The organism is Facklamia languida CCUG 37842 (genome assembly GCF_000245795.1).
In the GTDB taxonomy this organism is placed as follows: domain Bacteria; phylum Bacillota; class Bacilli; order Lactobacillales; family Aerococcaceae; genus Facklamia; species Facklamia languida.
In genome coordinates this window covers 862,898-920,568 of record NZ_JH601133.1, presented here as the reverse complement: position 1 = coordinate 920,568, position 57,671 = coordinate 862,898, and the positions used below count along the sequence as shown (strand labels likewise).

55 protein-coding genes and 1 pseudogene (2 of these 56 running past the window's edge) are annotated in these 57,671 nt (G+C 45.7%); 6 read left to right on the top strand and 50 right to left on the bottom strand.

Going from position 1 to position 57,671, the window contains the following annotated elements; genetic code table 11:
• The 27 genes from HMPREF9708_RS04190 to uvrA form a co-directional block, all read right to left on the bottom strand.
• Positions 1-10, bottom strand: the start of a protein-coding gene (locus tag HMPREF9708_RS04190; protein ID WP_006308932.1) for an FtsB family cell division protein. 449 nt of this gene lie to the left of the window's left edge; 10 of the gene's 459 nt are visible here — the first part of the coding sequence; the start codon lies at positions 8-10; the stop codon falls past the left edge of the window.
• Between the two features lie 77 nt (positions 11-87).
• A complete protein-coding gene (locus HMPREF9708_RS04185) occupies positions 88-348 on the bottom strand; it encodes an RNA-binding S4 domain-containing protein (protein WP_006308931.1) in 261 nt (86 codons plus the stop codon).
• Positions 349-352: 4 nt separating this feature from the next.
• Positions 353-3,958, bottom strand: coding sequence for a transcription-repair coupling factor (gene mfd / locus HMPREF9708_RS04180; protein ID WP_232215542.1), 3,606 nt, complete (start codon positions 3,956-3,958; stop codon positions 353-355).
• 18 nt (positions 3,959-3,976) lie between these two features.
• A complete protein-coding gene (gene pth, locus HMPREF9708_RS04175; protein ID WP_006308929.1) occupies positions 3,977-4,546 on the bottom strand; it encodes an aminoacyl-tRNA hydrolase in 570 nt (189 codons plus the stop codon).
• Between the two features lie 130 nt (positions 4,547-4,676).
• Complete coding sequence (locus tag HMPREF9708_RS04170) at positions 4,677-4,904, bottom strand: Veg family protein (RefSeq protein WP_006308928.1); 228 nt, start codon at positions 4,902-4,904, stop codon at positions 4,677-4,679.
• 405 nt (positions 4,905-5,309) lie between these two features.
• A complete protein-coding gene (gene rsmA / locus HMPREF9708_RS04165; protein ID WP_006308927.1) occupies positions 5,310-6,209 on the bottom strand; it encodes a 16S rRNA (adenine(1518)-N(6)/adenine(1519)-N(6))-dimethyltransferase RsmA in 900 nt (299 codons plus the stop codon).
• Positions 6,202-6,780: a ribonuclease M5 gene (gene rnmV / locus HMPREF9708_RS04160; RefSeq protein ID WP_006308921.1), complete on the bottom strand. Its 579-nt coding sequence runs from the start codon at positions 6,778-6,780 to the stop codon at positions 6,202-6,204. The genes rsmA and rnmV overlap by 8 nt, the downstream gene beginning before the upstream one ends.
• A 2-nt stretch (positions 6,781-6,782) precedes the next feature.
• Complete coding sequence (locus HMPREF9708_RS04155; protein WP_006308908.1) at positions 6,783-7,568, bottom strand: TatD family hydrolase; 786 nt, start codon at positions 7,566-7,568, stop codon at positions 6,783-6,785.
• 73 nt (positions 7,569-7,641) lie between these two features.
• Positions 7,642-9,660, bottom strand: coding sequence for a methionine--tRNA ligase (metG, locus tag HMPREF9708_RS04150; RefSeq protein ID WP_006308906.1), 2,019 nt, complete (start codon positions 9,658-9,660; stop codon positions 7,642-7,644).
• A gap of 169 nt (positions 9,661-9,829) precedes the next feature.
• Positions 9,830-11,284: a C40 family peptidase gene (locus tag HMPREF9708_RS04145; protein ID WP_006308904.1), complete on the bottom strand. Its 1,455-nt coding sequence runs from the start codon at positions 11,282-11,284 to the stop codon at positions 9,830-9,832.
• A 269-nt stretch (positions 11,285-11,553) separates the two neighbouring features.
• Positions 11,554-12,825 carry a tyrosine--tRNA ligase gene (gene tyrS / locus HMPREF9708_RS04140; protein WP_006308901.1) on the bottom strand — a complete coding sequence of 424 codons (1,272 nt, stop codon included), beginning with the start codon at positions 12,823-12,825 and terminating at the stop codon, positions 11,554-11,556.
• 65 nt (positions 12,826-12,890) lie between these two features.
• Positions 12,891-13,064, bottom strand: coding sequence for a hypothetical protein (locus HMPREF9708_RS08400; protein ID WP_006308891.1), 174 nt, complete (start codon positions 13,062-13,064; stop codon positions 12,891-12,893).
• Entirely contained in the window at positions 13,057-13,749 is a 693-nt protein-coding gene (locus tag HMPREF9708_RS04135; RefSeq protein ID WP_006308874.1) for an NAD(P)H-dependent oxidoreductase, read from the bottom strand. The genes HMPREF9708_RS08400 and HMPREF9708_RS04135 overlap by 8 nt, the downstream gene beginning before the upstream one ends.
• Before the next feature lie 2 nt (positions 13,750-13,751).
• The gene (locus HMPREF9708_RS04130) at positions 13,752-15,215 is read right to left on the bottom strand and encodes a sensor histidine kinase (RefSeq protein WP_006308873.1); all 1,464 of its coding nucleotides are present in this window, start codon (positions 15,213-15,215) and stop codon (positions 13,752-13,754) included.
• Between the two features lie 3 nt (positions 15,216-15,218).
• Positions 15,219-15,929 carry a response regulator transcription factor gene (locus tag HMPREF9708_RS04125; protein WP_006308872.1) on the bottom strand — a complete coding sequence of 237 codons (711 nt, stop codon included), beginning with the start codon at positions 15,927-15,929 and terminating at the stop codon, positions 15,219-15,221.
• 145 nt (positions 15,930-16,074) lie between these two features.
• Complete coding sequence (locus tag HMPREF9708_RS04120; protein ID WP_006308871.1) at positions 16,075-16,515, bottom strand: single-stranded DNA-binding protein; 441 nt, start codon at positions 16,513-16,515, stop codon at positions 16,075-16,077.
• 58 nt (positions 16,516-16,573) lie between these two features.
• Complete coding sequence (gene whiA / locus HMPREF9708_RS04115; RefSeq protein ID WP_006308870.1) at positions 16,574-17,503, bottom strand: DNA-binding protein WhiA; 930 nt, start codon at positions 17,501-17,503, stop codon at positions 16,574-16,576.
• A 63-nt stretch (positions 17,504-17,566) separates the two neighbouring features.
• Complete coding sequence (locus HMPREF9708_RS04110; RefSeq protein WP_006308869.1) at positions 17,567-18,637, bottom strand: gluconeogenesis factor YvcK family protein; 1,071 nt, start codon at positions 18,635-18,637, stop codon at positions 17,567-17,569.
• Positions 18,621-19,538 carry an RNase adapter RapZ gene (gene rapZ / locus HMPREF9708_RS04105; protein WP_006308868.1) on the bottom strand — a complete coding sequence of 306 codons (918 nt, stop codon included), beginning with the start codon at positions 19,536-19,538 and terminating at the stop codon, positions 18,621-18,623. Before rapZ ends, HMPREF9708_RS04110 begins: the two co-directional genes overlap by 17 nt.
• Positions 19,539-19,665: 127 nt before the next feature.
• Positions 19,666-21,384 carry a phospho-sugar mutase gene (locus HMPREF9708_RS04100; protein ID WP_006308867.1) on the bottom strand — a complete coding sequence of 573 codons (1,719 nt, stop codon included), beginning with the start codon at positions 21,382-21,384 and terminating at the stop codon, positions 19,666-19,668.
• A 132-nt stretch (positions 21,385-21,516) separates the two neighbouring features.
• Positions 21,517-22,458, bottom strand: coding sequence for a thioredoxin-disulfide reductase (gene trxB, locus HMPREF9708_RS04095; protein ID WP_006308866.1), 942 nt, complete (start codon positions 22,456-22,458; stop codon positions 21,517-21,519).
• Positions 22,459-22,472: 14 nt separating this feature from the next.
• Positions 22,473-23,492: an NAD(P)H-dependent glycerol-3-phosphate dehydrogenase gene (locus tag HMPREF9708_RS04090; protein WP_006308865.1), complete on the bottom strand. Its 1,020-nt coding sequence runs from the start codon at positions 23,490-23,492 to the stop codon at positions 22,473-22,475.
• Positions 23,493-23,509: 17 nt separating this feature from the next.
• A complete protein-coding gene (lgt, locus tag HMPREF9708_RS04085; RefSeq protein ID WP_006308864.1) occupies positions 23,510-24,337 on the bottom strand; it encodes a prolipoprotein diacylglyceryl transferase in 828 nt (275 codons plus the stop codon).
• 3 nt (positions 24,338-24,340) lie between these two features.
• A complete protein-coding gene (gene hprK / locus HMPREF9708_RS04080; protein WP_006308862.1) occupies positions 24,341-25,273 on the bottom strand; it encodes an HPr(Ser) kinase/phosphatase in 933 nt (310 codons plus the stop codon).
• A gap of 139 nt (positions 25,274-25,412) precedes the next feature.
• Positions 25,413-25,730, bottom strand: a complete 318-nt coding sequence (locus HMPREF9708_RS08115; RefSeq protein ID WP_006308860.1) for a PspC domain-containing protein — start codon at positions 25,728-25,730, stop codon at positions 25,413-25,415.
• Positions 25,731-25,753: 23 nt separating this feature from the next.
• A complete protein-coding gene (locus HMPREF9708_RS04070; protein WP_040447772.1) occupies positions 25,754-27,574 on the bottom strand; it encodes a DUF4097 family beta strand repeat-containing protein in 1,821 nt (606 codons plus the stop codon).
• A gap of 145 nt (positions 27,575-27,719) precedes the next feature.
• Positions 27,720-30,545, bottom strand: a complete 2,826-nt coding sequence (uvrA, locus tag HMPREF9708_RS04065; protein ID WP_040448082.1) for an excinuclease ABC subunit UvrA — start codon at positions 30,543-30,545, stop codon at positions 27,720-27,722.
• 176 nt (positions 30,546-30,721) lie between these two features.
• On the opposite strand from uvrA, the gene HMPREF9708_RS04060 reads away from it, so the two are divergent.
• Positions 30,722-31,051 carry a PadR family transcriptional regulator gene (locus HMPREF9708_RS04060; RefSeq protein WP_006308845.1) on the top strand — a complete coding sequence of 110 codons (330 nt, stop codon included), beginning with the start codon at positions 30,722-30,724 and terminating at the stop codon, positions 31,049-31,051.
• Positions 31,051-32,040, top strand: coding sequence for a permease prefix domain 1-containing protein (locus HMPREF9708_RS04055; RefSeq protein WP_006308838.1), 990 nt, complete (start codon positions 31,051-31,053; stop codon positions 32,038-32,040). Before HMPREF9708_RS04060 ends, HMPREF9708_RS04055 begins: the two co-directional genes overlap by 1 nt.
• Positions 32,041-32,309: 269 nt before the next feature.
• On the opposite strand, the gene HMPREF9708_RS04050 is transcribed toward HMPREF9708_RS04055, so the two are convergent.
• The 5 genes from HMPREF9708_RS04050 to HMPREF9708_RS04030 form a co-directional block, all read right to left on the bottom strand.
• Positions 32,310-33,185, bottom strand: a complete 876-nt coding sequence (locus HMPREF9708_RS04050) for a hypothetical protein (RefSeq protein ID WP_006308836.1) — start codon at positions 33,183-33,185, stop codon at positions 32,310-32,312.
• Positions 33,186-33,260: 75 nt separating this feature from the next.
• Complete coding sequence (locus HMPREF9708_RS04045) at positions 33,261-34,076, bottom strand: hypothetical protein (RefSeq protein WP_156798777.1); 816 nt, start codon at positions 34,074-34,076, stop codon at positions 33,261-33,263.
• A gap of 120 nt (positions 34,077-34,196) precedes the next feature.
• A complete protein-coding gene (locus tag HMPREF9708_RS04040; protein WP_006308833.1) occupies positions 34,197-34,511 on the bottom strand; it encodes a PTS lactose/cellobiose transporter subunit IIA in 315 nt (104 codons plus the stop codon).
• The gene (locus tag HMPREF9708_RS04035) at positions 34,511-34,825 is read right to left on the bottom strand and encodes a PTS sugar transporter subunit IIB (protein ID WP_006308831.1); all 315 of its coding nucleotides are present in this window, start codon (positions 34,823-34,825) and stop codon (positions 34,511-34,513) included. Before HMPREF9708_RS04035 ends, HMPREF9708_RS04040 begins: the two co-directional genes overlap by 1 nt.
• A 355-nt stretch (positions 34,826-35,180) precedes the next feature.
• A complete protein-coding gene (locus HMPREF9708_RS04030) occupies positions 35,181-35,669 on the bottom strand; it encodes a hypothetical protein (RefSeq protein WP_006308829.1) in 489 nt (162 codons plus the stop codon).
• Positions 35,670-35,837: 168 nt separating this feature from the next.
• On the opposite strand from HMPREF9708_RS04030, the pseudogene HMPREF9708_RS08290 reads away from it, so the two are divergent.
• Positions 35,838-36,061, top strand: a pseudogene (locus tag HMPREF9708_RS08290) (transposase); the annotation flags it as partial.
• 134 nt (positions 36,062-36,195) lie between these two features.
• Here HMPREF9708_RS08290 and rpsI read toward each other — a convergent pair.
• Together rpsI and rplM are read right to left on the bottom strand one after the other, a co-directional pair.
• Positions 36,196-36,588, bottom strand: coding sequence for a 30S ribosomal protein S9 (rpsI, locus tag HMPREF9708_RS04025; protein ID WP_006308828.1), 393 nt, complete (start codon positions 36,586-36,588; stop codon positions 36,196-36,198).
• A gap of 11 nt (positions 36,589-36,599) precedes the next feature.
• Positions 36,600-37,043, bottom strand: a complete 444-nt coding sequence (gene rplM / locus HMPREF9708_RS04020; protein WP_006308826.1) for a 50S ribosomal protein L13 — start codon at positions 37,041-37,043, stop codon at positions 36,600-36,602.
• A 222-nt stretch (positions 37,044-37,265) separates the two neighbouring features.
• Between rplM and HMPREF9708_RS04015 the strand changes: the two genes are divergently transcribed.
• Positions 37,266-38,540: a BaiN/RdsA family NAD(P)/FAD-dependent oxidoreductase gene (locus tag HMPREF9708_RS04015; RefSeq protein ID WP_006308824.1), complete on the top strand. Its 1,275-nt coding sequence runs from the start codon at positions 37,266-37,268 to the stop codon at positions 38,538-38,540.
• 102 nt (positions 38,541-38,642) lie between these two features.
• Here HMPREF9708_RS04015 and HMPREF9708_RS04010 read toward each other — a convergent pair whose 3' ends face one another.
• From HMPREF9708_RS04010 to HMPREF9708_RS03995, 4 genes are all read right to left on the bottom strand, one after another.
• Positions 38,643-40,562, bottom strand: coding sequence for a LysM peptidoglycan-binding domain-containing protein (locus tag HMPREF9708_RS04010; protein WP_006308822.1), 1,920 nt, complete (start codon positions 40,560-40,562; stop codon positions 38,643-38,645).
• Between the two features lie 265 nt (positions 40,563-40,827).
• The gene (gene groL / locus HMPREF9708_RS04005) at positions 40,828-42,447 is read right to left on the bottom strand and encodes a chaperonin GroEL (protein ID WP_006308820.1); all 1,620 of its coding nucleotides are present in this window, start codon (positions 42,445-42,447) and stop codon (positions 40,828-40,830) included.
• Between the two features lie 60 nt (positions 42,448-42,507).
• Positions 42,508-42,774, bottom strand: coding sequence for a co-chaperone GroES (locus tag HMPREF9708_RS04000; protein WP_006308818.1), 267 nt, complete (start codon positions 42,772-42,774; stop codon positions 42,508-42,510).
• 168 nt (positions 42,775-42,942) lie between these two features.
• Entirely contained in the window at positions 42,943-43,599 is a 657-nt protein-coding gene (locus HMPREF9708_RS03995; protein WP_006308815.1) for a redox-sensing transcriptional repressor Rex, read from the bottom strand.
• 249 nt (positions 43,600-43,848) lie between these two features.
• On the opposite strand from HMPREF9708_RS03995, the gene HMPREF9708_RS03990 reads away from it, so the two are divergent.
• Entirely contained in the window at positions 43,849-45,822 is a 1,974-nt protein-coding gene (locus HMPREF9708_RS03990) for an ABC-F family ATP-binding cassette domain-containing protein (RefSeq protein ID WP_006308813.1), read from the top strand.
• Positions 45,823-46,009: 187 nt separating this feature from the next.
• Here the strand turns inward: HMPREF9708_RS03990 and tsaD are convergent, their stop codons facing one another.
• The 7 genes from tsaD to lepB form a co-directional block, all read right to left on the bottom strand.
• Positions 46,010-47,029 carry a tRNA (adenosine(37)-N6)-threonylcarbamoyltransferase complex transferase subunit TsaD gene (gene tsaD / locus HMPREF9708_RS03985; RefSeq protein WP_006308811.1) on the bottom strand — a complete coding sequence of 340 codons (1,020 nt, stop codon included), beginning with the start codon at positions 47,027-47,029 and terminating at the stop codon, positions 46,010-46,012.
• 1 nt (position 47,030) lies between these two features.
• The gene (gene rimI / locus HMPREF9708_RS03980) at positions 47,031-47,489 is read right to left on the bottom strand and encodes a ribosomal protein S18-alanine N-acetyltransferase (RefSeq protein ID WP_006308809.1); all 459 of its coding nucleotides are present in this window, start codon (positions 47,487-47,489) and stop codon (positions 47,031-47,033) included.
• The gene (locus HMPREF9708_RS03975; protein WP_006308808.1) at positions 47,486-48,064 is read right to left on the bottom strand and encodes a GNAT family N-acetyltransferase; all 579 of its coding nucleotides are present in this window, start codon (positions 48,062-48,064) and stop codon (positions 47,486-47,488) included. Before HMPREF9708_RS03975 ends, rimI begins: the two co-directional genes overlap by 4 nt.
• A complete protein-coding gene (tsaB, locus tag HMPREF9708_RS03970; RefSeq protein ID WP_006308807.1) occupies positions 48,045-48,821 on the bottom strand; it encodes a tRNA (adenosine(37)-N6)-threonylcarbamoyltransferase complex dimerization subunit type 1 TsaB in 777 nt (258 codons plus the stop codon). Before tsaB ends, HMPREF9708_RS03975 begins: the two co-directional genes overlap by 20 nt.
• An 87-nt stretch (positions 48,822-48,908) precedes the next feature.
• Positions 48,909-49,436 carry an acyl-CoA thioesterase gene (locus tag HMPREF9708_RS03965; protein ID WP_006308806.1) on the bottom strand — a complete coding sequence of 176 codons (528 nt, stop codon included), beginning with the start codon at positions 49,434-49,436 and terminating at the stop codon, positions 48,909-48,911.
• Between the two features lie 14 nt (positions 49,437-49,450).
• Positions 49,451-50,908 (bottom strand): proline--tRNA ligase, encoded by a 1,458-nt coding sequence (gene proS, locus HMPREF9708_RS03960; RefSeq protein ID WP_006308805.1) that lies wholly within the window; start codon positions 50,906-50,908, stop codon positions 49,451-49,453.
• 257 nt (positions 50,909-51,165) lie between these two features.
• Positions 51,166-51,774, bottom strand: a complete 609-nt coding sequence (gene lepB, locus HMPREF9708_RS03955) for a signal peptidase I (protein WP_006308804.1) — start codon at positions 51,772-51,774, stop codon at positions 51,166-51,168.
• 231 nt (positions 51,775-52,005) lie between these two features.
• On the opposite strand from lepB, the gene HMPREF9708_RS03950 reads away from it, so the two are divergent.
• Complete coding sequence (locus HMPREF9708_RS03950) at positions 52,006-52,773, top strand: class A sortase (RefSeq protein WP_006308803.1); 768 nt, start codon at positions 52,006-52,008, stop codon at positions 52,771-52,773.
• A gap of 200 nt (positions 52,774-52,973) precedes the next feature.
• Here the strand turns inward: HMPREF9708_RS03950 and HMPREF9708_RS03945 are convergent, their stop codons facing one another.
• The 5 genes from HMPREF9708_RS03945 to HMPREF9708_RS03925 form a co-directional block, all read right to left on the bottom strand.
• Complete coding sequence (locus HMPREF9708_RS03945) at positions 52,974-53,459, bottom strand: LURP-one-related/scramblase family protein (RefSeq protein WP_006308802.1); 486 nt, start codon at positions 53,457-53,459, stop codon at positions 52,974-52,976.
• 268 nt (positions 53,460-53,727) lie between these two features.
• The gene (gene phoU, locus HMPREF9708_RS03940) at positions 53,728-54,384 is read right to left on the bottom strand and encodes a phosphate signaling complex protein PhoU (protein WP_006308801.1); all 657 of its coding nucleotides are present in this window, start codon (positions 54,382-54,384) and stop codon (positions 53,728-53,730) included.
• 185 nt (positions 54,385-54,569) lie between these two features.
• Complete coding sequence (locus HMPREF9708_RS03935) at positions 54,570-55,148, bottom strand: xanthine phosphoribosyltransferase (RefSeq protein WP_006308800.1); 579 nt, start codon at positions 55,146-55,148, stop codon at positions 54,570-54,572.
• Position 55,149: 1 nt separating this feature from the next.
• Positions 55,150-56,487 carry a nucleobase:cation symporter-2 family protein gene (locus HMPREF9708_RS03930; protein ID WP_040447769.1) on the bottom strand — a complete coding sequence of 446 codons (1,338 nt, stop codon included), beginning with the start codon at positions 56,485-56,487 and terminating at the stop codon, positions 55,150-55,152.
• A 222-nt stretch (positions 56,488-56,709) separates the two neighbouring features.
• Positions 56,710-57,671 carry the 3' portion of a LysM peptidoglycan-binding domain-containing protein gene (locus tag HMPREF9708_RS03925; RefSeq protein WP_006308798.1) on the bottom strand. The gene runs 331 nt beyond the window's last position, so only the last 962 of its 1,293 coding nucleotides appear in the window; its start codon lies beyond the right edge, outside the window; its stop codon occupies positions 56,710-56,712.

Here is a 57,671-nt window from a genome sequence, read left to right as displayed (position 1 = left end):
ATCGCTTCATTTTTATCACCACTCTCTCATTTCTGAGTATAGCAGTAATTTGATCAGAATGCACGGTTAAAATCAACCCGGTCCCAATTATTCTTCGATCAGGTCTTCACTTATGACACGATACATGTCACTCGCATCTTCCTTCTTAGTTGAATCTTGCAAGTGCATCACTTCGACCTTTAATAAACGATTACCAAAGCGGATCGCGACTTGGTCGCCCACTTGTATATTAGTAGATGATTTAGCCGGTCGATCATTGACCATAATCCGTCCCTGGTCTGCCACATCCTTTGCTACTGTCCGTCGCTTAATAATACGTGATACCTTCAAAAATTTATCTAATCGCATACCTTCACTCCTCTTTCTGGTTGGTAAATGTCTCTTTAAGCCCAGTTTCCTTCTGCTGATAATCATTGAGAACAGCCTGGGCTTGTTGGGTGAATTTTAATAACAAACTGATTATTTGATCACTGGCTAACCCCTGAACCAACAAGTCAACCGTTAAGACTTGCTGGTGTTGACGCACCTTAGCCTTGGCTTGAACCCCTTCTAGGGCTTGAAAGACCCTTGGACCATAGAGGACCTGGCTAGTCCCTCCCTCAAAGGTGACCACCACCGACTGGTGTCGCCTTTTAATCTGAAGAATACCAATCTGGCTAGCCAAGGATTGTAATAGGGCAATATCTAGTAGGTCCGCAACGGGATCAGGATACTCCCCATAACGGTCAATCAACTGATCTTGCATATCGCGGTGAGAACCAGCATCATTGATCTGTTGAATGGCCTTATAGGCAGCAATCTTTTGCCGCTCATCTTGAATATAGCTGGCTGGCAAATAAGCATCAATACCCAGGTCGATCTCCGTCTCAACTGTTCGAGTCCCAAGACCCGTTCCCTCTTTATTTTGCTTGCGGTCTACCGCTTCTTTCAGCATTTGCGAATAAAGATCGAAACCAACCGAGTCAATAAAGCCTGACTGCTGGGCTCCAAGCAAATTGCCCGCTCCACGAATGGATAAATCGCGCATGGCAATCTTAAAGCCCGAACCTAATTCAGTAAATTCACGAATCGCATTCAGCCGCTTCTCGCTGATTTCACTCAACTGCTTCATTGGATCATACATCAAATAGGCAAAAGCAATTCGATTCGTTCGCCCGACTCGACCTCTTAATTGATAGAGGGTTGAAAGTCCCATACGGTCTGCATGATCGATAAAGAGGGTATTAGCATTCGGAATATCAACCCCTGTCTCGATGATCGTCGTAGTGACCAAGACATCATATTCTCCCTGGATGAAATCATACAAAATATTCTCCAATTCCACTTCGCTCATCTGGCCATGTGCAACAGCTACTCTAGCCTGAGGAACCAAGTCTTGAATCGCTTGCGCCCTTTGATAAATCGTGGCAACACGATTATAGAGATAGAAGCATTGCCCTCCTCGAGCCATTTCCCGCTCAATGGCGGATTTAATGGCGCCATCATTACGCTCCATGACATAAGTCTGAACGGGATACCGGTTGCTCGGCGGGGTTTCGATGACCGATAGGTCGCGAACGCCAATCATTGACATATGTAAAGTTCGAGGAATAGGAGTAGCGGTTAGGGTTAAGACATCGACTTGTGACCGCAATTGCTTCAAACGCTCCTTATGCTTCACTCCGAAACGCTGCTCTTCATCCACAATCAAAAGACCTAAGTCCAAAAAGTCCACATCTTGCGAGAGCAGACGATGTGTTCCCACTACGATCTGACAGGCTCCTATTTTCAAGTCTTTGATAGTCTGCTGCTGGTCAGCCTTCGAAACAAAACGACTTAGCATCCGAATCTCGAAGGGATAATCTGAGAAACGTTCCAATAAGCTATGATAATGTTGTTGAGCCAAAATAGTTGTCGGGACGAGAAAGGCCGCTTGCTTGCCTTCAATCACCGCCTTAAAGATCGCCCGCATCGCCACTTCCGTCTTCCCATAACCAACATCTCCGATTAAAAGTCGGTCCATCGGCCGGTCTCTTTCCATGTCATGCTTAATTTCTTGCGTCGATTGCAACTGGTCAGGCGTCTCAACATAAGGAAAGGCCGCTTCAAATTCAGCTTGTTCGGGAGTGTCTTTGTCGAAGGCATAGCCTTTTTCTTGTTCACGTTGAGCATATAAGGCAATCAACTCATCTGCAATATCTTCGATCTTGCTTGAGACCTTCTGCTTCGTCTTAGACCATTCCGTGCCTCCAAGCTTATGGACACGCGGAGTCTTGGCCTCTCCTGAAGCGACATACTTCTGCAGCAGATGTAACTGGTCGACCGGCACCATGACACGCGCATTATTCTGATACTCGATCGTTAAAAGGTCTCGGTGAACCCCACCGATCTCCATGGTCTCAACCCCTGTATAGCGACCGATCCCATGATTAACATGGACCACAAAGTCGCCCACTTCTAGGTCATTGTACGACTTAATCCGCTCCGCATTGGTCAGCTTTTGCTGCTTAATGGTACGCTTCTTCATCCGGTTAAAGAGTTCTTTCTCAGTGAGGACCACCCAGTGATCAAGCGGCAATTCAAATCCTTGGCTTAGATTCCCAACCAAGAGGTTGACCGCCCCTTCATAAGGCTCAGATTCCTGGAAGTGGGTTGGCTGGATCTGGTGGTCACTAAAGATTGCACGCACCTTGTCTGCCCGTTGTTTCGATTCAACCAGCACTTGGATCTTTTGACCTTGACGGAGCCAATGATCCATTTCGGTCTTGACCAAGGGCATTTGATTGAAGAAGGGGTTCATGGACCGATATTGATAAGAGTGAATACCTGCTAGACTGGTCTTAGCTAAACCCTTCTGGATCAAGGCAAAATAAACCAGATGTCCCTGGTAAGACTTGATCAAGTCAAAGGCAGACATCTTGATCAACTGGTGGGGGAATAAATACCCCTTGGCTGTTTCCTGCTCCAACCAAAATTGATTACTTTCAACCATCTCCAATTCAAGCTGGTGGACCTTGTCAAACTCATTGACCACTAAGGTCCCTCCTGGACGCAGATAATCCAGGATAGAGGTCCCTTCACGATCATAATAAGATAGAAAAGCTGAGGCATATTTTAATGGTTGCCCCTTAGTTAAATCTTCGATCTGTTGGGTCATCTGGTCGGTTAATTTTTGAGCCAGTTCCGGTTCCTTAATCTTCTTAATGGCTTGCTTTAATTCATGCTGCAAAATCTTTTGAATCGATAATTGTTGCTCAGGATGAAAGAGCAGGTCCTTGGCTGGTTCTATGACAACATTGGACAAGTTAGCAATGGATGTCTGCGATTCCGCATCAAAATAACGAATCGAGTCAAGTTCCGTATCAAAAAAGTCCAAGCGAATGGGGTGTTCACTATTTAAAGGGTAATAGTCAACAATCGCCCCTCGGACTGAGAATTCACCAGGGGACTTGACCATAGATTCTCTTTGATAGCCTAGCTGAAACAGAGCTGTCTCTAATTGGTCACGCTCCATCTCAATCCCCAATTCCAACCGGATCTGGCTGGCTAACCAATCCTCAGTCGGGGTCAGCCGTCTTCTAAGGCCAGCTACCCCACTGACAACAATCACAGGCTCTTGATTGATTAAAGCCTGGAGTGTCTCAACCCGCTGGGCCACACCTTCAAGCGACTGGGTGGTATATTCCAAGGCCAGGCTCTCCTCAGCTGGGAAAGAGAGGACCGTTACTTCTGGCAACAAGTAATTTAAGTCCTCAATTAATTGACTGGATTGACCAGCATTCGGTTCAATCACCACCATCTGACCCGGTTGTTCTCGGTAGAGCTTAGCAATAAAGATAGCCCGGGCACTACTATCAAGCCCAGTCACCAGGTGCGGTAAGTTGGACTCCTGCTGGCCTTGACAAATCGATTGGACCCCTTGGTCAAAAGCTTGTGTAAATAATTGATCTAACATGACCGCTCCTTCACTCCCCATCATAATCCATCTTCTTACGTATTAGTCCTTTTGATTGTACACTTGCATGAGCGCTTCGAAGGGCTGGCCGGCCACCCAAGCTTGAAGGGCTTGACTCGCCCGTCCAACTGCGTCATCGACCAAGGGCTGACTATCTCGGTCAAAAGGAGCTAACACATGGTCGCGAACCTTCCATCCCCCTTGAGGACGGCCAATGCCAACCCGGATCCGTTTAAAGTCCTGTGTCCCAAGTAACTCGATGATACTCTTCATCCCATTATGTCCACCAGCGGATCCTTTTAATCTCAAGCGTAAACGGCCAGGAATTAAATCCAAGTCATCATAGACAACCACCAAGTCCTCACTCGCCACCCCATAATAAGACATGAGGGGAAGAACTGCTTGTCCAGAAGCATTCATATAGGTAAAAGGTTTGACCAGGAGAACCCGTTCACCCTGGGTATGCCAGATCGCCGTATCCGCCTGAAACTTCTGATTCGTCATTTGAATCTTTTGGTCTGAGAGTAATTGGTCAACCACTTCAAAGCCCACATTGTGGCGTGTTCCTTGATATTTTTCTCCAGGATTTCCAAGTCCAACAATTGCTTTCACTTCATTCGCCTCTTTCTGAAATATCTAGGTAATTTTAACTGTCTGAATTCTTCACTGCAACACCAAAAACTCCTTGCATCAAAAGAAGCGACCTTTAACGCAAAGAGTTCATAATCGAATGATTTAATTGTTAGAATTCAATTTCAACTGAGTTTGTTAAGACATCGCGATAAGAAAAAGAAATGCGATCAATATTATCTTCTTCCTTTAAATCCACCACAAAGATCGACCGGTAGGTCTCAGCGAGCGTCCCGCGACGTTCACGCTTTTTCTTCCTACCCATTTGAACCGTCACAATAATTTCTTCACCAACTCTTTCATCAAGCATGGACTTGATGGCTACAAGATCCTTTGGCATCTGATCACCTCTCGCCTACCATCATACCATAAAATCCTAAATAAATCAATTTAACATAAGATAAGAAGGGTTTCAAATGTTTTTTGCCCTCTTATTAAAAAATATCCAAGTTAACGGATAGAGGCTCACTATGACACCAAGCAAAATGTCTTCTCGTCCCTTTCATTAAAAAAAGATCTATGAGGAGGCAAATAAAAAATCAGCCCAATGCTTAATTAGTAGGATACTCCTCTAAAGCCAAGCTTTTCCTGGCCTTGGTCACCTTCCTTGGATTAAGCATTGGGGCTGCCATCTTTGATCTCAATTGGTGTATTAAAGAGCATCACGATCAAGGTCAAATAATCGCTTGATAAAAAGATTAGAATCGATCTAAACGAATTTTTACAAATTGACGAGGTGATTCTTTTAGAGAGAGTCAACTTTATCCTGTAAGGCATGATAGAGATGGGCAAATTCCTCTAGGGTCAAAGTCTCTGCCCGACGCTGGCCTGAAATTCCAGCTTGATCTAAACCCGCTTCGAGGTCTTCTGCCGTCACCCTTCCCTTTAAATAATTCGCCTTAAGATTATTCCATAAGGTCTTGCGCCGTTGGGTAAAGCAAGCTTGCACAAAGGCCTGAAAGGCCATCGGATCCGCTACTTCCACCAAGGCTTGGGGTCTTCTTCGTAACTCGAGGACAGCCGAATCGACATTGGGCTTTGGGATGAAGACCTGACGGGGGACTGTGAAGGCCAACCTAGCTTCATGGGTTCGCTGGATGGCGATGGTCAATGAATTATAAGCCTTGGTTCCAACTGAAGCGGTCATCCGCTCAGCAACTTCCTTCTGCATCAGCATCACGAGGGATTGGAAAGGTAGATTGCTCTCAATCAACTTCATGATAATGGGGGTTGTAATATAGTAGGGAAGATTTGCGACCACTACGAGTCGGTCTGCTGTTTGAAGGTCTTGATAGACCACATCATGCAGGTCTACCTTTAAGAAATCCTGACCCACCACTTGTACATTCGAATAATCTGCCAGAGTTTCTTTGAGAATTTCGACAAAGCGCTGGTCAATTTCAAAGCTGTAGACCTTTTTAGCCTCGAGGGCTAGAAATTCAGTCAAGGCACCAATCCCTGGTCCAATTTCGATGACGGTGGTCTGGTCAGTGATGCCCGCCACTTCAACCATCCGCTGAAGGATTTTGGGTTCCACCAAGAAGTTCTGCCCCAAGCTCTTCTTCATATCTAGCTGGTAGGCTTTCATAATTTCTGCTGTCCGACTTGGTAAAGAGATATAACGCGGTGATGTTGATCTAGTCAAGGAACCCTTCCTCCTCCATAAATAATTGAACTTCCTTTAAGCAAATGCCATATTTCTGACATTGGTTAATCAACTGCTTAGCATTCAAATGCCCAAGGTTGAAATGGTCGGCCACCCTTTGACGATAATAAGCAGCTTGGTCATGTCCGACTAAATGTAAGTCCCATAAATCTTTCATCGTCATGGCCTGAACAGGGACTTGGACTTGCGGTGTCGCAAGACTTGCGAGTGCTTGACGAATTGCCTCAGGCTTGGCATGTTCAATCCCTAAAGAATGACCCGCTTGCGGAGCAGTCGTTTGCGCTTGGCTGAGATGGGCCTCCTTAATATCTGGTACCGCCTGGCGGATCTTGCGTCGCAGGCGCTGACCCGCATAGTCAGGGTCCGTAAAGACGATCGCACCATATTGCTGGTGGGCTTGACGAATTCGTTCGATGGTGGCTTGATCCAAGGCGGAACCGTTAGTCTCGATCGTCTTAATCGAAGGACCAAAGGTCTCAATCAACCGCTTTGTATCATCTCGTCCTTCTACAATAATCACTTCCTGTGGTAAGGGGCAATTGTCTGTCATGATTATTCTACTCCCTGAGGCTGCCACCGAAAGAGGTCAAAAGCATTCTGAGTCGTCAAGTCAGCCAGGGCTTCCAAATTCGTTTCTCGGACTTGGGCCAAAGTTTCTGCCACATACCGAACATAAGCTGGCTCATTCTGCTTGCCACGCTTGGGAACAGGTGCCAGATAGGGGGCATCTGTTTCAATTAAGAGCTTATCTGCAGGAGCTAATTTGGCAGACTCACGGACATCCTCACATTTCTTAAAGGTTAGGACCCCACTGAAAGAAAGGTGCATGCCAAGGTCTATAAATTTCTTGGCTTCCTCTGGCCCCTCTCCAAAAGAATGCATGATCCCGCCTGCTTCTGGAATACCTTCTTGCTTGAGAATCTGGTAGCAATCTGCAGTCGCATCCCGATTATGAATTGTAATAGGAAGACCGTGTTCTTTGGCAATCGCAATCTGGCGGCGGAACACTTTGGCCTGCACATCCCGAGGGGCACTGTCCCAATAATAATCCAATCCAATCTCGCCCAACATCCTAACCCGATCCAATTCTAACCATTGATGAAGGTCCTGCTCAAAACTTGCATCGTAATGATGGGCTTCGGTCGGATGACAGCCAACCACTGAAATAATTGAGCGATACCTTTGGCTCAATTCTAAGGATTTTTGGATTGTTAACCGGTCAAAACCTACCACCGCCATATAGGCGACTCCATTGTCTGCAGCTCGCTGGATATAGTCTGCTTCTTGACCCGCAAAGGACTCTGCATTCAAGTGGGTATGGGTATCAAACAGTTTCATCGCATTCATTCCTTTCACTTATTATGTCACTCGTCAAAGACGAAAGGCTAGGAAGGTCCTAGCCTCAATCATTCTATCCAATTAAAGAACCATTTGCTGCTTGATCAGGTGCAAATAATAGGTGGAGTTCTGACCCTGACTCTGCTGAAAGAATCATCCCTTGGCTGATATAGCCCATCATCTTGCGTGGCTTGAGATTCGCTACGATGAGCACTTTGCGACCAATTAGGTCCTTATAATCTGGATAATGCTTAGCAATACCAGACAGAATTTGCCGGTGTCCACCATCCCCTGCATCCAAACGGAAGCGGAGAAGCTTGTTGGATCCAGCTACAGGCGCGACATCAACCACTTGTGCCACCTTCATCTCAACAGATGTAAAGGTCTCAAATTCAACCGATCCCCCTTCACCAGGACTTAATTCCAAGTCTTCTGGATTCCAGTCGGGATCATCGACTGTGGCTTGATTGTTCGTTTGCCCCATCATCTGTTCCTTCATAAAGCTAATTTCCTCCTCAACATCCAAGCGTGGGAAGATCGGTTCTCCCTTGGCTATCACCTGACTCGCTTGTGGGAAATGACCATAAGCCAAGTCAGTCAAGTCCTGATCAGCTTCTTGGTCGATTCCTAATTGTCTAAAGATCTCTTGTGGTTGGTGGGTCATGAAGGGCCGCAAGAGGTGAGCCACAACACGTAAGCTCTCTGCTAAATGATACATAACCGATGCCAATTGGCCTTGGCAATCTTCATCCTTGGCCAAAACCCAAGGTTCTGTCTCATCAATATATTTGTTAGCCCGACTGACCATCTGCATCACCGTATCCAGGGCGTGGTCAAAGGTCATCTCTTCCATTTCTTGATGATAGGCTGCTATCTTATCTGCAAAGTAGGTCTCCAAGGGTTGGTCTGCCTTATTAACAGCGCCTGCAGGGGCTTGCGGAACCTTGCCACCGAAATACTTATTGACCATGGCGATGGTTCGATTCAGTAAGTTCCCCAAGTCATTAGCTAATTCTGAATTCAAGCAAGCGACAAAGTCTTCGGGTGTGAAGACCGTATCATTCCCCTGGGACATCTCCCGTAAGAGGTAGAACCGGGTCGCATCTAAGCCATATCGATCAATCAGGACTTCTGGGTAGATAACATTGCCCTTAGACTTAGACATCTTACCTTCCTTCATGACAATCCAGCCATGAGCATAAATCCGACGTGGCAGCGGTAAATCAAGGGCCATCAATAAAGCAGGCCAATAAATCATATGAAAGCGTGAAATGTCCTTACCGATCACCTGGACATCAGCGGGCCAAAACTTATCAAATGCCGATGGGTCCTCCCCTAAATAACCTAGAGCGGTAATATAATTGGATAGGGCATCAATCCAAACATAGATCACATGGTTGTGGTCGGATAGAACAGGCACCCCCCAGGTAAAGGAAGTCCGCGAAACCGCTAAGTCTTCGAGTCCAGGCTTGATAAAGTTATTGATCATCTCATTCTTACGAAAACTTGGAACAATGACATCCTCTGCTGAATGATAATATTCAATCAATCGCTCAGCATACTGATTCAAGCGGAAGAAGTAGGAGGGTTCCTTAACCAGGGTCACTTCATTGCCTGTTGGAGCAATCCCTCCAATCACTTGACCCTCCTCATCCTTATAGACTTCAATCAATTGGGTTTCAGTGAAATACTCTTCATCGCTGACAGAATACCAACCCTCATACTCTCCTAGGTAAATATCCCCTTGGTCAAGCAAGCGCTGGAAGATCTTCTGAACAGCTTGTTCATGTTGTTCATCCGTTGTACGAATAAATTGGTCGTTGGAAATCTCCAAGGTCTGCCAGAGAGCTTGAATCTCCTCTGCCATGCCATCAACATATTCCTGTGGATTTAAGCCTTGGGCTTGTGCCTTCTCTTCGATTTTTTGGCCGTGTTCATCTGTCCCTGTTAAGAAATGGACATCATAACCCATCAACCGTTTATACCGTGCCATCGCATCCGCTGCTAAGGTCGAATAGGCATTCCCTATATGTAAGCGTCCACTTGGATAATAAATCGGTGTTGTAATATAAAAAGTTTGCTTTTCGGTCACGAATGAGTGCCTCCTTCATCATCTTTTCTTGCCTATTATAGCATAAAGTCCTCTTTTGCTTGTTATTAAATCAAGAAAAAAGACACGAGAATATCCATCTGAACTTGTAACAAAAGCCGTTTGAACAAACAAAAAAAGCTGAGACAAAGTCTCAGCTAGTGGATGATTATTAATGAACGCGTAAAGCAAACTGAGGTGCGTAGGAAGAAACGCTGCCGTAAGAAACAGATTGTCCAGGTTGAGGCGCATGGATATAGCCGCCACCACCCGTAGCTAATGCCACGTGATAAGAAGCTCCTTGGCTACCCCAGAAGTAAAGGTCGCCTGCTTGTGCTTCGGACACTGGAATAATTGTTCCTGAAGATTCTTGAGCAACGGTCCAGCCCCCGATTTCCTTACCAAAGGTTTCACGGTAGACATATTGAACAAATCCTGAACAGTCAAAACCAGCTGGTGATTTACCTCCCCATACATAGGGAACGCCTAGATATTTCTCAGCATTGCCAATTAAAGATCCCGTATTGTAAGAAAGATCAGGTGTCACCACTTGCTCAACCGTTGTTTCGACAGTGGTCTCTGCAACTGTCGTCACGACTTCTTCGACAGGTGCCACGGTTGTTTCCACAGGCTCTGCTACAGTAGTTTCCACAGGTTCTGCTACAGTAGTTTCCACAGGTTCTGCTACGGTTGTTTCGACAGGTTCTGCGATAGTTGTTTCGACAGGTGCACCACTTGTTGTCGTCTCTTCGACAATTGGTTGGATCGCACTTGCAGAAGTCGTAACAGGTTCTACCGCTTCAACCACTGGCTCAATTGTTGTCTCGACTTCAACTGGGGCAATTGGCTCAAGACTTGACTCGGCTGCCTCCCAGCTGGCTTGTGTTGTTTCGATTGACTCAGCTGTTGTCTCTGCAACGGGTGCTTCTTGGTAGAATGACGCTTCAAAGGCTGCGCGTTCCGCTTCGATCGCCTTCCAGTCTTCGCTGGCAAGTGTATCGTCTTCAGCTAATTCTTGGTAAGCCAAGTCCGCTTGAGCATTTTGAGCTTCAAGGTCTCCCTTTAAAGCTTCAAGCGACACCATGTTGTTAATCTTGGCTTCCTTCGCTTCTTTTGTCGATTGAACCTTCGCTTCGACCGCCTCTTTATCCTGCTTTTGAGTCGCTAATAATTGTTTGTTGGCTGAAACCAATTTACGGATTACATCCATCCGGCCCACAAAGTCTGAGATGGAATCCGATGCCGCAAGGACACCAAGGTAATTAGCAGTCCCGCCGTTCTCTTGGATGGCTACTGCTTGTTCAGCAATCAGGGCTTGACGCTTGTCAATCTTTGCTTGGAGGTCTTCGATCTCTTGGTTCAGACGGTCAATTTCTTTGTCATCACGAATAATGGCAGCTTGTAGTTGATCCGCTTCTTCCTTGATCGCATCAATTGTATGGTAAGCATTTGCAAGCTGAGCATATAATTCAAGTTGTTCAGGCGTTAACCCATTGACTAATTCATGGTTCGCTCCTTCAAGGTGATCGATGGATTGTGCTAGGACGCCAACACTGCCAGTAGCAGTCAATAGAACAGCTGTTGTTAGTAAACCTTTGAATAATTTCTTAGTTAAAGTTTTCTTCATGTGTAGACTCCTTGTTTCATTCTTTATGTATTTTTTAAGTGAGGCCAATGGGCCTAAATTATTGACTGAAGCTATCTTAACATACTCTTCAAAGTCTTTTCTTAATTTCGTCAATTCGTCTAGCACTTGTAATCTTGGTGTAACAATCTTTGAACTTTCTTTAAAAGATAAAGAAAACAAGGTTTTTTTAGCCTTACTTTTCCTAGACCAATCCTTAAAAACCCCTCACACAATGCTGGTGAGGGGTTTTTAAAAGCTGATGCGTTGACTTAAGCTTCTAAAGCAACAAGGGTATATTGCTTCTTACCACGTCGGACAATAATATAGCGCTTGCCAATCGCATCCTTAGCACCGATTTGATAGTCGAGATCGGTTATCTTTTCTTCGTTAATTAAGATCGCCCCGTTTTGAATGAATTCACGGGCTTCCCGTCGGGACTTGACGATGCCAGTTTCAACTAACCAGATAACTAAGTCTTGGTCCTCAGACCCGGCTTGAGCTTGAGGCATATGGGCAAAACCTTCTTCAATCTGCTCAACCGTTAGGTCTTTGACCTGACCCGTAAAGAGGGCCTGGGTGATGGCTATAGCATTATCGAGAGCTTCTTGACTGTGAACAAACCGCGTCACCTCTTCTGCCAATCGCTTCTGAGCGTTCCGCAAGTGCGGTTGATCTTCCACTTCTTTTTGCAAACCTTCGATCTCTTCTTTAGATAAGAAGGTGAAATACTTGAGGTATTTGACCACATCGGCATCCGCCTGGTTGAGCCAGAATTGGTAGAACTCATAAGGAGTCGTCTTCTCAGGATCTAACCAGACCGTCTCGCCTCCAGCCGATTTGCCAAACTTTGTCCCATCTGACTTGAGCATTAGAGGGATCGTCAAGCCAAAGACTTGGGCTTCAGGACCTTCAATCCGACGAATAAAGTCAAGACCCGAGGTAATATTCCCCCACTGGTCACCACCCCCTACTTGTAATTGGACCTGCCGGTCTTGGTAGAGGTGGAGGAAGTCAATGGATTGGAGAATCTGATAAGAGAACTCAGTGAAGGAAATCCCATTCTCCAACCGACTCGCCACAATATCCTTGGCCAACATTGTGTTCAAATTAAAATGCTTACCATAGTCTCTTAGGAAATCTAACAAAGAGAACTGACTCAGCCAGTCATAGTTATTAATAATTTGAAAGGAGTGGGCAGACTCTTCACCCTCTAAGAAGAGGTGTTCCATTTGAGCCGTTAATTTACGGGCATTTTCCTCAACCGTCTCCATTGATTGGAGCACCCGTTCACTAGACCGGCCAGAAGGGTCCCCTATCGATCCCGTTGCCCCACCAATGACGACAACCGGCTGATGGCCAGCAAGTTGGAACCGTTTAAGGACCATGAAGGGAATCAAATGACCAATATGCATCGAGTCCCCAGTGGGATCAACGCCACAATATAATTTAATTGACTGGCGCGCAACTAAATCTTCCAATCCCTGGGCATCTGTTTGTTGATTAATGGCACCTCGCCACATCAAGTCTTCCATAATTGACATTTAATCCACTCCTCGGTTGCTTTTTATCATTATAGTTTAATCTGAGATGGGTGTAAAGATGCCCTCTACCACTTGGAAGGACTCCACATCTCCCCATCTAACTTTCCGGCCGCTTGGTCTAGCCGTTTCATTTGCTCCAAATAAACCTGGTAGGCGACCTTCAACAAGGCCTTACTCGGATAATCTTGACATTGGTCTTGCCATCGGTGAATGGCTTCTTCATAGAAGTCCTTAGACATTTCGATCTTCCTCCCATTGGTCCACTGCTTGATAGTCTTTGAGCGATTGGGCCTGGTCTTCTAAGGCCATTACAAATTGATCGAAGACCACCTGGTCGACTGGTGAGAGGTTCAAGTCTAAGTCTTGTAAGGCTTGGATGATCATGTCTTGCAAGTCATTAAACCGTCTAGCCTCGCCTGTTTTTAGATAAAGGGCATAGTCGTACATCAATCGCATCTTCTCAGCTTCACTAAGATAGGCAAATTGAAAAATTGTGAAAGGTTCTAAAAAGCGCATCCCCAAATAACGACTGAGGGCATAGTAAGGCGATAAAAGATCGGAAACTGTCACTCCTTCACGCCCGGCTAATTGGTAATTCCTTGCTGGGGCTCCGGCTATAACCACTAATCCCAATTCCTTGCCTGCTATAAAGCCAAGCCCCGTTCCCTGGTCCAATACCTGATCGATCCAGACTTTAAGCACTGCTGGTGCCTGGTACCAGTACAGGGGGAATTGAAAGATTACTCGGTCGTATTGTGCTAGACGGTCCAGTTCTTCTGACCGATCAAAGGTCGGGTCTGCTTGCCATTGTGCCCCTAAATCGACATACGTCGCTTCCGTTAAGTGTCGGCCACTAGCCACGAGAAACTGTTGACTGGATGAACTGGCTAAATCGTCATGAGCAAGATAAATGATGGTCTTCATCCTCATTCTCCTTCACTTTCGCTAGCTGATTGGCCCGTCTCGACTTGGTCATGAACGGATGGTTGATGAGGGAGGCAGATGGTGAAGGTCGTTCCTTGACCCAGTTCACTTTGGACGTCAATCTTACCATCATGCGCCTCAACGAGTGATTGAACAACCGCTAGACCAATGCCCGACTCGCCAAACTTCGTGTTCTTACGTGAGACATCTGCCTTGTAGAATCGCTCCCAGATCGATCGAATTTGACTCGCATCGATTCCAATACCGCCATCCTCAACCTCTAAGACTGTCTCTTTCTCAGTCATCCAGCCTCGTAGGATAATGGGACTATCCTGAGAAAACTGGATGGCATTATTCACAAGATTTATTAAGATTTGGACAATCCGGTCATAGTCTGCCCAGACCACAAGGTCACTAGAGGCTTCAACCTGGATAACATCTCCCTTATCATCGGCCTTGGTCTGTAATTGTGTCTTAATCTGGTTGAGCAATTCTACCCCATCGATCGCCACCTTCTTCAAAACGATCTGCTGGCTTCGGATCTTCTCATAGTCTAAGTTTTCATTCACTAGACGAGTCAGACGCTGGGTCTCTGAATAGATCAATTCCAAGCTGCGGTCTCTTTGGTTAGCTGGAATCATATCATACTGGAGCCCCTCCAATAGGCCCGACATGGTGGTCAGAGGGGTCCGCATCTCGTGGGCCGCATCCATCATAAACTGACGACGTAAGCTTTCCTGCCGCTTGATTTCTTCTTGAGAAGCTACCAGCGAGTCCGACATCTTCTGGAAGTCACGAGCTAAATCCGCAAATTCATCACTACCAGATGTATTGACACTGACCTCATAATTGCCTGCTGCAATTTGCCGGGTAGCCATCTGCAGTTGCTTAAGGCGACGTGTTTGATATAAGGCAACCACTACTGCAATCAAGACACCCACAGCTCCAGCGATCAAATAGGCCATCACAACCTGCCCTTGCATATCTGCGACTTGTTCTTCAAGGTCTTCTAAGGGAGCCCCTAAAGAGATAAAACCCGATGGAAAGCCGGCCACCTGATTTTCCTCCAAAGGAATGTAGACCGTGGCCATCTGTAATTGAGTGTCCGGGTCCACATAACGCTGGGAAAAGCTCAGCCCAATACTTCGCCCTTGGGCAATCTTCTGCAAGTCTGCCGCACTCAATTGGGAACTGTAGCGCTGGTCATAAGTCGGGTAAATGATCCGGCCATCGGATAAATATACTTGTACCGCAATCTTCTCACTCGATAAGAGCTGAGAGGCCTTGACCAAGTCATTACGGGAGAATTGATTGGCGACAATGTTCCCGCCATACCGCAACAACTGTTGTTCACGATCATGATAGATACTCTTCTCCATATAGCGGGAGATCCCGTAGGCAGAGATCGAAAGAGCTGTCATCAAGATCACTAGGAAGACAACGATCTGTTGCCACAAGTACTTCATGCGCTATTCCTCATGTTCTTCAAATTTATAACCAACACCCCAGACAGTTTGGATCAACTGAGGACCATATTTTTCGATTTTTTGTCTTAATTTCTTAATATGGGCATCCACCGTCCGCTCATCACCAAAGAAGGGGTCTTCCCAGATGCTCTTCAAAAGCTGCTCACGGCTAAAGACGCGCTTGGGATGCTTAGCAAACATGACAAATAAATCAAACTCTTTAGGTGTCAGCCCTTCAATGAGGGCATCATGATAATAAGCTTCCCGGGTCGATGTATTAACCTTCACTGAGCCGGTTTGGATATTAAATTGATCGTCAGATCCCACTTCACTTTCCGTCGTCACCACACTGGCGCGCCGGTGGAGGGCCTTCATCCTTGCCATCAGGGTCAAAGGACTAAAAGGTTTTGTCACATAGTCATCCGCTCCCATTTCCAAGCCAATCACTTGGTCAGACTCAGAGTCTTGGGCAGTCAACATGATAATAGGAGTCTCTTGGGAGATTTCCCGCATCTTCTTACAGATCGTATAACCGTCCATTGTGGGTAAGTTTAGATCTAGAATAACAATATCCCAAACTTCTGGTTGGCTTTGATAAGCTTCAAACCCTTCCTTACCATCCTTATGAAAGGAGGCCTCGAACCCTTCCTTTTCAAAGAACATTCCCATCATTTCGCAGACGGATTCATTATCTTCAATCATTAATATTTTCATAACAAACCTCCTTAAGCTTTATTCTCACAAGCTATTCAATAGGTCTATTATACACAAATTATAAGCATTGGGCACGGATTCATACGGTTGAAAGAGAGTTTATTACTATTATGCAAAAAAAGAAGCCCCAAAGGACTTCAAGAGATTAATTAACTGCTTGCGTTAGATCTGCCACTACTTCAGCAACCAAGTCGGGATCGACTTGCATATCTGCAACCGAAGGCTTGTCATCTAGGGCTTGATGACTTGAAGCAGACTTCTTGGTTGTCTGTGGCGAATCTAAGAGGGTCAGGTCACGCACATGACATTCAATGACATAAACCTGCTCCCCTTGATCATTCGTATACTTACGACTCTGCATACTACCTGAGATAGCGATCCTTTGACCCTTCGTCGCATAGTGAGCCAAGGTCTTAGCAGGACCATTCCAAGCAACGAACGGAATAAAGTCGGTTAACCGTTCGCCCTTATGGTCCTTGTAAGGGCGCTGAATCGCTAAGACATTATTAAGCACAACATCCTTAGCTCCCACTTCCTTTAAGGTTAGGTCACGACATAACCTTCCTACAAAGGTCACTTGATTCATAGGCATTCTCCTTTATGTTGATTCTAACTATAGATACAACACAAAAGGAGTATAAGCGTTAATTAACATCCAATTCTTCCGCTATTTCGACAATTTTTCTTAAACGGTGGTTGATGCCGGACTTGGAAATCGGTCCATTGGGAATCATTTCGCCTAATTCTTTTAGGCTCATATCTGGGTTGTCGAGCCGGAATTGAGCGACTACTTGTAATTTGTCCGGCAAGCTGGCTAATCCTTGATGGGCATCAATCCGTTTAATCGCTTCGATCTGGCGCTGGGAAGCGTCAATAACCTTGTTTAAGTTGGCATTCTCACAATTCACCAGCCGGTTAACCGAGTTGCGCATGTCCCGCACAATCCGGATATCTTCGAATTGAAGGACCGACCGGTTGGCGCCAATGATGGCCAGAAAATCGCCAATCTTCTCTGCTTCTTTGATATAGGTAATATACCCATTCCGCCGTTCCGTCATCTTAGCATTTAATTGAAAGGAATTCATCATCTGGCACAAGGCTTCATTATGCTGTTCGTAGCTGGAGTAAATTTCTAAATGGTAGGAGTTAGCTTCAGGATTGTTAACGGATCCTCCTGCCAAAAAAGCCCCCCTTAAGTAAGACCGTTGCTTCTGCCGACTGGCTAGAATCTCAGCCGCGATCTCCTGGCGCAAGGTGCCCCCTTCAAAGATCCCCAGATCTTGCAAGATTTCTTGAACCTGGTAACGACACCGAACAATATAGACATTATTCTTCTTTAATTTCATCTTACGACGGACTAGCAATTCAATTTCCGCCTGATAATGGTCGCGCATCAAGCTATAAATCCGACGCGCAATGGCTGCATTCTCACTTTGAACGTTGAGAATAAATTGCTGATGGTAGAGGTGCACTGCGCCATTCATCCGAATTAGGGCGGCTAATTCTGCCTTGGCATGTTCGCGATGAACCTCTAGCAAGGTGCATTCCTTCTTGACATCGGCTGCAAAGGTCATGGTCCTTCTCCTTTTCATTAAAAACGAGTCAAGAAAGTCGAGGCTTCTTGACTCGTCTCTTCGTTAATAATCCACAAGTGGGGATGACAAGAAACTGGAATAGGTCCGCTTGTCTTCTGGTAATTTGTTGAGATTCTTCTCGGTTAGCTTAATCGTCTCAAGCAGATGCTTCAATTCATAGACCACCCGTTCCGTATCATGATAGGCTCCCCCCTTAGTCATATTCAGGAAGTCACTGGAAATGACCTGACAGCCTTGACCCCTTAACCCTTGGAAATCATGCTTGACTTGCAGGAGGTATTCCTCATTGGGTTGGTCAATTATATAAGCATGCGGCACTTCCTTGGTATTCACCAAGACCGTATCAATAAAAGGCATACCGATATGATTATGCAGAACCGCCACATGGTCTGCATCTGAAAAATTCTCAGTCTCCCCTAATTGGGTCATAATATTACAGATATAGACCACATGAGCAGAGGTCTGATTAATGGCCTGGTTGATCTCGGCAATCATTAAATTCGGTAAGATCGAGGTATAAAGACTTCCAGGACCTAATACGACGAGATCCGCCTGCATGATCGCATCAACAACTTCAGGCGAGGCCTTGATAGCTGGTCCACCATCCAGGGTCGTAACATTCACCTCTTGAATCTTCTTACGATGCTGGGCGATCTTTGATTCTCCCACCGCTATCGTGCCATCTTCGAAGAGGGCACTGAGGATTAAGGGTTCTGATGCAGCGGGAAGAATCTTTCCATTGACCTTCATATAGCGTGATAATAATTCAATCGACTCACTGAGTGATCCGTTCATTTCCTTCAAGGCCGCAATTAATAAGTTCCCAATCGCATGGCCGGCCAGGAAGGCATCATCCGAATTAAATCGGTATTGGAAGAGGTCTAATAAGATCTCATCCGCATCGGATAAAGCGCACATACAATTACGAATATCACCTGGCGGTACCACATTGACATAATCACGAATGGACCCTGATGAGCCACCGTCATCGGCCACCGTGACAATGGCTGTAATTTGGGCATCAATATTCTTCAATCCTTTAAGGATAACGGGGAGTCCTGTCCCGCCACCTATTACCGCTACCTTATAGCGGCCACTATTTCGTTGTTTCATTCTTCTTTTCCTTCTTAACTACTTTTGCTTGATTTTCTTTCTGGTTGCGGTGCCTTACATTGACAGCATACTGTTGGCGCACGAAGTGCTCTCCTAGACGTTCTGCAATCGCAACCGACCGGTGCTGACCACCTGTGCAGCCAATCGCGATCGTGGCAACCGCCTTCCCCTCCCGCTTGAAACCGGGAACCATGTAATCTAATAGGTCCACTAATTTATTATAAAAGATTTCAGTTTCCGGTTGGTCCATCACATAGTCGTAGACTGGCTTATCTAGGCCGGATAAGGTCTTTAATTCATTAATATAATAGGGATTAGGGAGGAAACGAACATCCAATACAACATCCGCATCAATCGGTAGACCATACTTAAAGCCAAAGGACATAATATCCAGTTCAAAGGTTTGTTGGTGGTCTTCCGCAAAATTCTCCATCATTAAGGCCCGTAATTCCCTAGGCTTGAGCTGGGAAGTGTCAACGATCATCTGCGACCGAGTTCTTAAATCCAGTAAGAGTTGACGCTCCTTCTTAATGGCAGCTAGGGTCGATCCTCCTACTTCCTGGGCTAGAGGATGATGACGGCGTGATTCTTTATAGCGGGCAACTAATGATTGGTCGTTGGCCTCTAAGAAGAGAATACGACTGGTCACTTCCTGATGATTATCCATCGTCGCAATCACTTCTGCTAGCTCATCAAAGAAAGCCCGCGTTCTCAGATCAATCACTAAGGCGATCTTAGTGATCTTACCTGTTTCCTTCATTAACTGCCAGAAAGTCGGCAATAAATTAGGCGGCATATTATCAATACAGTAATAGCCGAGGTCTTCCAGGCTCTGAACGGCGACTGTCTTACCAGCTCCACTCATACCCGTAATAATCACTAATTCTAAGCTATCCGTCATGGCACTCCCTCTTTTCTTCATTTAAGCTTAAATAAAGTATAACATAACTTCCAGTAAAATGATATTCCCGGACCCGTTGTAAGATAAAAAATCTGCCAGTAGTGACTGGCAGATCAGTTTTGTCCATTTATTTAATCAGATCTTTCAAGGCTACTTCCAAGGCTTGAGCCTTATCTAAACTTGCTTGAGCCTGGTCGGCTTGAGCACCAATATACAATTTAATCTTCGGCTCTGTTCCGCTGGGTCGCATGGCCACCCAAGATCCATCCGCTAGGGTATATTTCAAAACATCCGATACAGGATAGTTCAAGCTGGTCTGACGGCCATCTGCGTAGACCTTCTGACTGGTTAAGTAATCCGCCTTTTGGGCAACTTGAATACCGGCAAGTTCTTGAATGTTTGATTGACGCACTTTGCTCATCATGTCTGCCATCACCGTTTGACCTTTTAGACCAGGAAACTGGATCGATAAGGTCCGTTCTTGGAAATAGCCATAACGCTGGTAGAGGGCTTCAAGAGCCTGAGCTAGGGTGCGACCGGCTTGCTTATGGTAAGCCGTTAACTCTGCTAGAATGACGAGGGCTTGAATGGCATCCTTATCTCGAACAAAGGGCTGGATTAAATAACCATAACTTTCTTCAAAGCCCATGACAAATTCGTGGCTCTGGTTGGCTTCATATTGTTTGATCTTCTCGGCAATAAACTTAAAGCCTGTCAAGACTTCAACCATTTCAACCCCATAATCCGCCGCAATCCGATTGGCTAGATCTGTTGATACCAGGGATTTTACTGCGACAGCCCGGGGGTTCAATTGCCCTTGCGCCTGCTTGGCCTGTAAAAGATAGTTCAAGATCAAACAGGCGATCTGGTTGCCCGTAAGCAGTTGGTAGCTTCCATCAGTTTGCCGGATCATGGCTCCCAACCGGTCCGCATCTGGGTCGGTCGCGAGCAGAATATCCGCTTCGACCTTGCGCCCTAATTGTTCAGCCAGGTCAAAGGCGGCTGCTGATTCTGGATTGGGTGACTCAACCGTTGGAAAATCCCCATCTTCCTTGGCCTGGTCTTCAACGATATGCACATCATCAAAACCAGCTTGCTTCAGTGCCTTTAAGCCGAGATAATAGCCCGTCCCGTGAAGGGGGGTAAAGACAATTTTTACCTGGTCGGCCATTGCTTGGTTCAATTCCGGATTAATGGTGACTGTTTTCATTGCTTCTAGATAGGCCTGGTCCACTCGCTCACCAATAATTTCAATCTTGCCTGAACCTAAGAGCTCTGTCTTATCTCCAACTGGAATAGTTAATGGATCTTCAACTGCTGCCACAAATTGGGTTAACTGGTCGGCCTCTGCTGGTGGCATTTGACCGCCATCTTGTCCATATACCTTATAACCATTGTAGGCTGCTGGATTATGGCTCGCTGTAATCATGATCCCTGCATAGGCCTTTAAATAGCGAACAGCAAAGGATAAAGTGGGTGTCGGTCTTAAACTCTCATATAAATAGACCTTAATGCCATGATAGCCCAACACCAAGGCTGCCTGCATAGCGAATTCACTTGAACAGTGTCGTGAATCATAGGCGATCGCAACGCCCGCGTCTTTTGCCTCTTCTCCAGCACTCTTGATCAGATCAGCGAGTCCTTGAGTTGCTTGGCGAACTGTATAGAAATTCATTCGGTTAGTGCCTGGGCCAAGCAAGCCTCGCATACCAGCTGTTCCAAAGCTTAGCCTGCCTGAAAAGGCCTCTTCTGCTTCTTCCAATGTCATCTTATCTAGGGCATCTCGGACCATCGGCGCTAAGTTCTCAGCCGTCTTCCAGTGCTCGTAGGTTTCACGCCACGCCATTCTATCGCCACCTTTCTTATAAAGCACATTATAGCACGTTTCATGATTCTTGGGTGATCCAATTCTTGATCTTATCTGAATATCAATCAAATTGATCGACCAGGTTAAGGTACAACAATCTTGACCGGTCTCTTAAGGAGTCGGTTGATCCGACAGGTCTTGCAGGTATTGGTAGGCCATTTGTCCAGCATGGGCCCCGTCACCTACGGCCGTCGCAATTTGTCTCAGAGGAGTCTGCCGGACATCCCCGACGGCCATCAGACCTGGAATGGAAGTCTCCATTCTTTCATTCGTTAGAACCCATCCTTGTGAATCTGTCACACCAAGATGGGCAACCAGTTGGGAATTAGGAATTAAGCCCACATAGACGAAGACTCCTTGGCAGGGGAAAAAACGCCGCTCACCAGTCGTCACATGTCTCAATTGAACCCCTTCAACCTGCTGGTCCCCTACAATTTCCTCAACGACACTCTCCCAGATAAAATCAACCTTGTCATTATTAAAGGCCCGATCTTGTAGAATCTTTTGAGCTCTCAATTGGTCACGGCGGTGCACAATCGTCACTTGGTCCGCAAATTGAGTCAAATAGGTGCCTTCTTCGACAGCAGAGTCTCCGCCACCAACCACTACTAACTGGCGATTACGGAAGAAGAAACCATCACAAACCGCACAATAGGATACCCCTTTCCCACTGAGAGCTTCTTCACCTGGTACTTGCAACTTACGATGCTTGGCTCCAGTGGCTAAGATCACAACAGGAGCTTCGTAGATCTTCTGGTCCGTTATGACTTGCTTCATCAAGCCTTGAACTTCCACTGCTTGAACAGTTGCGCTGACATGCTCAGCACCGAAAGCCATGGCCCCTTGATAGATCTTCTCAGCCAGTTCAGGGCCTGAAATCAAGGCATAGCCAGGATAATTCTCAACATCTGCCGTATTATTGATTTCTCCACCTGGCAAACCTTGTTCAATGATCACGGTCTTTAGGTTGGACCGGGAGGTATAGAGGGCGGCAGTTAACCCTCCTGGGCCAGCGCCAATCACCACAACGTCTGCTTGTATTATCTCTTTCAACTTCTCATCGTCTCCTATTCTAAATGTTGGGCTAGGGATGCTTCTTGCTTACCTGTCCGGCTCATTAACTGCCGCAAGCCTTGTTGGATATCGGCTCCTTGGTAGAGAACTAGGTATAAACCGTCGGTAATCGGCATATCAACTTGATAGGTCTGTGCTAATTCATAAGCCACCTTACACGTTGACATCCCTTCCACGACCATCCGCACCTCTTCAACAACCTGGGCAGGCGTCAGGCCTTGAGCCAAAAGCTTACCTGCTTGCCAATTCCGGGAGTGAGGACTGGTACACGTTACGATCAAATCGCCTACCCCACTTAAGCCCATAAAGGTCAAGGGGTCTGCTCCCATCGCAACCCCAAGACGGGATATTTCGGCAAGGCCGCGTGTAATTAAGGCCGCCTTAGCGTTATCGCCATAGCCTAAACCATGAAGCGCTCCCGCTCCAAGGGCAATGATATTCTTTAAGGCCGCGCCTAATTCAACCCCTATCACATCTTGGTTGGTATAAACCCGGAAATAATGATTCATAAAGAGGCTTTGAACCGCTTGAGCCGCAGGCAAAGACTCACTGGCAGCCGTAATCGTGGTCAGGTCTTCCCTGGCCACCTCCTCCGCATGACTCGGACCTGATAGAACTACCAAGTCTTGATAAGTTTCGCGGTCCAGAACTTCCTCAATCACTTGGGAAACACGCAGATGACTTCCCTGCTCTAGCCCTTTGGTCACATGAATCAATAAGGGGGGCTGAGTCAAGAGAGGTTTGATCTGATCGACCACTTCCCGAACGGCCTTGGTCGGAACGGCAATTAAGAGAACCTGACACCCCGTAACCGCCTGATTTAAATCCGTAGTGGCTTGAATCGAATCGGGTAAGTTCAGACCCGGCAAATAGGCATGGTTGGTATGGTGGCGGTTTATTTCATCTGCCACCGCTTGGTCTACGCCCCATAACTGAACCCTTGCTTGATTATCAGCCAAGACCTTAGCCAGGGCTGTCCCCCAAGAACCAGAACCAATGATTGTAACTTTCATGATCTTCTCCTTATTCCTTATTGTTGATCGGATGCGGTGTAAGCTGGTAGCGTGCGGTTTTGACGCCGGTAGACAGCCACCCCCAAGCTCACGACAACTAATATCAAGGATAGTGCTTGAGACACCCGAACCGGACCCCAATAGAGACTATCCGTTCGTAATCCTTCAATATACGCCCGCCCTATACCATACCAAACCAGGTAAAAGAGGGCGACTTCACCTTCGATTAGCCATCCTTTACGCCTCCTCAAGAAGCAAATGATTCCCAAGCCCAGTAAATTCCAGACGGACTCATAGAGGAAGGTCGGTTGGTAGTACTGCCCTTCAATCTTCATCTGTTCAATCACAAAATCAGGCAAGTGCAGAGCTTCTAAACGTGCTCTTTCAATTGCCTCCCCATGAGCCTCCTGGTTGATGAAATTCCCCCATCGTCCAATGGCTTGAGCGAGCATAAGGGCCGGCGCTGCAATATCTAAGCTTAATGCTAAGGGCCACAACTTCTGTCGTGTAAGATGAACCACTGTCAAGGCACCACCGATTACCCCTCCATAGATGGCAATCCCGCCCTGCCAAATCGCAAAGACACTCAACCAATCATCCCGGTAGTCGTCCCATGAAAATACTACATAATAAATTCGAGCACAAATAAAACCAATAATAATGGCCCAAAACATCATATCAAAGGCCGCTTCCTGGTCCATGCCCTTCCGCTTGACCTCTTGAATATACAAACCATAACCAGCTAACATGCCCAGACCAATAATCACCCCGTACCAATAGACAGGCCAGGGGCCAAGGTGAAAGGCAACAGGGTCGATGGTAGCTAAACTGATCCACTTGTTCATAACCTAAGCCTCCCGATTGGACTGAATCAGGGCATCTAACTTCTTATTAAAGGTCTCAGTCGCATCAAAGCCCATCTGTTGCGCCCTGAAGTTCATAGCTGCCGCTTCAATAATCGCGGCTAAGTTTCGCCCTGTCTTCACTGGAATTCGGATCTTAGGTACTTGCACATCAAAAATCCGATCAAATTGACTTTGACTTCCTAAACGTTCATATTCAATCTGACCATCATCAATCACCATATCGATAATCAATTCTAATTGCTTCGACCGCTTAATGGCAGACACCCCATAAAGACTCATAATATCAACAATTCCGAGCCCTCTAATCTCTAAAAGATTCTGGAGGATTTCAGGCGCCTCCCCGATCAAGGTTAATTCATCCACCATGTACAGCTCGACCCGGTCATCCGCTACAAGACGGTGCCCTCTTTGGATCAACTCTAAAGCCGTCTCTGACTTCCCAACACCTGATGTTCCAGTTAAGAGCACCCCCATCCCAAAGACCTCAAGGAAGACCCCGTGTTTAGAGAAGCGTTCAGCTAGCTTACCCTCCAAGAAGTTGGTCAGGTTTGCCAGAACCCGACTGGTCTTAGAACGGGCCGAAAGAATCGGAACTTGCATGGCTTGACCGACCAGACCCAAGTCTGCGGGCACTTCAATCCCTCGTGCAATCACTATAGCTGGAGGGTTTTCCCGGCAAACCCGCTTATATTGCTTTAACCGGTCAGGGGCAGATAGGGAATTTAAATAGGAAATCTCTGTTCGCCCTATCAGCTGTAACCGCTCATCAGGAAAAAAGTCATTAAAGCCAGCTAGAAAGAGCCCCGGCCGCGACACCTCAGAAGAAGTGATCTTATTCGACGCAAATTCCTCACCATAAATGAGGTCAACATCCAGCGTATTGGTTAATTCTTGGACCGTCACATATCGTTTCACGGCTTCTCCTCCATTCCATTTCTTGGATCAAATATTATCATACAATTTGCTGAATGACTAGCAAGGGGCCCCTTCATCCTTGATGAATACAGTCCGATATCAAACAAAAAAAACTGGGAAAATCCCAGTTTTTTAGCCTTTAGAAATCGCTCCAGTCCTCTTCATCTTCAGGCGTCACATCTTGACGAGGGCGTGATGTGAAGTTTCCTCCTCCGCGTGTAAAAGTCTGCCGGTCTCTTTGGTGCTTACGACGGTTGCCAGAAACCTGGTAATCATAAGGAACCAAGAGGGCCATGATGAAGTATGGGATAAACCCTATACCATAAGAGAAGAAAAAGACTAAAAAGATAATACGAACGAGTGTCGAATCAATGTTGAAATACTCTCCAATCCCACCGCAAACACCTAAGATCTTGTTGTCGGTCGAAGACCGGGTTAAACGTTTTGTTTGTGACATATTATTTCCTCCTTATAGAATGCTTACTTGCTGTGAACGTCTGCTTCTTTCAGATAAATATCTCCCATATTCGTTTGTAGGTCGAGTTGGAATAGACCCGCTTGTGAATCTCCTTGACGAGAGAGGTGGATTTCCCGTCCTTGACGTGAGCGGTCTTCTTGGTCTAACTGGCTAATGCGGTACTTGCAATCTCCCATTGTTGTCTCTAAGTCCGCTTCGATCCCCTGGGAAGCTGGGAAGCTAATTTTGATATCTCCTCTCACATTCTCAACGACCACATGAGAAGGTCCTACATTCTGCTTGGTAATATAGCAATCTCCATTGACGGTCTCGGCTTCCAAATCATGTACAGTCCCAACTATCCGAATGTCACCATTCACATTTTCGATGCTGAGAGAATCTAACTCACATTCACTCACAGTGATGTCGCCACTGACTAATTCCACCTGCGTCAATTCCGCCTTGACTTGATCTAATTGAATATCCCCATTCGTAGATTCCAAGCTCAACTGGCGACAGGACAATGCTTCAAGCTTGATATCCCCCTGTTGGCTCTCAACTTCCAAGTCATCGGTTTCAATTCCTTTGATTTGAATATCCCCATTAGTCGAAGCTAGGCTTAGCTGGTCATAAGCTTTGGCTGGAACTTGCAAGTGCACATCCATACCTAAGCGGTTTATATCTGAATGCACAATGAGGGTATCATTGACGACTTCGACCGTCACCAAGTCCTCAACCGTCTCTAGGGTGAGAGGATCCATATTTCCAAAGTATTTAAAATGGGCATCTAAGAGAACTTGGTCACCTTCTATCACTTCCAGGGTGAGATCGCCATTAAGGGTGTCGACATCGATTTGTTGCAGGTCTTGTCCCTCAAATTGATATTGATGGTCCAGCTCTGAAGTCTTTACCCAAGGGGTATTAATGGTTACTTTTCCTTGCTTTGTCGCTAGGCGGTCAACCGTTGAGCGGACAAAATTCGCAATATCACGGCCGATCCGCTTGCCTTCACGACTCGCTTGTCCGCCTAGGGTGTTCGATTGCTCGTTAACAAAATCATTCACCATACGGCCGGAATTCTTAATGAAGCGTTCAAATTCAGAATCGGAGACTTGGTTTTCTTGGCATTTGTCATACAGCCTTTCTTGGTGGTCCAATAAATAGCTGAGTTCTTCTTCAATCGTTGACACGGATTCTGCTAAATCTGCTTCTTCTTTCTCTAAGGCTTGAACCTCTTCTTCCATCTCTGCTGTCAATTCATCGAGCTCCGCATAAATCTCAAATTCGCGTTGCCGTTGTTGGCAAATTATGATTTGTTCTTGCAGGTCTTTTAATTCTTGGTTGAGGTCTTCAATTTCTTGGGCTAAGAGCTGTCCCTTGGTCTGGCATTCGCTTGCTTGATGAGACTTTTCTTGCTCTGTATCTACAACTTCCTCTGTTTCAGTCTCAGCGATAGTCTCTTCCTCTTCTTCAACCGATGCAGCGTCTGATTGGTGATCCCTATCCTCCGTCTGGGGAGTAGGGGCTCCTTTTCTTGCCTTCGCGCGTTCTCTCTCTTCCAGCGTATCATTAACATCCTTCATGACACTCGAACCCACTTCGCTTAATTCTGAAATAACTTGGGCTCCCGCTCCAATGACAGCGTCAAAGACGTTAGAACCCGCCTTCATCATCGAATCAAAGGTCGATGGACTCTTCTCAACTTTTGGTTGAGAACTCGCCTCAGACTGTTTATCAGACTGTTTAGTGGTTGTGCTGTTACCAGCTTCTAGTAAGCGTAGGGCTTCATCCATCGAGATCACGCCCTGCTTAACAAGTTCGATAATGCGTTCCTTTTCATTCATAGTGTAATCCTCCTTGCATACTGGCATATAAATAATTCTCCTCTTGATGGTCTTATTATCTCAAGGAAATGAAACAAACGCATAGGTCTAGGGGCCGATCTTTATAAAAGAAGACCGGTTCCTTGGAACCGGGTCTTCTAATGAATTAATCTGCTAGGATCTCTTTTAAATAATGTCCGGTATAGCTTTCCGCCACTTGGGCCACCTCTTCTGGTGTCCCTTTAGCAATCACCTGGCCACCTGCTTGTCCCCCTTCAGGCCCCAAATCAATGATATAATCTGCCGTCTTGATCACATCGAGGTTGTGTTCAATAATCACCACCGTATTGCCGGCTTCAACTAAACGGTCAATCACGCTGAGCAGCTTACGAATATCATGGGCATGAAGCCCAGTTGTCGGCTCATCGAGAATATATAAAGTCCGACCAGAGGATACCCGGTGCAATTCAGAAGCGAGCTTCATCCGTTGGGCTTCCCCGCCCGAGAGAGTCGTGGCAGATTGTCCTAAGCGAATATAACCAAGACCTACATCCTGTAAAGTTTGCATCTTACGTGCAATGCGTGGTTGGGCTGCAAAGAAGTCGACGGCTTCATTAACGGTCATGTCTAAGACTTCCGCAATATTCTTACCCTTGAAGCGAACTTCCAAGGTCTCCGAGTTATAGCGGGCCCCATGACAGACCTCACAAGGAACGTAGACGTCAGGTAAAAAGTGCATCTCGATCTTGGTAATCCCGCCTCCTTGACAGGCTTCACACCGCCCTCCCTTAACATTAAAGGAGAACCGCCCCTTCTTATAGCCCCGCATCTTGGCTTCGTTGGTCGCCGCAAACAGGCCACGAATGTCATCAAAGACCGAGGTATAGGTAGCTGGGTTAGACCGTGGAGTTCGCCCAATAGGGCTCTGGTCAATATCAATCACCTTCTCGAGGGCTTCATAACCCGCAATCGATTCAAATTGGCCCGGCTTTTCCTGTGTCGATGTCAGGCGCTTAGCCAAGGCAACCTTAAGAATCCGATTGACCAAGGAGGATTTACCGGACCCTGAAACCCCCGTGACACAAGTCAACCGTCCTAGTGGAAATTGGACATCAAGCTGCTTAAGATTATTCTCACTGGCCCCTTTAATCGTCACCCAGCCCCGGTCTTCGGTTCGTCTTTCAGCTGGGATGGCAATCGCTTCTTGCCCCCTTAGGTATCGGCCTGTTAAGGACTGGTCATTGGCCATCACTTCTTCAGGCGTCCCCGCTGCTATCACTTGGCCGCCCTCTTCACCCGCACCCGGTCCCATGTCAATCAGGTAATCCGCCTGTAACATGGTCTCCTCATCATGTTCCACCACAATGAGCGTATTGCCCAAATCACGCATTTGGACGAGCGAGCGAATTAACCGATCGTTATCCCGTTGGTGGAGTCCAATCGAGGGTTCATCTAAGATATAGAGGACACCACTAAGTTGCGATCCGATCTGGGTGGCCAGTCGAATCCGCTGAGCCTCTCCACCTGATAGGGAACCTGCAATTCGGTCCAGAGTCAAGTAGTCGAGCCCCACATTGTCCAGAAAGCTTAACCGGTCCTTAATTTCCTTAAGAATAGGCAGCGCAATCATCTGGTCATGAGGGCTGAAAGTCATAGACTGGAAGTAGTCCTTAGCTGCTCCAATCGATAATTCCGTCACTTGAGCGATATCCATCTCACCGACTTTGACGCTTAAAGCCTTCTCGTTCAGCCGTTTACCCTGACAGGTTGGACAAGTTAATTCATGCAGGTATTTACGTAAGGCATCCCGCATGGATTCGGATGAAGTCTCACGGTAACGCCGTTCAATGTTGGTCATGACCCCTTCAAAGACCTGGTCCACGGTTCGTCGCTTCCCACTATATAGGGTCTCATAAGTGAATCGAAAAGGCGCATCCGGAGCACCGTATTTGATTTGATCTTGTTGGACCGGGCTCAAGTCCTTAAAAGGAATGTCCATGGGAATCGACTGGCTCTTGGCAAACTGTTCTAACATGGATGCATAATAACCAGACCCCTCCTTACCCCAAGGAGCTAAGGCGCCTTCCGCTAGGGTCAAGTCCGGATCGGGAATGATCAAGTCCTCATCAAAGGTCAAGCGTGAGCCCAAACCATCACAATCTGGACAAGCCCCAAAAGGCGCATTAAAGGAGAACAAACGCGGCTCCAATTCATCCAAAGAAAAATCACAGAAGGGACAGGAATAATGTTCATTAAAGTATAGAGGCTCCCCATCTAGGACATCCACAATCATGTACCCCTCTGAGAAGCGGATCGCGGTCTCGACCGAGTCAAATAACCGCGACCGAATGCCTTCCTTAACCACAATCCGGTCGACGACCACTTCAATGGTATGCTTCTTATTCTTGGCAAGGGTGGGGACTTCTTGTAAGTCATAAATCTCACCGTTGACTCGCACCCGCACGTAGCCTTCCTTGCCAATCTTATCGAATTCTTTCTTATGTTGACCGCGTTGGTTACGGACCACCGGTGATAAGATTTGAATCCGGGTCCGCTCAGGTAATTCCAGAATCCGATCGACCATCTGCTCAACCGATTGCCGTTGAATAGCCACCTGGTGGGTCGGACAGTAGGGAACACCCACTCTCGCATAGAGCAAACGCAAAAAGTCATTAATTTCAGTTGCTGTTCCGACCGTTGAGCGCGGATTTTGGCTGGTTGTCTTCTGGTCAATGGAGATGGCTGGACTCAAGCCTTCAATCGCATCAACCTCTGGTTTATCCATTTGTCCAAGAAATTGCCGGGCATAGGCGGATAGGCTTTCAACATATCGGCGTTGTCCCTCTGCATAGAGGGTATCAAAGGCTAAGGAAGATTTACCTGAGCCAGATAAGCCCGTAACGACCACTAACTGGTCACGAGGAATTTCTAGATTAATATTCTTTAAATTATGGGTACGGGCCCCTTTGATGACAATCTTATTCTTTGCCACTCGAATCGCTCCTTTCACAATCATCGCCTCCCAATTATAGCACAAGCATTCCAGAAGTCCTTGACGAGCGGTCTAGGACTTTAGATGGATTTTGAGTATTTTACTTTACCTATCGTAGTAGTTGGTCTATAATAAAATTACTACGACAGGTTAAGTAATCTTGAGGAGGTGATCGTTTGATCTCAAGTGATCTGATACGTGGCTACAATGATCTCTTTATCCTTCAAATCCTGTCCTGGGGTGATTCCTATGGCTATGAGATTGGTAAACAGATCACGCAATTAAGTCGAGGGGCCTATATCATTAAGGAAACCACCCTCTACACCGCCTTTAACCGGCTGGCTAAGGCCCAATGGATTGAGTCTTATCCCGGCCAAGAGAGCAATGGACGGGCTCGAACTTACTATCGCTTAACAGCTAAGGGGCAAGATGCCCTCCAAATGAAAGTCCAAGAATGGCAAGTGGTCCAAGAAGTCGTCAAAAATATATTAAAAGGAGAATTATAATGGATACTTTACAAGCATACATCGATTCACTCTTCTCAAATATCGAATCCAGCCCTGAAATGCTTCGAATCAAGGCCGAGATGACCCAGAATATGACCGAGAAATATTCAGATCTGATCGCAAACGGTGCCAGTGAACACGAAGCGCTCGGTCGCGTCATTGCTGAATTCGGTGATATTGATGAATTAGTGGATGAAATGAATTTTGCTAAGAAGGAGACGAGCCAATCCAAGAAAACTTTTGTTCCTTTCCTATCTAAGCCAGAAATTAACCAATATATCGCCAAAAAGACACAATTAGGCCTCCTCAATGGCCTTGCCACCTTCATAATCATTGCCTCAGTTGCCCTCTTCATCTCCCTACAAGCCATCTTTGGCGAAGATCGGCCTGGAATTGATGCGATCGGTATCACGGTCATTCTCCTTGCAACTGTCATCTCCGTCGCCATCTACCTCATCAGCCACCAGCGGTCTAAGGATTTGGCCTGGATCGAAAAGGGCCACTACACCCTCAAAAGCCACCAACGCCGCGAAATCGAAAACCTCGCCCAAGATTTCAAACGGACCCACACCATCGCCACCATTATTGGGGTCGCCCTTGTCATTCTACCGGTTATCCCCATTATTATTGTGGGTTCGATGGACCTATCCGAACAAGTCCAACTGATGCCCGTTTCTGGCTTAATCTTCTGTACTGGAGCAGCAGCCTTTCTCTTCATTTACTCAGGTAATATTCGGTCACTCTACCAGCAGCTTCTATCCACGCCAGACTTTAACACAGTCAACCAAGACCCTGAAAAACACCGAAGACAGGTTGAAGCCAACCGGACCTTTGAAAATATTTATTGGCCGCTCGTGCTCATCGTCTACTTCATCTGGTCCTACCGGTCAGGTGCTTGGCATATTACCTGGCTCATCTTATTAGCAGGTAATATCTTCGAACACTTGATCCGCCATCTCTTCAACCTACCCGACCATTCAGAAGACTAATTCCCTATCACCAACTACCCCCTAACCCCAAGGAGCGGTTTCCTTTCAATAGGACCGCTTCTTTCTTATGCTATAAAAAATGACGCGATACGCCTCTATACACCCGTTAATCAGGCTTTACAACCCTCCCTATTAGCTTTGTCTCTAAATGAGATTCCAATCCAACAAAGAAGACGCCCACAAACTGGGCGTCTTTTAGACTGAATCATCTATGTAGGCTTTAGGGCTAGCTAGGGGTCTTCTGTCTGACTTTTGATCAAGAGCCAGGCTTAATACTCCAGCGAGATCACCTGGCTCATGGTCTTGATCAGGTAAATATTCATGAGCGGCAGCAAGAAAAAGATAAAGCCTGCCATCGCTATCAAGAACATCACCCAAATCATGGTAAGGGCATCGCGACTACTTTCAAAGCCGTAAATGGCCGTCACGGAAAAGAAGCCAAAGTAGACCACCATGAGTGCCATTTGAACTAAGAGTGTCTTCAAAATTCTTAGGAAATGATCCCGTCCGATTGCCATCGATTTCGTGATCGTAGCCCAGAAATTATAGCGCCGCTCGACATCATAGGCGATGAAATATTGAATCGGTAAGACAAAAACCGCCATGGCCATGAATAATAGGGAGACAATCACCGCCACCACCCAAGTAAAGCTACCAAAGGATTGACTAGCCGCCCCCACTAACAGAGACGCCGCAAACAAAATCACAGCATAGAGGATTCCAACTACGATTTGCGCGAAGAATAATTTAAGTGGGAGAATCAAACAGTCACCTAAAGGAGTATTGAAATAAGCTGCATCAGCGATCTGTGTTTCAGGATAGTTGACTTTCTGCAATAGGGACCGGTTCATTAAGATGGTAACCAAAGTACTTAATAAGAAGACAAATAACTGGGAGATGACAAAGTAGGAAAGGTTCATTCCCTGTAAAACATCGGTCATCATGTATAACATTTCCTCACGTGGAACATCTGTTAGACCTCGTCCATAATAAGTCATCATCATGATCACATTACCTAGGCCCTCACCCAGGCCAAAAATACTGGCAATCCACCAAATCAGCACATTAAAAATCAAGGCAATCACAAAAATCGCCAGATAAAAGCCGTAATGGCGTCGTAGCTCACTAAAAGATCTCCCTAACATCCTCTCACTCCTCTCTTCTTAGCTTCATTTTAGCTTTATTTAATAACTTGTACAAGAAAGGTGCCCTTCCCACGCTTAATTCTTCTCTTCTTGCATCAGCTTCCAGATCGAAGTCGACCGCAGTTGATAGTCACATAATTCCAACATCCAATCGCGCGACACCTCCACATGATCATGGTGGGCTAGTGCTTGTAATTGCCGGTAGAGGGCCCTTCCCATCTGAGCCTTGCTATAAGACTGGCCGCAGTGTAAACATTGACAGGTCTTACGCTTAATCTTGAGGGTGTATGACTGACAATTTAAACACCGACATCCCTTCTTCAAGCCCTGCCAACATGCCTCGTCAACCATTGGGAGTTCTTCCTCAAGCGGCTGACGGTAGCGGTTAAGCACTCGGTGGTATTGGTAGACTTTATCGCCACTCACAAAAGGAACTTGCGCCACGAGATCATGGACATGTGACTGGAATAAGCGTTGGTTCCACGCAAGAATTTGTTGGGTAAGGGGGTTCCTAACCACTCCTGGATGGTCTTCATTAAATTGATCATGATGGACTTGAATCTTCCGATCCAAAGAACGGGCTAAGTCTTTCAAACGCGCCAAACTCTTAACAAAAGCTTCCTTATGACGATTCGAGTTAAGCGCAGAGCCTAATAGAGGCTGCCAATCAATGGCCCACCAGACATGATCGGCCACCACTAATAAATCAACTTGAATTGGTCCATAATAATCCATCGTCAAGTTCGAAATCAAATCAGAATAGCTAGGTAGCTGACTTTGAAAGCAAGCGATCAAAGAGTCCTCAACTGCCTTGATGGCCTGGTGAGTCCGCCATTCCTGAGTCTGAAGTGACTCATTATCTAATAAACCTCGATAGTACAATTCATTCAAAGTCTCAAACCGTGTGATTTCTTGCTTTATAAGCCATCCCTCCTCGATCACTTACACATTTAACCGACCTCTAGAATCTTGCTACAAGACAAAATAAGCTCGGAAAAAGACCCTCCGAGCCTAAGCTAAACGCTGATATAAATCGATCAGCTCTTGTGCAAAATCACGTACCGTCATGGCATTCATCAAATGGTCTTGCGCATGCAAAAGCAAGAGTGATAGAGCCACCCTTTCACCGCCAGCTTCTTGCGTCAATAAGTCGGTTTGAGCTTGATGAGCCAGCCTAAGCGAAGCCTTTCCCTCATCAAATTTATCCTGAGCTTGGTCAAAGTAACGGTTCTTAGCAAGCGCGATCGCCTCCATAAACTTGCTACGGGCATCCCCACTATTCGCAATTAGGACCATGGCGACCTGGTTGATTTCATTTTCTTCCATTAAAGTAGTGTCTCCGCATAAGTCAGGACATTCTTACCATTAGCTAAGCCATAGTCATCCTTATTAATCACCCCAACATTGATGCCTTGAGGAGCACGGGCCTTTGAAATACTATTCTCCATATAGGCAACTTGAGGACCTAATAATAAGACATCCACTTTCTCTTGATCCATAATCGCATTGGCCTCATCCATGGAACAAGCATGGAAATCATAGTTCAATTCTTGGTCTTGCACTATTTTTTTTATTTTATTGACTAACATGGTTGTTGACATTCCGGTACCACAAGCTAATAAGATCATTTTTTTACTCATTCATACCCCTCCGTGTAACTGCTTACTTATTCTGCCTTCATCTTATAATACTATTGAAACGTTTTCAATGAGTTTTTTTCTTGTCTCAAATTTTATTGCATGGATAAGGTTCAGTTAGAGGGCCATTGGCCCGTTTAGATAAATTGACTAGCTGATACAGCCGATTTAATCAGGATTATACCCACCTCTTAAAAAATAAAGATGAACGACACCAAAATGACCAAACTAGAGTGAGCCTCACTCCAAAATCCGAAAATAGGGATTGATGGATTCAATAGCTAGTCCCTACTAAATTGTTTATATTATGTTACATAGTCACATCACTAGTACATTCCGCTAAGAATATGGACATAAACTAATCTGTTTTCAACTTTGCATAATCATTAACATTATTTATGTACTCATCTATAATTTCTAAAGATTTATTTATATTCTCTTCTTCAAATTCATTAACTTGTCTTATGGTATTGTCTTTTTGAAAAGATACATAATTATAATCTTTTAATTTATTACATATTAAACAAAGTTTACTTTTAGTAAATTCTAACACTCTGATATAAAAGAATTGTTCTTCCGAATTCAAAAACTTCAATTCTTCATTTTTTAAATAGCTTAGTTTTTTACCCATTGATTCTATTTTATCAGTAATGCTTTTTACATCAATGCTACCACTCTTAGCATCTTTCAAATTTTCCTTAATCGGAAGTATATATATTTTTATTATTAGATTCTTAAAATCGTTTTTCCTCTTTAAACTCCTCAAGTAAGTGTATATTCCCTTACATAAGGGAGGAATTAATCCCAATAAGAAACCTATTAATATATTTATTTGTGCTTCGGTCATATTATTATCTCCTATTCAATTTCACGAATTCAATTAATCTCCCACAAGCGACTCTTAGTAATTGAACTGTACAACTACCTTATTCTCGTGGATGTTTTATCAGAGGATTTCTTTGAGAAAATTATTTACTTTACCAAGAAACATTCAACACTTGATAGCTAATATAAAGGCTTCGAAGATGCTTTACATTATACAATAATTGACAATGATCACAACCGCCTAAAAAGTACCAACCTTTTTTAAAGTCTGAACCAAGGAGTCAGCCGAAGGAAGAGACCATTCGTATCTTCCCCAATCGAGCTTCAACTAATCGATTAATAGGCGCTGTTCTTATGGATCTTCATGATGAATGGCTGATCTCTACAAAAAAATATATTAAGTTGGATCAGTAAGAAACCGATAAGACATTGTATAGTATTTTACACAGGATTATGGACTTGACTATATTTTCTAAATGAGTCCTAAACCAAAAGACACCCCATGGTGTGAACCATGAAGTGCTTGAAACATTGATATAACAATAATATTAACGTTTTGAGAATTGTGACGCTTTACGCGCTTTCTTAAGACCTGGTTTCTTACGTTCAACCATCCGTGGGTCACGAGTTAACAAGCCAGCGGACTTGAGTGCTGAACGGAAGTCAGGATCTACATTTAATAGGGCACGTGCGATTCCATGACGGATTGCTCCTGCTTGGCCTGAGAAGCCACCACCGCGAACATTCACGATGATATCATATGAGCCAAGGGTCTCTGTAGCGTTGAAAGGTTGCTTGATTACTTCGTGTAAGTGGGCAAATGGAATGTACTCTTCCAATGTCTTACCATTTACAGTAAATTCACCCGTTCCAGGTACTAAACGTACACGAGCTGATGAATTCTTCCGACGTCCCGTTCCTAAGTATTGTACTGTAGCCATTTAATCCCTCCTTAAATAATCGTATTAATATCAATTGCTTGCGGTTGTTGAGCTGCATGTTGGTGTTCAGATCCCACATAGACGAAAAGTTTAGTGAATTGCTTACGTCCTAAGCGATTATCTGGAAGCATTCCCTTAACAGAACGTTCAATTAAACGGGTTGGCTTCTTATCACGCATTTCACCAGCAGTGGTTACACGCATACCACCTGGGTGTCCTGAATAGTCATAATATTTCTTGTCTGTTACTTTCTTACCTGTTAAAGCGACTTTCTCTGCATTGATCACAATGACAAAGTCTCCTGTATCTACGTGAGGCGTATAGGTTGGTTTGTTCTTACCGCGCAAGATGGACGCAACGGCTGCTGAAAGACGACCTAATGGCACATCTGTCGCATCCAATAGGACCCAATTGCGTTCAACTTCGTTCTTTTTAGCCATATATGTTTGACGCACGTTATTTTCCTCCATTATCTATCTAGTTGTTTACGGTTACTAAGAGTTTCCGGGGCTCTTTAGTGGGGTAAACAATACCGTTCATCATAATACCGAAAATAAAAGGACCTGTCAATCACTTTTTTGGCTGACGGGATTGTTTGGCTGTCTTTTTCGATCAGGCCTGTCTTCCTAATTCTCTGCCCTTCTATGCTATAATCGATAACAAAAGGAGGAAAGTCCATGTCTAAAGTCGACTATGATGTCATCGTAGTAGGAGCCGGAACATCCGGTATGATGGCAGGTATCCATGCCGCGATGAATGGGGCCCGTGTCCTAGTCATCGAAAAGAACCAGAAGCCAGGCCGTAAGTTGATCCTGACAGGTGGAGGGCGATGTAACGTAACCAACCGGTCTTCTCGGGATGATTTAATCGCCCATATTCCAGGAAATGGCAAGTTCCTTTATTCGACCCTGGATCAATTTGACCAAGAGGACATTATGCACTTCTTTATCGACCGGGGAATTCCCCTAAAGGAAGAGGACCACGGCCGCATGTTCCCCGTCACAGATTCTGCCCGAACCATTCGCGATTGTCTAGTCGCTGAATTAAGTCATTTACAAGTCGACCTCCGCCTAGATGACCCCGTAGCCCAGATCAATTATGACCATGTCCACAAGCATGTCTCGGGGCTTACCACTCGTCGAGGGCAGACAATCACTGCCCACTCCGTGATTCTAGCTGTGGGGGGCATGGCCTATCCTAGAACAGGTTCCCAAGGCGATGGCTACCAGTGGGCAGAGGCTGCTGGCCATACCTTGACGGACTTTTATCCGACGGAGTCCCCCTTGCTATCAAATGATTCGTTTATCCAAGACAAAACACTCCAAGGGATTTCTCTGCGGGATGTGGCAGTCACCTTATGGGATGACCATGATAAAGCGATTGTCACGCATCGGATGGATATGATCTTTACTCACTTTGGCTATTCGGGGCCAGCCATCCTGCGCTGTTCGGGGCATGTTAACCAATTTCTCATGCACAATCAGGCAACCACTGCTCACCTGACCATTGACCTGGTCCCGGACCGCAGTCAGTCAGATCTGATGGAAGAAGCGGACGCCCAGCGTAACAAGCAGCTGGTGACCCTCCTTAAACCCTACCTTCCTGAGAAATTGTCCCACTTAATTCACCAGCAAGTCAACATCCCGATCGGTAGCGCTTATAAGCAAATCGACCACCAACAAATAACCGCCTTGTGGCAGCGCATCAAAGCCTTTCCCATTACATCTTACGGGAGCCAGCCGATCGCGAAAGGCTTTGTCACGGGTGGCGGGGTTCACTTAAAAGAAATCGTCCCCCAAACTCTCCAGTCTAAGCTCATGGCTGGCCTCTTCTTCTGTGGTGAGATCTTAGACATCAACGGCTACACAGGAGGCTATAATATTACAGCCGCTTTTACGACCGGTGCTGTTGCCGGCCAGCATGCTGCTTGGCATAGCTTGGCCCGTCAATAACCAGAACACAGCATTCATGAAATAGAAAAGATCCCTTTCCATTCAAACGGAAAGGGATTTTTATAATAGATTTGATCAGCGAGCCACATGTCATTCAACCATCTATTCGGCTGCTTCTGTCGCTTCGGTTGTCTCGTCTGTATCTTCGCTTGTTTCTTCAGCTGCTTCTTCCTTATCGGAAGCGGTATCGGCTTCACTTTCAGCGGCCTTCTCTTCTTCCCCTTCATAGACCTTAGGGTCCGAAACAATGAGCAAGCCATTCACAATCATGGTCTCTGCTGGAAGTTTGTTCCACTCGCGCAACTGGTCAATTGACAAATCATATTCCTCAGCAATTACTTCCAAGGTCTCACCTGGTTGAACTTGGTGGTAGGTTGGCATTGGATTAGAGACTGCTAATTCTTCGCCGATATAGATCACATTATCCAACAAGCCATTCCATTCACGGATCGCTTCAACAGAAACTTGGTGGGCTTCTGCAATAGAATCTAAGGAGTCCTCGGCTTCAACCGTGTAGAGGTCTGGCTTAGCCTGTGGATGAGTTACAACAAGCTCTTGTCCTGGTTCAATGGCTTCTTCGTCCTCGAGTTCACTCCACTGACGAATCCAACCGGGCTTCACATTGAAGAGATCTGCCAAGCCGTCCAGGTCATCCGTCCGCTTCACCAGGTAATGAACCGGATAAGCATCCTTCAAAGGCCGTACTTGTCCATAGCGAGTCACCGCTTGACTAGGATCTGATAGGTAGAGAATATCACCCGCTTGGACTTCAGTATTCAGTAATTTGTTCCAGGTGCGAACGTCGTCCATAGAGGCATCATATTCTGCAACAATCTCCTCCAGCGTCTCCCCCTCCACGACCTCATGGGTCACTAAGTCAATCGATTCGGGATCTAAAGCCTTAGTCTGAGGATCCGCTAAGTCTTTCTTTTTCTTAGTCGCTGTTTGCGGAATCCGTAGGCGAGTCACCTTGTTCTTGTTCTTTTTCTTGTCAGACGGACGACTTTCAGAGTCTGATGATTCGCTCGTCGTTTCCTGATTTGTTTGAGAACTTGCTTGGGTTGTGGTTTCAGTTGGTTCATTTGTTTGAGAACTTGGTTGGGTCGTGGTTTCATTGGGTTCACTTGTTTGACTTGGACTTTGCCCTTGACTCGGATTGGTGGATTGAGATGGATTAGGGGCCGGTGTATAACCATTACTTGTCGGCAAGTAGAGGATTTGACCCGGATAAATCATCGTAGATGACAGTCCGTTATAGGCCATTAGCTGTTCGTATGATAAACCGTAGGCCCGGGCAATATCGTAGAGGGTCTCACCAGGAGCGATCGAATGACTTCCTGCTGACGTGGAATCATTGCCTCTTGGTGATTGACTAGGTGGTGTTGGATTAGGAGTGATTGAAGAAGTTCCACCTTCCACGATCGCAATCCGATCACCTGGATAGATCAAGTCCGTCACTAAACCATTCCAAGCTCTCAGTTGAGCAACCGTCACCCCGTAGGTAAAAGCAATACTGGAGAGGTTGTCTCCTGGCTGGACCAAGTGGGCCGTCCCATTCGAAGAAGTAGGTGGCTGAGGCGCAGGAGCCGTCGTCTGGTTCACAGCTAAGACATCCCCCACATGGATGTAGGTGGAGGTGATGCCATTGAGGGCCATCAGATAATTCACACTCATTCCGTATGCTCGGGCAATATCATAGAGCGTATCGCCAGCTTGGACCCGGTAATAACCTGAAGAGTTGACGGGTCCATTGTCACTTGGTGGGTTGACCGCTTCCCCCTCACCCTGAGATCCTGCTTGGATGAGAATTTGGTCCCCCACATCTAAGTAGGAAGAAGAGCGGCCATTGAGGGCCATCAAGTAATGGTAATCTAAGCCGTAACGTTGGGCAATATGATAGAAGGTATCGCCCGGCTGAACCGTATAATATGTCTGGGCCAGAGGTTTAGCAGCACCCATGAAGGTCATCGCCGTTAACAAGGCAATTCCTGACTTTGTCAATAATTTGATTTTATTTTTCATGCTATTTCCCCCTATACATTAGCATCTATTTCCGTAAGGCTAGTATACCATGTTCCCTTTAGGTCATAAAGTAATTGTCCTTAATTGATTATTGCTGCTCATCCAATCTATCATTTCATCTTTCTCGAACTAGCAAAAACTCGCTAGCTCTCGCCTGGCGAAGGATTAACTGGGAGAGCCATAGACTAAACGTAGGAGATTGTCTTCAATTAAAAAAAGAAAAATGACCTAGTCTTAAAAGACCAGGTCATCATTCATATTAAACTTACATCATCCCCATGCCGCCAGGTGCACCGGGCATTTCTGGTTCATCTTTTGGAATTTCAGCGACAATTGCTTCAGTTGTCAGTAAGAGAGCAGCAACAGAAGCGGCGTTCTGTAAAGCAGAACGTGTAACCTTGGTTGGATCCACAATTCCTGAAGCAATCATATCTTCATATTGGTCAGTTGCTGCATTATAACCGGTTCCAGCTTGGGCATTGAGGACTTCATTGATGACCACAGACCCTTCCTTACCAGCATTCTCAGCAATTTGGCGAATAGGTTCTTCTAGGGCACGAACCACGATCTTAACACCGGTCGATTCATCGTCGGTCTCAGATTCTGTAGCTGCAACTTGGTCTTTAATGTTAAGGTAAGCTGTACCACCGCCTGGTACGATCCCTTCTTCCACAGCTGCCCGAGTAGAGTTCAAGGCATCTTCGATCCGTAACTTGATTTCTTTTTGTTCAGTTTCAGTCGCTGCTCCGACCTTGATCACGGCAACACCACCGGCTAACTTGGCTAGACGTTCTTGTAATTTTTCTTTGTCATAGCTTGAAGTGGTCTCTTCTACTTGAGACTTGATTAAAGTCACACGGTCTTGGATCGCGTCGGTTGACCCTGCTCCTTCAACGAGTGTTGTGTGATCTTTGGTCACCACGACTTTGCTTGCAGAACCTAAGTGGTCTACAGTCGCATCCTTTAATTCAAAGCCTAATTCTTCTGATAAGACAGTTGCTCCAGTTAGAACCGCAATATCTTCGAGCATCGCCTTACGACGGTCACCAAATCCAGGCGCCTTAACCGCCACAACATTTAAAGTGCCCCGTAACTTATTAAGTACCAAGGTTGGTAGGGCCTCACCTTCCACATCTTCCGCAATCAACAGAATTGGACGACCTGATTGCATAACAGATTCTAACATAGGTAAGACATCTTGAATGTTTGAAATCTTACGATCGGTTATAAAGATATAAGGATTCTCAAGATTAGCTGTCATCTTCTCATTATCTGTGACCATATATTGAGAGAGGTAACCACGGTCAAATTGCATTCCTTCTACAACTTGCAGATCGGTCTCGATTGTTTGAGAATCTTCAATAGTAATGACCCCATCATTACCTACCTTTTCCATTGCATCCGCAATTAATTCACCGATCTTAGGATCTCCTGAAGAAACAGCCGCTACTTGAGCAATCGCTTCCTTAGACGAAACAGGTTGGGATAGACTCTTCAAGGCTTCCACCGCAACCTTTGTTGCCTTGTCAATTCCACGACGGATCCCTACAGGGTTAGCACCTGCTGTGACATTCTTCATCCCTTCGCGAGCAATCGCTTGAGTCAAAACAGTAGCCGTGGTTGTCCCGTCACCCGCAATATCATTTGTCTTAGAAGCCACTTCTTGCACCAATTGAGCGCCCATATTCTCATAGCGATCTTCTAATTCGATCTCACGGGCAATGGTCACCCCATCATTTGTAATTAAGGGTGAACCGAAGGACTTATCGAGAACGACATTCCGTCCTTTAGGTCCCATTGTTGTCTTAACGGTATTCGCTAAAATATCGACCCCACGTAAGAGGGCTGTCCGTGCGTCTTCTGAAAATTTTAATTCTTTTGCCATATTCATGCTCCTTCTCTATCTATTTGTTCTCAACCTGGTCCCTTAAACAGAGACAGGGAATTATTCGATCACTGCTAGAACTTCTTTTAGGTCAATAATCACAAATTCTTGACCGTCGTCTTTTACTTCAGTCGCTGAGAATGATTTGTAGATCACTTGGTCACCGACTTTAATTCCATCTTTATCTTCAATCTCAGAACCAATGGCGATCACTTCACCGATTTGTTGCTTGTCTTGAGCAGAGCTTGGAAGTACAAAGCCGCTAGCTGTCGTTTCTTCGGCTTCCTTTGCTTTTAATACTATTCTTTTTGCTAAAGGTCTTAACATGTTATTCCCTCCATTTAATCGTTGAGCTTTGATTTAAGCGCTGATTTAGCACTCAAGATGATCAAGTGCTAATCACATTGATTATAATAGACCATCTTTGACCAAATTGCAAGCGAAATCGTCAGCCCAAGAAAAAAAGACGCCCAGACCGCTCAGCGGCCAGGCATCTTAGTGGTCATCCTGCTTGAGTTGAGGATCCAGTTCATCTTGGTTAATAAAGTAGATCAGGGTCTGCAATTCATTGGTGAGGTCGACATTCTGAATGCGAACTGATTCGGGTGCTTCAAATCGCAAGGGCGTAAAGTTCAAGACGCCTTTAATCCCAGCTGCAATCAGTCGATCCATAATCTCATCCGCAAATTCTTGGGGAACGGTTAAGATAGCAACCTCAATCTCTTGAATCGCCAATTGGGCTTCTAGTTCATCGATCGAGTAAATTGGAATACCCGCATGGACCGTGCCTACCAGGTCTGGGTTAACGTCAAAACCTGCCCCAATCCTAACATTATTAGACTTACGGAAATTGTAATTCAAGAGGGCATTACCTAGCGAACCAACACCAATCAGTGCAGTTGTCACCAATCGGTCCTGATTGAGCGCCTTACTAAAGAATTGCAGTAAATATTCAACATCATAGCCGTAGCCCCGTTTGCCGAGTGCGCCAAAATAAGAAAAATCCCGTCGGATAGTCGCGCTATCCACCTTAACGGCTTCGCTCAATTCAGTGGACGAGATCCGGGACTTGCCTGCATTATGTAAAAAACGTAAATAGCGATGATAAATTGGCAGACGTTTAGCCGTCGCTCTTGGAATTTCTTTTACCATCATTCAGCCCTCCTTCATGCATCCCGCCTATGCACTTGATCGGGAACGCCTTGTGTGATTCATCACAATAGTTTTAATTTTAGTATATCATCATTTCTTTATTCTGCCAATTATTTATTTGTTCTTTTAATGATTGTGTCAAATGGAAGTGATCATGCCGTACTGAAAGGCAAATCAAAGATCTCGTGACCTATTATCATCACTTATTTAATGGTATACTATCCCCGATATTGTAAAGGTGGGCTAGCTATGATCTTATTACAAGCAAATAATGTCAGTCGACGTTTCGCAGACCAGACCCTCTATCAAGAGGTCAACTTCAGCATTCAAGACCGAGACCGAATTGCCTTAATTGGTCGCAACGGGACAGGGAAATCGACACTCATTAAACAAATTATGAATGAAGAACCGATCAATGACGGAGCCTTCTCACGCGCCAAAGGACTGAAGATTGGTTACCTGGAGCAGCATGTCGCCCTTCACTCAACCCAGTCCATCTGGGATGAAATGATGAGTGTTTTCAGTGAGTCTTTGACTCTCAGACAAGAAGCCATCCAGGCTTCTCAAGCTGTCGCTGACCTAGCAGACCAAGGCCAATTTGACAGCCCAGCTTATCAGGAAGCCATCCAGCGGTATGACCAAGTTCAGCTCGCACTGGAGGAGAAGAATGTCTACCAAATTGAATCTGACGTCCGGACCGTCCTTCATGGCTTTGGCTTCAAACCAGAAGACTACCAAACACCCGTCAACTCCCTATCAGGGGGACAGAAGACCCGACTGGCCCTTGCCCAAATCCTTCTTAAGGATTATGACTTACTGGTCCTGGATGAGCCAACCAACCACCTAGATGTGGCCACTTTAACCTGGTTAGAACAGTACTTATTGTCTTACAAGGGAGCGCTTCTAATTGTGTCACACGACCGTTACTTCCTTGATAGGGTGGTGAATCAAGTCTTTGAGATGCGCCACCACCGACTTCATCTCTATAAAGGAAATTATTCCGACTATATTGTTGAGAAAGAAGCCCGACTAGAAAAAGAAATGAAAGAATACCTCAAACAGCAGACCCAGATTCATAAGTTGGAAGACTTCATTAAAAGAAATATCGTCCGCGCTTCCACGACCAAACGCGCTCAAAGTCGCCGCAAACAGCTGGAAAAGATGGACCGGATTGAAAAGCCTAAACAAGACGCAAAGGCGCCTCGTATTCAATTTACCAGTGGCAAGGAGTCCGGAGAACGCGTCCTGGATGTTGAAGATTTGTCCATCGGTTATCAAGCCCATCAACCCCTGGCTCAGGCCATTCAACTTGAATTAAAGAAGCAGGATGCGATTGCGATTGTTGGGCCCAATGGGGTTGGCAAGACTACCCTCCTCAAGACCCTGCTCCACCAACTTCCCCTTCTCCAAGGAACATTCAAATGGGGGACCAATGTCAGCATTGGTTATTATGATCAAAATGTCAACCAACTGGATGAATCTCGAACAGTCTTAGAAACCTTGTGGCAAGCCCATGATACCACCGATGAATGGCAAATTCGATCCATCTTAGGATCCTTCCTCTTCTCAGGCGATACTGTCGACAAGAAAGTCAGCATGCTCAGCGGAGGAGAGAAAGCCCGCTTGGCCCTGGCCTTATTGGCAACCGAGCATGATAATACCCTTTTATTGGACGAACCAACGAACCACTTGGACCTCGATTCCAAAGAAGTCCTTGAGGAAGCTTTAATTGAATATGATGGCACCCTGCTCTTTGTCTCACATGACCGATATTTTATCAATCGGATCGCCACCCAGGTAATTGAAATCAGTCCCGAGGGGTCGACCCTCTACCTAGGAGACTATGATTACTATTTGGCCAAGAAGGCCGAAATGGAGGCATTTAACCAGGAACCAGATGCGACAGACCAAAAGTCCCTCTCCCATCATGAAAGCTCCCCGAATGACTATGAAGTCAATAAGAGGATCCGAAGCGACTATAAAAAGCTGCAAGCAAGTGTCGAAGCTGCTTGGGCAAGGAGTGAAGCGATCGACCAAGCGATTACCAACCTGCATGAGGAAATGGCACAAGCCGCTCAAGAGAATGACCAAAACCGCTTGCTTGACCTTGACCAAGCCCTAAAGCAGAAACAAGAAGCCGCCCAAGAAGCCATTGATCACTGGGAAGAGGCCGCACTGGCCCTTGAAGACTTCTTAGAACGCTATCCCCACCTCGCTCCTTAAGACGCTTAAGAAGAGAGGCCGGGGGCGTTCATCCCGTCAAAAGCCACTCTATAGACACGCAACCCTCTATCTGGCTGGCCTCTATCCTTAAATAAAAACCAAAAGACACCGACGATTGAATCGTCAGTGTCTTTTATTTTTTTGTTGTGAGTCATTTAAGGCGAAGGCTTGTCAATGGAAAGTTTATTCACTTGAGCATCAAGCCTGGCCGCGCATTAAAGGACAAGTCTGAATAGGTTCCAGCCCTGAAGAGAGGTTCAGCAGCCGCCCCAATCATAGCCGCATTGTCCCCACATAAGGATAAGGGAGGGATTAAGAGGTCAATATCGGGGTAATCCGTATCAAACAGTTCTTGAAGGCCAGATCTCAAGCCTGAATTTGCTGCCACACCCCCTGCTAGAACAAATTGTTGGATAGCAGGCAATTGGACAAGGGCCTTTTGAACCTTACCAAGGACGATGTCGACCACCGCTGCTTGAAAGCTGGCAGCCAAGTCTTCGCGCTGAAGGGTCTCCCCTCTTTGCTGAGCATTATGGACCTTATTCATGACATTGGACTTGATTCCCGAGAAGGAGAAATCGAGGTTCTCTTCATAGAGCATCGACCGAGGGATATCATAAGCTTGAGGATTTCCCTGATGAGCCAGTTCATCCATGAATTTTCCTGCTGGATAGGGGAGGTTGAGCAGTCGTCCGACCTTGTCATAGGCTTCTCCGACCGCATCATCCTGGGTCTCGCCAATCACATGGTAGTCCGCTTCCCCCTCCATGTAGACAAATTCTGTGTGCCCACCCGATACCAGTAAAGCAAGTAAGGGAAATTTCAAGGGTCTCAGAAACCGCCCTGCATAGATATGACCGGCCAAATGATTGACTGGAATGATCGGCTTATTATAGGCAAAAGCTAAAGTCTTAGCGGCAGTAATTCCAACCAACAAAGGGCCAACTAAACCAGGACCTTGAGTCACCGCAATCGCATCAACTTGCCCCACACTTTCTAGTCCAGCCTCTTCTATGGCCAAGTCAATCACTTGTGTAATCTGTTCGACGTGATGACGGCTAGCCACCTCTGGTACAACACCCCCGAATCGCATGTGACTCTTTACTTGAGAGGCCACAATATTCGAACGCAGCTTGTTCCCATCTTGTACAATTGCCGCACTCGTCTCGTCACAAGACGATTCAAGAGCTAGAATGATTGATTCCATCTTACTTCTCTCCTTCCTCTACTTGGTATTGCAAAAGGATCCCATCTTCGGATGGGGCATGGTAGTATTGCGGCCGTCTCCCGATAGGTAGGAAGCCTAGTTGATCATATAAGCCAAGGGCCGCTTGGTTACTCGCACGCACTTCTAAATAGACTGCTTTAATAGCGTCATGGGTCATTTCTTTTAGGGCTGCTGCTAATAGCTGACGGCCTAAGCCTTGGCGGCGGCAGGCGGGAGCCACCCAAAAATAATTGATCGTCGCCTCATCAACCACCTGGTGCCAACCACAATAAGCATAGACCTGACCAGCGCCCTGCAGGACCATCAACCGGGTCAGGGGATTCATCAGGTCGGCCCGGCTGGCTTCCAAGGACCAATTAAAGGTTTGATTCGATTGGCAGACCGCTTCTTCAATCACAGCAGGGATCTCTGGCGCCTGATAATAAACACTTTCAATCATTCGCTAAATGGCCATTCTCTTAATGAACATCTTAAGAGTAAGGCCGTCTCCCCACTTTCCTCATAGTAGAATTCTTTACGAGCCACTTGTTTGAAGCCAAAACGATAATACAGTCTTTGCGCACGGCAATTTGATTCCCTAACCTCTAATTCAACCGCCTTCTTGCCTAGGACTTGACTGGCCCTCAACCAGACTTCTAATAGATAGGCCCCTAATCCTTGTCCTTGCCAAGCAGGATCAATGACTAGATGACTGATGTGACTGCACCCCTCAATAAACCGCCCCGTCACCATCCCAATGATCGGACCCACTTTGCTCGCTTCTAAGACGATATAAACCCCATGGCGATTTAACCGCCAATCTCTTTGAAAGTCTTCTAAGGACCAGGCTACATATCCTTGATAGCCACGTTCCTCCAGGGCCACCATCTCGACGAGATCATCAAAGACTGCTATCCGAGGAGAGATGCTCCCCCCAAAGCCTTCAAGAGCCGGATAGTTTGCCAACCAGCAAGCTAATTGGTTCATCGCTCGATGATTAACCGAATGAAAGGACTTATGACAAATTGGTTTCATTAGTTTGTTCCACATATTTTTCATGTTTATTTATCTCTTTTGCATTTCTTTGAGCCCACTCTTGTTCCGCCAAGGTTAAATGAGCATAGAAGGGGGTAAAGGTATCAATATCCTGGACCTCTTCATGGGGTACTATTAGAGCAGACCGAGTATCGGGCCAAGCGTGATGCCCAGTGATCACATGGTAGGGAAGTAAAGAAACGAGCTGGTCCTTAACCAGGTCAACCAAGTCCCATCCATCGGTCGTGATGAAGACTAAGCAGCTTCGGTTACAGGTCGATTCAAGTGCAGGGCAAAGGGTCGATTCAACCCATTCTTGCCAATCCACATGTTGGTCTTCGACCAGCTGGACCAATTGACCCGCTTGCCATTGGTAAGCGCCCGTATAGGCGGTTCCCCGTCTCGCATCCATCAGTGGCACTAAGATCAGGTTTTCACCAGGATCTTGAATCTGACCTGCCATCAAGGCCAAGCTGGAACAAGCATACAAAGAACACCCCAGGTTCTTGGCCCAGACTTTGGCCATGGTCGCTCCTATTCTCAATCCCGTATAGGAACCAGGCCCCTGTCCGAGATAGAGGGCATCCAGTTGACTGGCTTGCCATTGGGCCTGGTCTAATATCTGGGCAACCTGGTTGAGCAAATGCTCACCATGCTGCTTAGTAATATTAGAACTCCGACTAGCTAATAATTCCCCTTCTTGAAAAAGGCTCAAAGATAGGGTGGAAGTCGAAGTATCGAGTGCTAAACATTTCATAATTGATTCCTTCCTATGGTGCATCATGCATCCATCATGCCTAAACTCGCTCGCCTGGATGACCGATCTCTCAAGTAATTAGGAATTTTACTCCTCAGTTAGCCAGGGTTGATGGATATTAATCTCTTGGTTGAAGCGTTGGTCTGCTTCTTTAGCTGCCAGTCGTCGTTGCCGCCTTTCTTCATAGCCAGATGTAACGAGAATTTCTTCTGGACTTTCAGCCTTAATACCAGGCGCAATCACCTTTTGGCCGTTCTTAGGGACAGTCACGAAGGTTAAGAAAGCCGTTGCCGCCAGGTAGCGCTCGCCTGTTTCTAGCCGCTCACCAATGACCTTGACAAAGACTTCAACAGAGGTCGTTCCAACACCCGATACATAGGTTTCGACACAGGTCGAATCGGAGAGTTGTAGAGGACGAATAAAGTTCAAACTATCCATCGAAGCTGTTACACAGAGTGAGCGCGTATGTCTGGAGACGGAGATTGAGGCACAATTATCAATGAATTCCATCAGCCGTCCGCCAAATAAGGTCTGGTGCATATTGCAATGACTTGGCAAGATCCGATGGGTCTGAATGGCACGCGTTTGACGACAAAGCTTGATAGGTCTCTCCACAGGATCACTCCTTCTTAATAAGCACGAGCTAACCAGACTGTATGGCAGGCTGGCTTCCCTGTCACAATACACGTGTCCTTACGTGGCAAGGCATTGTCCCCTTCAAAGTACCGGTCAAATGGAATATTACGTGTTGTAAAGCCTGTGCGCTCCTTAATGAGAGCTTCCGTTTCTTCCGTTCCATCCCATCCTGCTAGGACCCAACCAGGTACTTCGTTCGCTTCCTTCTTAGCTGCAATATGGGCTTCCAATTCCTCCAAAGTCTCAATCTGGGTATAACAATTCGCCTGGTTCATTTGCCGCGCTTTATCTAAGAGACGCGTTTGCATGGCTTCTAATTGGGCTTCCACTTCTGCCACAAGGTCAGTGAAGCCGACCGCTTCCTTATCTTGTAAGTCACGAGCCTTCATGATGACCTGTTGATTTTCAATATCTCGTGGTCCAATTTCGATCCGCAAGGCGGCTCCACGTAGCTCCCACTCATTAAACTTATAACCTGCAGAATTATCGCTGTCATCCACATAGGTGCGAATTCCCCGGTCACGAAGCGCTTGATTCAAGTCTTTAACTTTATCAAGGACTTCTGGTAATTTCTTCTTAGGTCCCACTGGAATGAAGACCACCTGTTGAGGTGCGACTGCGGGCGGTAAGACTAAACCTTGGTCATCGGAATGGGTCATGATCATTGCACCAATCAGACGGGTGGAGACACCCCAAGAAGTTGTATACGCATAAACATGTTCATTGTCAGGGTTTAAGTAGCGAATGTTAAAGGCTTCCGCAAACTTGGTCCCCATGTAATGAGAGGTCCCCGTTTGCACGGCCTTACCATCTTGCATCATGGATTCGACGGATAAGGTCTGAACTGCTCCAGCAAAGCGTTCGGAAGGGGTCTTTTCACCTTGGAAGACCGGAACCGCCAACAGGCCTTCAATCATCTCTGCGTAGATCTCAAGCATCTTTTGCGTCCGCTCTTGGGCTTCTTCAGCGGTCGCATGGGCAGTGTGCCCTTCCTGCCACAAGAATTCAGATGTCCTTAAGAAAGGAAGCGTCCGCTTCTCCCAGCGAAAAACATTAGCCCACTGGTTAATTTCATAGGGAAGGTCTCGATAGGAATTGATCCATTTGGAGAAAGCATCTCCAATCATAGTCTCTGAGGTCGGTCTCAAAGCAAGACGTTCTTCCAATGGCTCTCCCGCTGCTTCTGTCACCCAAGGTAATTCCGGACTAAACCCTTCCACATGATCCTTCTCCTTATTGAAGAAAGCTTCTGGAATCAGCATTGGGAAGTAAGCATTCCGAATCCCTTCCTCCTTCAGACGTTTGTTAAAATACGCCTGAATATGTTCCCACAGCTCAAAGCCATTCGGCTTAAAAATCATACAACCTCGAACAGGGGAATAATCCATTAAATCTGCTTGCTGGATAATTTGTAAATACCATTTTGAAAAATCTTCTTTTCTCGTTACCATGCTCTTCCTCCTAAAAAAATAAGCCTCCGTCCCATAAAGGACGAAGGTTCAATCATCTCCGCGGTACCACCTTGATTGCATCATTGATTGATGCCAACTCCAAGCGATAAAGGGGCTACCTATCCTAAAAAAATAGCAGGTTCAATCCTTGAGTGGGGAGATACTTGCACCGTCTATCTCTCGCTTAGTAACCATCAAAAATTTACTGATCTATTTGCTTCCAATTATAGCAAGATTGCCCAATAGATCAAGTCCCTTTATTTGCTGACAATGGCGGATTGGTCTTCATTTAATTGATAGCTTTCTAACGACCCAAATTCAGCCAAAGGCCAATAGATAAATGTCGCTTCACCCAACACATCTTCTTCATCAATAAATCCGAAAGATCGACTATCTAAGGAATTGCGTCGATTATCTCCCATCACAAATAATTTACCTTCAGGGACAACCTGTTCCCCTGTGAGTTCTGTCATGTCAAAGTCTTGCGTAAACAATTGACCTTGCCCTTGCTTATACTCATCCGCCTTCTCTTCTAGGTAGGGCTCCTCCATCTCCTTGCCATTAATCAAGAGCCGATCGCCCTTGCTGGCGATTGTATCCCCGGGCAAGCCAATGACCCGTTTCACGTAGAGCCGGTTGGGGTCCTCCTCTCTTTGAAAAGGTTCAGGAAAGATGACAACATCAAATCGGTCGATCTTGCCTAGTTTCCACATCCATAAGCGCTCGCCATCCTCCAGCGTATGCTCCATCGACGACCCATCCACTTGGAAGGGTTGGGCCACCCAATTATAAACCACAAAGAGGACACCCAGCCAAACGCACAGATATAAGATCCAACTTAATAATTCTTTAAAGAAAGCTTTCATTCTTTGATTTCTCCTCACTTTTCGATTACCCTACCATCATATAACGATTCGGTTCATTTTGCACGTATGAAATTGCGAGACCATCGACTCCTCCTGGTTAATGACTTTTTTGTGAACAAACTCCCTAGTATTCTAGATTTTTTAAGTGGATCGTACCATTTATTCAAAAAGAATGATAGAATGAAACTATTAATTGCTCAATTTAAATCAATATTATCTATGGAGGATCTTATGGCTCGTAAACAACCTGCTGTTAAACCGACACGTTCTAGCCGTCGCAAGAAAAAAGGAGGGAAGTTCTCAACCTTTATCGGCATCCTGCTCATTCTAGTAGCAATCGCCCTCTTTGCCCTCAACCCGATCAAGAACTATCTCATCCAGACCAACTCCGCTCGGATCACTGCGGGAAATTTAACCCGGGAGCAAATCCTCGCCAACCAACAAAAGGATGTCACCTTCGAATTCAATGAAGTCCGTTCAATTGATCCTGTTCAAGTGATCGCCAGTGGGGTCAATCCAGACCACCTACCTGTAATCGGTGGGATTGCCATTCCGGATTTGAATATCAACCTCCCAATTAATAAGGGAACTTCCAATGAAGGGATGTACTTCGGGGCAGGCACCTTAAAACCTGACCAAGAAATGGGGAAAGCCAACTATGTCTTATCGAGTCACCACTCGGTTGACCCTAAACTTCTCTTTGCCCCACTTCTCAATGCTAAGAAGGGACAAACGATCTATCTAACGGACTTAGACAAGATCTATGTTTATGAGATCTATAATGTCATGACCGTTCCAGCTACCCAGACCTCGGTGATTAATGATACCTCCCAAGCAATTGTCACCCTCGTCACCTGTGATAGTCCTTCTGTGACTTCCAACCGCGTCGTTGTCCAAGGAGAACTCAAAGAGACCGTGCCAATTAAAGAGGCAACTAAGGATATGACGGATGCCTTCGGCATCGATCAAACAATCTTTGACCAGGTACCGACCTACTAATGACCTACTAACCGTCTTGTGATTATTTTAAGCCTAGCTCTTTTGAGGGCTAGGCTTTTTTGCTGGACACCAACCAAAAAGGGGTCTTAGATCCAAGTGAACTGCCAGCCAAGAATACCTCCTCTCACCCAGGTCTTAAACACAAAAGACGTACTAACAGAAAAGCCACACGCTCAAGGAGGTGTGGCTTCATTGATTGACTAGTTTGATTCTGCTTGATCCATCGCCATATCGATCGCTAGGATGACCGCAACCACTTGCACTGGATCAATTGTTTCATCCTTAATATTAAACTCAAAGGTATCAGACCAGGCGAAGAATTTCTTGCGAACTTCAACGATCACATGACCGCGGTGGTCACGAATTTTGTAATCATGTTGGAAAATATTCCCTTCAATCTGCCAGTTCAAGCCAGACACCACATACTTAGGTCTAAAGAGGGTTATCTTCTTGCGAATGGTACAAAAGTGTTGGCCCTGGTAATAAACCTTCATGGTCGGTGTAAAAGCGATGACTTGCTGGTCCACTTGACAGACAGCTTCTCCTGTCTGGCCATCCATAATTTTCATCTTGCGACCAAGGGTTAACCACTTACTCGCCACCCGATAAACCGCCTGACCCTCACTATCATAAATATCAAAATCTTCTTTGAGTGACCAAAATTTCTGTTTCATATAGAGTTTCATAGTAGGTCCTCCTTTACTTCTATTCTATTGTAACATTATAACGGAATGAAGGAATCCGTCTCAAGTTATAAAAACGCTAGAAAACGCTTGTCAAAGCAAAATAATAGTTTCTCCCTTCATTCAAAGCTAAATGTCCTCAATTCATTAAAACTTAATCCTAATGAATCAGGAGGCAAAAAAGGCAGACCCAGGCTCATTAAAGGGGCCAATTTAATTTGCGGTTGGCAGTTATAAAAAAAGCTAGAGAAAACTCTCTAGCTTCAGGCATTTAGTTCAAGACCATCATGGCACCTGTCTGACAATAGACAATATGTTCGCAGATGTTGGTCACATAATCGCCCATGCGTTCAACACTGGTTGCTACATCAATTAAATAGATGCCTGGTAAGACAGCCTGCTCATTCGAGCGCATCTGGTCCGTCGCAATATCAATCGTCTGAACGAATAATTGATCGACATCTTTATCCTTCATGGCGATTTCACTGGCTTGTTGGATATTCTGATCCGCAATCACATGCTGAACATTCCCATACATGGCTTGTGCTAAATCCATCATTTGGTTGACTGACTGTAGGATCGATTGGCAAGTAGACAAATCAGGCTTATTCCGTTTGATTCGTTTTGCAACCATAGCAGCATGCTCTGAGATATTTCGCATCTCATAGCTAGTGTTCCGCAAGGCAAAAATCAACCGCAAATCTGCCGCAACCGGCTGTTGGAGTGCCACAATACTATAGGATTCCTGCTCCACTGCAGCCACTGCTTGGATAATTGCTTCATCAGCAGCCAGAATTTGGTCAGCCATTTCAAGATTAGATTCATTAACAGCCTGTTTCAAGATCTGCAATTGACCAGAGACCTGGTCTCCAATTCTAATCACCTTGTTTAATAATTCTTCTAAATTTTTATCAAAATTTGAGCGCATTTTTCTCCCTCCATTCTTTCTGAAATATCAGATGATAATTTATATCCTATTATGATACCTGAAAAATAAGCCATTGTCAAGCCGCTAAAATGATGAGCCTAAACGATATATTTCACTCAGCGCTGACTATAAGAATAAGCCTAGTCTTTAAAACTAGGCTTATCAGAGAAGTATGATGAAAGGATTTAGGATTCTTCAACAAAGATAACTTGATCTTCTTCAAAACCAGCAATCCGGGCTTGACTATAGATCTCAATGCCTGCCTGTCGGTGTTTCTTTCCGCCCTCTTGGAAGGCCTTCTCAATCCCAATGCCGACACCTACGACTTCTGCACCAGCTTGCTGGCATAAATCGAGCAAACCGTTCAAGGCTTCTCCTCTTGCCAAGAAGTCATCAATAATAAGAACTCGATCTTCAGCCGTTAAATAATGCCGGTCAACCATGATATCATAGGTCTTCTTCTTGGTATAAGAGGTAACCCGACTCGCATAAACATCCTCACCCAAGGTCAATGAAGAGATCTTCTTGGCAAAGAGTACAGGCACCTTCAGAAATTGAGCCGCCGCAAAGGCCATAGGAATCCCAGAGACTTCTAAGGTCAAAATCTTATTGATTCCTTGATCCTTAAAATGCTGGTAGAAATCCTCTCCCATCGCTGTCACAATCTCAGGGTCAATCATATGATTGATAAAGTGGTCTACTTTTAAAATATTACCTGGTAAAACCCGTCCTTCTTGGCGAATTTTCTCTTCCAATAATTTCATCTTATTCTTCCTCTCCCTTTGGTCGTCGATCAACTAATATAATATTCAAGATCAAGGCTACCAAAGTTCCAGTCGAAATTCCAGAAGAAAAGACCATTTGTAATGCCTTAGGTAAATTCGCTAAGATTTCAGGACGGACAGTTACCCCAATCCCCATAGCGAAAGATAAAGCAATAATTAGTAATTCACGATCCCCTAAATGAATTTGAGAGAGGGTCTTGAGTCCTTGGGCAGCCACCAAGCCAAACATAATCACCCCGACACCACCTAGAACAGGTGTTGGCATTACTGCGATTAGGGCTGAGATCTTAGGGAAAATTCCAATCAAGACTAATAAGATCCCTGCAAGAATCATCACATGACGACTGGCTACCTTCGTTAAGGTAATTAAACCAACGTTCTGCGAGAAGGCTGTGTTTGCTCCACCACCGAAGACTCCTGAGATCATGGAGCCAACACCGTCGGCTAAGACCCCAGCTGCAGCCCGTTCACTTGAGACCTCCGCTTGAGAAGACTCACCAATAGCAATCATAATCCCAACTGTCCCAATCGTTGATACAAGATAGGCTGGGACAAAGGCTAGCGTTGAAGCCAGATCAAATTTAATTCCCTCTTGAAAAATTTGCGGTAAGGAAATCCAAGCCGCTTCCTGGACAGACGCTAAATCAACCATGCCCAAGGGTAAACAAATGATATAACCAAAAATCATGCCTAAAAAGACGGAAGCTGTACTTATCATCCCTTTCCCATAGTGGTTCAAGAAGAGGGTAAAAAGCATCACAATCGCGGCAATGGACAAGTTCCGTAAAGAACCATAATCCGCTGCACCAAATCCTCCAGCAGCCCAATCGACCGATACAGGTAGCAGTGTAATCCCAATTAAGGAGACCACAATCCCTGTAATAAGGGGTGGGAAGAACCGCATTAAGGGTTTGATAAATCGACTTAAAATAATTTCTACAAAGGATCCAGAAATTGTCGCCCCGACTATCCCTGCTAGGCCAAATTGAGACCCAACTTGAATTGTAGGGTTCACAAAGGTAAAGTCTGTCCCCATCATTCCTGGTAACCGCGATCCGATAGGTCCGATTCCTTTTGATTGGATAAAGGTAGTAATTCCAGAAGCAAAAATAGTAGCAGAGACCATGGCACTGGTTTGCGCGACACTAAAACTCAAAGCTGTTCCGACAACTAATGGAACCGCAATAATCCCGGCAAAGGCCGCTAAAATATGCTGAAAAGCTAATAATAATGAAACAGATAAGTTCGGTTTGTCTTCTAGACCATATAATAGTTGCTCCTTAACCAGGGGTTTGTTCGAAGTTGTTTCCACTGACATTCTCCTTTTCTTTGATTGATTTCAAGCCTATCATAGCACATATACTAGCTTGCAGAAGAAATATTTGAATTTTTAAGGAAATATTTCATTATTCGTTCGTGTTTTCGGCCGAAACCCTGCTAGTTAAATAGCTAATCGTCCTAACAAGTCCCCAAACACAAAAAAACTGCCCATCTAACACCTAAGCGTGATGGGCAGTTTGACTATTTCATAATTTGATGACTAATTGAATGAGACGTGAACATGGTCAAAGTGGTTGGCTGTAGGATTGCCACGGTCTTCTTGAGGTTTCCAATTATAACCGGTCCAAGACCCGCTAATTCTTTGTTTCCAGATCACATATGTGATTCTTTGGTTACCAGCCTTCATATCCGCTATGGCTTGGGCTGCAATCTGGTCACCTACCTCTGAAGAATGAGGAACCATGAAGTCGATGGCTAACCCTTTACCATGATCGCCGGGATCTCCTGGCCGGTAGCCAGAGAAGTTAGTGATACCATACTGGCTAGCGATCTTATCTCGGTAACTTGCCACATGTGGTTGTAAACCATCTGCTGGGCGTTCGACTACTTGAACAGTCGTTGTGGTCGGCTCAACCACCTCAGCAGTCGTTGTAGTTGGTTCAACGATCTCAGCTGTGGTTGTGGTTGGTTCAACAAGCTCAACTGTTGTCGTGGTTGGTTCAATGATTTCAGTAGTCGTTGTTGGTTCAACCATTTCAACAGTTGTGCTGGTAGTTTCAGTCGTTGCCTGTGGTAATTCCGCTCCACTGGATACTGGTGGGAGCTCTGCTCCATTTGATACTTCTGGCAATTCTGCACCATTGGATACCTGAGGCTCAGCTTCTTGTGGGGTTTCAGCCGCTGGTGCTAGCTGGTCTTGACTTTCAGCCACTGGCTTGTCCTTAGGTTCTACTTGGACTGAATCCGCTCCAGCATTCGTCTGTGGAGAGACTGCAGGACCTTCTGCTTGATCCACTTCTTCATGTGTAGTGGTCGTTTCCTCTACAACTGGGTCAGCCGTTTGGTTAGATGTTGTTGGGTTAAATTCTTCAGCAGGTGCGACAGGAGATACCATTTCAGTTTCTTCAGTTGCTTCAGATGTTTGGTTAGTAAAGTCCACCACTGTTTCGGACCCTGCAGGTTCAGAAGCTAGGTTAACTGGCACATCAACATCCACTTGTT

What these genes read in the sequence shown, in the direction of transcription:
- HMPREF9708_RS04130 (WP_006308873.1), bottom strand. Translation starts at nt 15,215, where the DNA reads ATGAAGTACTTGTGGCAACAGATCGTTGTCTTCCTAGTGATCTTGATG.
- phoU (WP_006308801.1), bottom strand. Translation starts at nt 54,384, where the DNA reads ATGCGCTCAAATTTTGATAAAAATTTAGAAGAATTATTAAACAAGGTG.
- HMPREF9708_RS04135 (WP_006308874.1), bottom strand. Translation starts at nt 13,749, where the DNA reads ATGAAGACCATCATTTATCTTGCTCATGACGATTTAGCCAGTTCATCC.
- lepB (WP_006308804.1), bottom strand. Translation starts at nt 51,774, where the DNA reads ATGAAAGCTTTCTTTAAAGAATTATTAAGTTGGATCTTATATCTGTGC.
- HMPREF9708_RS04185 (WP_006308931.1), bottom strand. Translation starts at nt 348, where the DNA reads ATGCGATTAGATAAATTTTTGAAGGTATCACGTATTATTAAGCGACGG.
- tsaB (WP_006308807.1), bottom strand. Translation starts at nt 48,821, where the DNA reads ATGAAATGTTTAGCACTCGATACTTCGACTTCCACCCTATCTTTGAGC.
- HMPREF9708_RS04100 (WP_006308867.1), bottom strand. Translation starts at nt 21,384, where the DNA reads ATGGCGTGGCGTGAAACCTACGAGCACTGGAAGACGGCTGAGAACTTA.
- HMPREF9708_RS08400 (WP_006308891.1), bottom strand. Translation starts at nt 13,064, where the DNA reads ATGTCTAAGGACTTCTATGAAGAAGCCATTCACCGATGGCAAGACCAA.
- HMPREF9708_RS08115 (WP_006308860.1), bottom strand. Translation starts at nt 25,730, where the DNA reads ATGTCACAAACAAAACGTTTAACCCGGTCTTCGACCGACAACAAGATC.
- tsaD (WP_006308811.1), bottom strand. Translation starts at nt 47,029, where the DNA reads ATGGAATCAATCATTCTAGCTCTTGAATCGTCTTGTGACGAGACGAGT.
- HMPREF9708_RS04110 (WP_006308869.1), bottom strand. Translation starts at nt 18,637, where the DNA reads ATGAAACAACGAAATAGTGGCCGCTATAAGGTAGCGGTAATAGGTGGC.
- rimI (WP_006308809.1), bottom strand. Translation starts at nt 47,489, where the DNA reads ATGATTGAAAGTGTTTATTATCAGGCGCCAGAGATCCCTGCTGTGATT.
- HMPREF9708_RS04055 (WP_006308838.1), top strand. Translation starts at nt 31,051, where the DNA reads ATGGATACTTTACAAGCATACATCGATTCACTCTTCTCAAATATCGAA.
- whiA (WP_006308870.1), bottom strand. Translation starts at nt 17,503, where the DNA reads ATGACCTTTGCAGCCGATGTCAAGAAGGAATGCACCTTGCTAGAGGTT.
- HMPREF9708_RS03990 (WP_006308813.1), top strand. Translation starts at nt 43,849, where the DNA reads ATGATCTTATTACAAGCAAATAATGTCAGTCGACGTTTCGCAGACCAG.
- lgt (WP_006308864.1), bottom strand. Translation starts at nt 24,337, where the DNA reads ATGAACAAGTGGATCAGTTTAGCTACCATCGACCCTGTTGCCTTTCAC.
- HMPREF9708_RS04090 (WP_006308865.1), bottom strand. Translation starts at nt 23,492, where the DNA reads ATGAAAGTTACAATCATTGGTTCTGGTTCTTGGGGGACAGCCCTGGCT.
- HMPREF9708_RS03935 (WP_006308800.1), bottom strand. Translation starts at nt 55,148, where the DNA reads ATGAAATTATTGGAAGAGAAAATTCGCCAAGAAGGACGGGTTTTACCA.
- groL (WP_006308820.1), bottom strand. Translation starts at nt 42,447, where the DNA reads ATGGCAAAAGAATTAAAATTTTCAGAAGACGCACGGACAGCCCTCTTA.
- rpsI (WP_006308828.1), bottom strand. Translation starts at nt 36,588, where the DNA reads ATGGCTACAGTACAATACTTAGGAACGGGACGTCGGAAGAATTCATCA.
- HMPREF9708_RS04040 (WP_006308833.1), bottom strand. Translation starts at nt 34,511, where the DNA reads ATGGAAGAAAATGAAATCAACCAGGTCGCCATGGTCCTAATTGCGAAT.
- HMPREF9708_RS04145 (WP_006308904.1), bottom strand. Translation starts at nt 11,284, where the DNA reads ATGAAGAAAACTTTAACTAAGAAATTATTCAAAGGTTTACTAACAACA.
- HMPREF9708_RS04015 (WP_006308824.1), top strand. Translation starts at nt 37,266, where the DNA reads ATGTCTAAAGTCGACTATGATGTCATCGTAGTAGGAGCCGGAACATCC.
- rnmV (WP_006308921.1), bottom strand. Translation starts at nt 6,780, where the DNA reads ATGACAGACAATTGCCCCTTACCACAGGAAGTGATTATTGTAGAAGGA.
- HMPREF9708_RS04070 (WP_040447772.1), bottom strand. Translation starts at nt 27,574, where the DNA reads ATGAATGAAAAGGAACGCATTATCGAACTTGTTAAGCAGGGCGTGATC.
- HMPREF9708_RS04035 (WP_006308831.1), bottom strand. Translation starts at nt 34,825, where the DNA reads ATGAGTAAAAAAATGATCTTATTAGCTTGTGGTACCGGAATGTCAACA.
- HMPREF9708_RS04010 (WP_006308822.1), bottom strand. Translation starts at nt 40,562, where the DNA reads ATGAAAAATAAAATCAAATTATTGACAAAGTCAGGAATTGCCTTGTTA.
- HMPREF9708_RS03975 (WP_006308808.1), bottom strand. Translation starts at nt 48,064, where the DNA reads ATGAAACCAATTTGTCATAAGTCCTTTCATTCGGTTAATCATCGAGCG.
- HMPREF9708_RS04000 (WP_006308818.1), bottom strand. Translation starts at nt 42,774, where the DNA reads ATGTTAAGACCTTTAGCAAAAAGAATAGTATTAAAAGCAAAGGAAGCC.
- tyrS (WP_006308901.1), bottom strand. Translation starts at nt 12,825, where the DNA reads ATGTCAATTATGGAAGACTTGATGTGGCGAGGTGCCATTAATCAACAA.
- HMPREF9708_RS04120 (WP_006308871.1), bottom strand. Translation starts at nt 16,515, where the DNA reads ATGAATCAAGTGACCTTTGTAGGAAGGTTATGTCGTGACCTAACCTTA.
- HMPREF9708_RS03995 (WP_006308815.1), bottom strand. Translation starts at nt 43,599, where the DNA reads ATGGTAAAAGAAATTCCAAGAGCGACGGCTAAACGTCTGCCAATTTAT.
- rapZ (WP_006308868.1), bottom strand. Translation starts at nt 19,538, where the DNA reads ATGACGGATAGCTTAGAATTAGTGATTATTACGGGTATGAGTGGAGCT.
- HMPREF9708_RS04030 (WP_006308829.1), bottom strand. Translation starts at nt 35,669, where the DNA reads ATGACCGAAGCACAAATAAATATATTAATAGGTTTCTTATTGGGATTA.
- HMPREF9708_RS03945 (WP_006308802.1), bottom strand. Translation starts at nt 53,459, where the DNA reads ATGAAACTCTATATGAAACAGAAATTTTGGTCACTCAAAGAAGATTTT.
- mfd (WP_232215542.1), bottom strand. Translation starts at nt 3,958, where the DNA reads ATGATGGGGAGTGAAGGAGCGGTCATGTTAGATCAATTATTTACACAA.
- HMPREF9708_RS04050 (WP_006308836.1), bottom strand. Translation starts at nt 33,185, where the DNA reads ATGTTAGGGAGATCTTTTAGTGAGCTACGACGCCATTACGGCTTTTAT.
- proS (WP_006308805.1), bottom strand. Translation starts at nt 50,908, where the DNA reads ATGGTAACGAGAAAAGAAGATTTTTCAAAATGGTATTTACAAATTATC.
- HMPREF9708_RS04170 (WP_006308928.1), bottom strand. Translation starts at nt 4,904, where the DNA reads ATGCCAAAGGATCTTGTAGCCATCAAGTCCATGCTTGATGAAAGAGTT.
- HMPREF9708_RS03930 (WP_040447769.1), bottom strand. Translation starts at nt 56,487, where the DNA reads ATGTCAGTGGAAACAACTTCGAACAAACCCCTGGTTAAGGAGCAACTA.
- HMPREF9708_RS04155 (WP_006308908.1), bottom strand. Translation starts at nt 7,568, where the DNA reads ATGAAACTGTTTGATACCCATACCCACTTGAATGCAGAGTCCTTTGCG.
- HMPREF9708_RS04125 (WP_006308872.1), bottom strand. Translation starts at nt 15,929, where the DNA reads ATGAAAATATTAATGATTGAAGATAATGAATCCGTCTGCGAAATGATG.
- HMPREF9708_RS03950 (WP_006308803.1), top strand. Translation starts at nt 52,006, where the DNA reads ATGGCTCGTAAACAACCTGCTGTTAAACCGACACGTTCTAGCCGTCGC.